Annotated in this window: 50 protein-coding genes and 1 pseudogene (1 of these 51 only partly in view); 29 read left to right on the top strand and 22 right to left on the bottom strand. The window is 72.0% G+C overall.

Annotated features, from left to right (window positions below):
• Together ACIBM5_RS40575 and ACIBM5_RS40570 are read right to left on the bottom strand one after the other, a co-directional pair.
• Positions 1-140 carry the 5' portion of an ABC transporter ATP-binding protein gene (locus tag ACIBM5_RS40575; RefSeq protein WP_396011734.1) on the bottom strand. It extends 610 nt beyond the left edge of the window, so only the first 140 of its 750 coding nucleotides appear in the window; its start codon is at positions 138-140; the stop codon falls past the left edge of the window.
• 1,063 nt (positions 141-1,203) lie between these two features.
• Positions 1,204-2,097, bottom strand: a complete 894-nt coding sequence (locus tag ACIBM5_RS40570) for an NAD(P)H-binding protein (RefSeq protein WP_396011705.1) — start codon at positions 2,095-2,097, stop codon at positions 1,204-1,206.
• 205 nt (positions 2,098-2,302) lie between these two features.
• Here ACIBM5_RS40570 and ACIBM5_RS40565 point away from each other — a divergent pair, with 205 nt between their 5' ends.
• Complete coding sequence (locus tag ACIBM5_RS40565; protein ID WP_396011704.1) at positions 2,303-3,163, top strand: LysR family transcriptional regulator; 861 nt, start codon at positions 2,303-2,305, stop codon at positions 3,161-3,163.
• Between the two features lie 137 nt (positions 3,164-3,300).
• On the opposite strand, the gene ACIBM5_RS40560 is transcribed toward ACIBM5_RS40565, so the two are convergent.
• Positions 3,301-4,152, bottom strand: a complete 852-nt coding sequence (locus ACIBM5_RS40560) for a DUF4344 domain-containing metallopeptidase (protein WP_396011703.1) — start codon at positions 4,150-4,152, stop codon at positions 3,301-3,303.
• 469 nt (positions 4,153-4,621) lie between these two features.
• On the opposite strand from ACIBM5_RS40560, the gene ACIBM5_RS40555 reads away from it, so the two are divergent.
• The 3 genes from ACIBM5_RS40555 to ACIBM5_RS40545 all read left to right on the top strand — a co-directional run bounded on the left by ACIBM5_RS40555 (position 4,622) and on the right by ACIBM5_RS40545 (position 9,044).
• Positions 4,622-5,620: a hypothetical protein gene (locus ACIBM5_RS40555; protein ID WP_396011702.1), complete on the top strand. Its 999-nt coding sequence runs from the start codon at positions 4,622-4,624 to the stop codon at positions 5,618-5,620.
• Between the two features lie 342 nt (positions 5,621-5,962).
• Positions 5,963-7,612: a serine/threonine-protein kinase gene (locus ACIBM5_RS40550; protein ID WP_396011701.1), complete on the top strand. Its 1,650-nt coding sequence runs from the start codon at positions 5,963-5,965 to the stop codon at positions 7,610-7,612.
• Positions 7,613-7,730: 118 nt separating this feature from the next.
• On the top strand, positions 7,731-9,044 hold the full coding sequence (locus ACIBM5_RS40545) for a serine/threonine-protein kinase (protein ID WP_396011700.1): 1,314 nt from the start codon (positions 7,731-7,733) through the stop codon (positions 9,042-9,044).
• A gap of 96 nt (positions 9,045-9,140) precedes the next feature.
• On the opposite strand, the gene ACIBM5_RS40540 is transcribed toward ACIBM5_RS40545, so the two are convergent.
• A complete protein-coding gene (locus tag ACIBM5_RS40540) occupies positions 9,141-10,391 on the bottom strand; it encodes a serine hydrolase domain-containing protein (RefSeq protein ID WP_396011699.1) in 1,251 nt (416 codons plus the stop codon).
• A gap of 530 nt (positions 10,392-10,921) precedes the next feature.
• Between ACIBM5_RS40540 and ACIBM5_RS40535 the strand changes: the two genes are divergently transcribed.
• Together ACIBM5_RS40535 and ACIBM5_RS40530 are read left to right on the top strand one after the other, a co-directional pair.
• Positions 10,922-11,881 carry a LysR family transcriptional regulator gene (locus ACIBM5_RS40535; RefSeq protein ID WP_396011698.1) on the top strand — a complete coding sequence of 320 codons (960 nt, stop codon included), beginning with the start codon at positions 10,922-10,924 and terminating at the stop codon, positions 11,879-11,881.
• Positions 11,882-12,106: 225 nt separating this feature from the next.
• Positions 12,107-13,612, top strand: a complete 1,506-nt coding sequence (locus ACIBM5_RS40530; RefSeq protein ID WP_396011697.1) for a S1 family peptidase — start codon at positions 12,107-12,109, stop codon at positions 13,610-13,612.
• Positions 13,613-13,856: 244 nt separating this feature from the next.
• Here the strand turns inward: ACIBM5_RS40530 and ACIBM5_RS40525 are convergent, their stop codons facing one another.
• Both ACIBM5_RS40525 and ACIBM5_RS40520 read right to left on the bottom strand, forming a co-directional pair.
• The gene (locus tag ACIBM5_RS40525) at positions 13,857-14,372 is read right to left on the bottom strand and encodes a DUF1990 family protein (RefSeq protein ID WP_396011696.1); all 516 of its coding nucleotides are present in this window, start codon (positions 14,370-14,372) and stop codon (positions 13,857-13,859) included.
• A gap of 302 nt (positions 14,373-14,674) precedes the next feature.
• Positions 14,675-15,532, bottom strand: coding sequence for a class I SAM-dependent methyltransferase (locus tag ACIBM5_RS40520; protein ID WP_396011695.1), 858 nt, complete (start codon positions 15,530-15,532; stop codon positions 14,675-14,677).
• Between the two features lie 75 nt (positions 15,533-15,607).
• Here ACIBM5_RS40520 and ACIBM5_RS40515 point away from each other — a divergent pair, with 75 nt between their 5' ends.
• Positions 15,608-16,216 (top strand): TetR/AcrR family transcriptional regulator, encoded by a 609-nt coding sequence (locus tag ACIBM5_RS40515; RefSeq protein WP_396011694.1) that lies wholly within the window; start codon positions 15,608-15,610, stop codon positions 16,214-16,216.
• Positions 16,217-16,303: 87 nt separating this feature from the next.
• On the opposite strand, the gene ACIBM5_RS40510 is transcribed toward ACIBM5_RS40515, so the two are convergent.
• The gene (locus tag ACIBM5_RS40510; RefSeq protein ID WP_396011693.1) at positions 16,304-16,669 is read right to left on the bottom strand and encodes a hypothetical protein; all 366 of its coding nucleotides are present in this window, start codon (positions 16,667-16,669) and stop codon (positions 16,304-16,306) included.
• A gap of 269 nt (positions 16,670-16,938) precedes the next feature.
• The gene (locus ACIBM5_RS40505) at positions 16,939-17,805 is read right to left on the bottom strand and encodes a class I SAM-dependent methyltransferase (protein ID WP_396011692.1); all 867 of its coding nucleotides are present in this window, start codon (positions 17,803-17,805) and stop codon (positions 16,939-16,941) included.
• 330 nt (positions 17,806-18,135) lie between these two features.
• On the opposite strand from ACIBM5_RS40505, the gene ACIBM5_RS40500 reads away from it, so the two are divergent.
• Positions 18,136-18,513, top strand: coding sequence for a hypothetical protein (locus tag ACIBM5_RS40500; protein ID WP_396011691.1), 378 nt, complete (start codon positions 18,136-18,138; stop codon positions 18,511-18,513).
• A 102-nt stretch (positions 18,514-18,615) separates the two neighbouring features.
• On the opposite strand, the gene ACIBM5_RS40495 is transcribed toward ACIBM5_RS40500, so the two are convergent.
• Entirely contained in the window at positions 18,616-19,431 is an 816-nt protein-coding gene (locus ACIBM5_RS40495; protein WP_396011690.1) for a class I SAM-dependent methyltransferase, read from the bottom strand.
• A 132-nt stretch (positions 19,432-19,563) separates the two neighbouring features.
• Positions 19,564-20,559: an EamA family transporter gene (locus ACIBM5_RS40490; protein ID WP_396011689.1), complete on the bottom strand. Its 996-nt coding sequence runs from the start codon at positions 20,557-20,559 to the stop codon at positions 19,564-19,566.
• 103 nt (positions 20,560-20,662) lie between these two features.
• Between ACIBM5_RS40490 and ACIBM5_RS40485 the strand changes: the two genes are divergently transcribed.
• Together ACIBM5_RS40485 and ACIBM5_RS40480 are read left to right on the top strand one after the other, a co-directional pair.
• Positions 20,663-21,175 carry an Lrp/AsnC family transcriptional regulator gene (locus tag ACIBM5_RS40485; RefSeq protein WP_396011688.1) on the top strand — a complete coding sequence of 171 codons (513 nt, stop codon included), beginning with the start codon at positions 20,663-20,665 and terminating at the stop codon, positions 21,173-21,175.
• A 324-nt stretch (positions 21,176-21,499) separates the two neighbouring features.
• Positions 21,500-22,480 (top strand): universal stress protein, encoded by a 981-nt coding sequence (locus ACIBM5_RS40480; protein ID WP_396011687.1) that lies wholly within the window; start codon positions 21,500-21,502, stop codon positions 22,478-22,480.
• 161 nt (positions 22,481-22,641) lie between these two features.
• Here the strand turns inward: ACIBM5_RS40480 and ACIBM5_RS40475 are convergent, their stop codons facing one another.
• Positions 22,642-22,914 carry a hypothetical protein gene (locus tag ACIBM5_RS40475; RefSeq protein WP_396011686.1) on the bottom strand — a complete coding sequence of 91 codons (273 nt, stop codon included), beginning with the start codon at positions 22,912-22,914 and terminating at the stop codon, positions 22,642-22,644.
• 400 nt (positions 22,915-23,314) lie between these two features.
• On the opposite strand from ACIBM5_RS40475, the gene ACIBM5_RS40470 reads away from it, so the two are divergent.
• The 3 genes from ACIBM5_RS40470 (at position 23,315) to ACIBM5_RS40460 (ending at position 26,682) form a co-directional block, all read left to right on the top strand.
• A complete protein-coding gene (locus ACIBM5_RS40470; protein WP_396011685.1) occupies positions 23,315-24,736 on the top strand; it encodes an alpha/beta fold hydrolase in 1,422 nt (473 codons plus the stop codon).
• Between the two features lie 192 nt (positions 24,737-24,928).
• Positions 24,929-25,711 (top strand): SAM-dependent methyltransferase, encoded by a 783-nt coding sequence (locus ACIBM5_RS40465; protein ID WP_396011684.1) that lies wholly within the window; start codon positions 24,929-24,931, stop codon positions 25,709-25,711.
• Positions 25,712-25,902: 191 nt separating this feature from the next.
• The gene (locus ACIBM5_RS40460) at positions 25,903-26,682 is read left to right on the top strand and encodes a tRNA-dependent cyclodipeptide synthase (protein WP_396011683.1); all 780 of its coding nucleotides are present in this window, start codon (positions 25,903-25,905) and stop codon (positions 26,680-26,682) included.
• A gap of 122 nt (positions 26,683-26,804) precedes the next feature.
• On the opposite strand, the pseudogene ACIBM5_RS40455 reads toward ACIBM5_RS40460, so the two are convergent.
• Positions 26,805-27,826 (bottom strand): annotated as a pseudogene (locus tag ACIBM5_RS40455) (FAD-dependent oxidoreductase); the annotation flags it as partial.
• Positions 27,827-28,271: 445 nt separating this feature from the next.
• Here ACIBM5_RS40455 and ACIBM5_RS40450 point away from each other — a divergent pair.
• On the top strand, positions 28,272-29,399 hold the full coding sequence (locus tag ACIBM5_RS40450) for a glycosyltransferase family 4 protein (protein ID WP_396011682.1): 1,128 nt from the start codon (positions 28,272-28,274) through the stop codon (positions 29,397-29,399).
• Positions 29,400-29,594: 195 nt separating this feature from the next.
• Here the strand turns inward: ACIBM5_RS40450 and ACIBM5_RS40445 are convergent, their stop codons facing one another.
• Positions 29,595-30,092, bottom strand: coding sequence for an Asp23/Gls24 family envelope stress response protein (locus ACIBM5_RS40445; protein WP_396011681.1), 498 nt, complete (start codon positions 30,090-30,092; stop codon positions 29,595-29,597).
• A 219-nt stretch (positions 30,093-30,311) separates the two neighbouring features.
• On the opposite strand from ACIBM5_RS40445, the gene ACIBM5_RS40440 reads away from it, so the two are divergent.
• The 10 genes from ACIBM5_RS40440 to ACIBM5_RS40395 all read left to right on the top strand — a co-directional run bounded on the left by ACIBM5_RS40440 (position 30,312) and on the right by ACIBM5_RS40395 (position 39,678).
• Positions 30,312-30,728: a cupin domain-containing protein gene (locus ACIBM5_RS40440; protein WP_391589525.1), complete on the top strand. Its 417-nt coding sequence runs from the start codon at positions 30,312-30,314 to the stop codon at positions 30,726-30,728.
• Positions 30,725-31,993, top strand: a complete 1,269-nt coding sequence (locus ACIBM5_RS40435) for a beta-ketoacyl-[acyl-carrier-protein] synthase family protein (RefSeq protein ID WP_396011680.1) — start codon at positions 30,725-30,727, stop codon at positions 31,991-31,993. Before ACIBM5_RS40440 ends, ACIBM5_RS40435 begins: the two co-directional genes overlap by 4 nt.
• Entirely contained in the window at positions 31,990-33,246 is a 1,257-nt protein-coding gene (locus ACIBM5_RS40430; protein WP_396011679.1) for a beta-ketoacyl synthase N-terminal-like domain-containing protein, read from the top strand. The genes ACIBM5_RS40435 and ACIBM5_RS40430 overlap by 4 nt, the downstream gene beginning before the upstream one ends.
• Positions 33,247-33,285: 39 nt before the next feature.
• Positions 33,286-33,540, top strand: coding sequence for an acyl carrier protein (locus tag ACIBM5_RS40425; protein WP_396011678.1), 255 nt, complete (start codon positions 33,286-33,288; stop codon positions 33,538-33,540).
• Between the two features lies 1 nt (position 33,541).
• On the top strand, positions 33,542-34,024 hold the full coding sequence (locus ACIBM5_RS40420) for an SRPBCC family protein (RefSeq protein WP_396011677.1): 483 nt from the start codon (positions 33,542-33,544) through the stop codon (positions 34,022-34,024).
• A 106-nt stretch (positions 34,025-34,130) separates the two neighbouring features.
• Positions 34,131-34,463 carry a TcmI family type II polyketide cyclase gene (locus ACIBM5_RS40415; protein WP_391589530.1) on the top strand — a complete coding sequence of 111 codons (333 nt, stop codon included), beginning with the start codon at positions 34,131-34,133 and terminating at the stop codon, positions 34,461-34,463.
• A 167-nt stretch (positions 34,464-34,630) separates the two neighbouring features.
• Entirely contained in the window at positions 34,631-36,514 is a 1,884-nt protein-coding gene (gene accA, locus ACIBM5_RS40410; RefSeq protein WP_396011676.1) for an acetyl-CoA carboxylase carboxyl transferase subunit alpha, read from the top strand.
• Positions 36,511-37,167: an acetyl-CoA carboxylase biotin carboxyl carrier protein gene (locus tag ACIBM5_RS40405; protein ID WP_396011675.1), complete on the top strand. Its 657-nt coding sequence runs from the start codon at positions 36,511-36,513 to the stop codon at positions 37,165-37,167. Before accA ends, ACIBM5_RS40405 begins: the two co-directional genes overlap by 4 nt.
• Positions 37,168-37,188: 21 nt before the next feature.
• On the top strand, positions 37,189-38,580 hold the full coding sequence (locus tag ACIBM5_RS40400; RefSeq protein WP_396011674.1) for an acetyl/propionyl/methylcrotonyl-CoA carboxylase subunit alpha: 1,392 nt from the start codon (positions 37,189-37,191) through the stop codon (positions 38,578-38,580).
• A 60-nt stretch (positions 38,581-38,640) separates the two neighbouring features.
• Positions 38,641-39,678: a nitrous oxide reductase family maturation protein NosD gene (locus ACIBM5_RS40395; protein WP_396011673.1), complete on the top strand. Its 1,038-nt coding sequence runs from the start codon at positions 38,641-38,643 to the stop codon at positions 39,676-39,678.
• Between the two features lie 47 nt (positions 39,679-39,725).
• Here the strand turns inward: ACIBM5_RS40395 and ACIBM5_RS40390 are convergent, their stop codons facing one another.
• Positions 39,726-41,198: a multicopper oxidase family protein gene (locus tag ACIBM5_RS40390; protein WP_396011672.1), complete on the bottom strand. Its 1,473-nt coding sequence runs from the start codon at positions 41,196-41,198 to the stop codon at positions 39,726-39,728.
• A 248-nt stretch (positions 41,199-41,446) separates the two neighbouring features.
• On the opposite strand from ACIBM5_RS40390, the gene ACIBM5_RS40385 reads away from it, so the two are divergent.
• Positions 41,447-41,803 carry a chaplin gene (locus ACIBM5_RS40385; RefSeq protein WP_396011671.1) on the top strand — a complete coding sequence of 119 codons (357 nt, stop codon included), beginning with the start codon at positions 41,447-41,449 and terminating at the stop codon, positions 41,801-41,803.
• 171 nt (positions 41,804-41,974) lie between these two features.
• Here ACIBM5_RS40385 and ACIBM5_RS40380 read toward each other — a convergent pair whose 3' ends face one another.
• The 3 genes from ACIBM5_RS40380 to ACIBM5_RS40370 form a co-directional block, all read right to left on the bottom strand.
• Positions 41,975-42,796, bottom strand: a complete 822-nt coding sequence (locus tag ACIBM5_RS40380; RefSeq protein WP_396011670.1) for an SAM-dependent methyltransferase — start codon at positions 42,794-42,796, stop codon at positions 41,975-41,977.
• Between the two features lie 289 nt (positions 42,797-43,085).
• A complete protein-coding gene (locus ACIBM5_RS40375; protein WP_396011669.1) occupies positions 43,086-43,877 on the bottom strand; it encodes a hypothetical protein in 792 nt (263 codons plus the stop codon).
• 463 nt (positions 43,878-44,340) lie between these two features.
• Positions 44,341-45,774, bottom strand: a complete 1,434-nt coding sequence (locus tag ACIBM5_RS40370) for a salicylate synthase (RefSeq protein WP_396011668.1) — start codon at positions 45,772-45,774, stop codon at positions 44,341-44,343.
• 427 nt (positions 45,775-46,201) lie between these two features.
• On the opposite strand from ACIBM5_RS40370, the gene ACIBM5_RS40365 reads away from it, so the two are divergent.
• Both ACIBM5_RS40365 and ACIBM5_RS40360 read left to right on the top strand, forming a co-directional pair.
• Complete coding sequence (locus ACIBM5_RS40365) at positions 46,202-47,845, top strand: (2,3-dihydroxybenzoyl)adenylate synthase (protein WP_396011667.1); 1,644 nt, start codon at positions 46,202-46,204, stop codon at positions 47,843-47,845.
• A gap of 161 nt (positions 47,846-48,006) precedes the next feature.
• The gene (locus ACIBM5_RS40360; RefSeq protein WP_396011666.1) at positions 48,007-48,795 is read left to right on the top strand and encodes a VOC family protein; all 789 of its coding nucleotides are present in this window, start codon (positions 48,007-48,009) and stop codon (positions 48,793-48,795) included.
• 103 nt (positions 48,796-48,898) lie between these two features.
• Here the strand turns inward: ACIBM5_RS40360 and ACIBM5_RS40355 are convergent, their stop codons facing one another.
• The 3 genes from ACIBM5_RS40355 to ACIBM5_RS40345 all read right to left on the bottom strand — a co-directional run bounded on the left by ACIBM5_RS40355 (position 48,899) and on the right by ACIBM5_RS40345 (position 52,739).
• Positions 48,899-51,253, bottom strand: coding sequence for a heavy metal translocating P-type ATPase (locus ACIBM5_RS40355; protein WP_396011665.1), 2,355 nt, complete (start codon positions 51,251-51,253; stop codon positions 48,899-48,901).
• A gap of 132 nt (positions 51,254-51,385) precedes the next feature.
• Positions 51,386-52,381: a hypothetical protein gene (locus ACIBM5_RS40350; RefSeq protein ID WP_396011664.1), complete on the bottom strand. Its 996-nt coding sequence runs from the start codon at positions 52,379-52,381 to the stop codon at positions 51,386-51,388.
• 88 nt (positions 52,382-52,469) lie between these two features.
• A complete protein-coding gene (locus tag ACIBM5_RS40345) occupies positions 52,470-52,739 on the bottom strand; it encodes a heavy-metal-associated domain-containing protein (protein ID WP_396011663.1) in 270 nt (89 codons plus the stop codon).
• Positions 52,740-53,091: 352 nt separating this feature from the next.
• Between ACIBM5_RS40345 and ACIBM5_RS40340 the strand changes: the two genes are divergently transcribed.
• Positions 53,092-53,844 carry a hypothetical protein gene (locus tag ACIBM5_RS40340; protein ID WP_396011662.1) on the top strand — a complete coding sequence of 251 codons (753 nt, stop codon included), beginning with the start codon at positions 53,092-53,094 and terminating at the stop codon, positions 53,842-53,844.
• A gap of 183 nt (positions 53,845-54,027) precedes the next feature.
• Here ACIBM5_RS40340 and ACIBM5_RS40335 read toward each other — a convergent pair whose 3' ends face one another.
• Positions 54,028-54,594, bottom strand: a complete 567-nt coding sequence (locus ACIBM5_RS40335; protein WP_396011661.1) for a DoxX family protein — start codon at positions 54,592-54,594, stop codon at positions 54,028-54,030.
• Positions 54,595-54,736: 142 nt separating this feature from the next.
• Between ACIBM5_RS40335 and ACIBM5_RS40330 the strand changes: the two genes are divergently transcribed.
• Positions 54,737-55,204: a MarR family winged helix-turn-helix transcriptional regulator gene (locus ACIBM5_RS40330; RefSeq protein ID WP_391589545.1), complete on the top strand. Its 468-nt coding sequence runs from the start codon at positions 54,737-54,739 to the stop codon at positions 55,202-55,204.
• Positions 55,205-55,306: 102 nt separating this feature from the next.
• Here ACIBM5_RS40330 and ACIBM5_RS40325 read toward each other — a convergent pair.
• Positions 55,307-56,556, bottom strand: a 1,250-nt coding sequence (locus ACIBM5_RS40325) for a M28 family peptidase (protein WP_396011660.1), incomplete at its 5' end; no start/stop codon positions are given.

The raw sequence follows: 56,556 nt of genomic DNA, 5'->3' as shown, positions 1-56,556 counted from the left end.
CTCTTGCCCGAGCCGGAGGGGCCCATGACGGCGGTGAAGGTGCCCTTGGGGATCTGCAGGTCGACGCCGCGCAGGGCGTGTACGGTCTCCGCGCCGCTGCCGTAGGTCTTGACGACGCCTTCGAGTCGTACGGCGGGCACACCGTCGGCCGCGGGCGCCGGGTGGGTCGAGTGTGCGGGGTGGTCGGGGTATGCCCGGTGGGCCGGGTGCCCGGGGTGTTCCGGGTGCGCGGAGCGGCGCGGGCCGTCTTGGGGTCGGCCGCGGTGTGCGCCGGCGGCGGGTGCGGTGGCGGGTGCGTACGGGAAGGCGGCGGGCTCGCCGGGGTACGGGCCGGCCGGGTGCGGGCCGGCGGAGTACGGGTCGGCGAGGTGCGGGCGGGCCGGGTACGGGTCGGCCTGGTGCGGTGGGAGGTGGTGCGGTCCGGGCCGATCCGGGCGCGGGGAGGCGGCGGGCCCCGTATTCGCCCGTCGGTCGCCTCGTTTGCCTCGCCCGAACATGGTGCCTCCCGTAGAGATTTCGACCGTCGAGAAATTCGGCGACCACGACGCGATGGGGTCTGCGGCGACGGATGTCCGTGCCGACCGGGGCGGGGGGTCCCGCACTCCGGCGGTGCGCGGGGCACCGGTGACTCGTCGTGGGGTCCGGCTGCGCCGAAGTGGCGCGGCCGAAGCTCGATTCGGGGACTCGATCGGTGTTCCGAACCGCCCCCGTGCCTTGTGATCACAACTCTGCCAGGGCATTCGGGGCGGTCCGTCGTGCGACGGGACGAGAATTCCGCGCGGGGGCGGTACCGGAGTACCGGTACCCGAGGTGCCCCTGCACGGGGCCACATCCCGCCCACGAGGCGGTGCGGACGGGCGCGGGCACGAGGCCGGCCGACGCCGCGCGCCGGCCGGACGGGAGGCCGGGCGCACGACTCCTGACCTCGTGTGCCACGGGCCCCCGAGCCGACGCCGCCGAAGTCGCCACCGCCTCCTTTGCGGTGCGGCACGGCGCCAACCGGCTTCGACAGCAGGGCCACTTCCGTGCCTTGGTCGTGAACTAGGGTCCGCGGCAGGAGAGTTCGACGCCGGACACCGACGGCGCGTACGGACGTCGGTTCCCCCGAGCGGCGCCGCGCGGCTTCGGGGGGTTCACGCCCAGGCGGTACGGGAGCCGTCTCGCTACGGGTTCCGTACCGCCGGGCGTGCCGGGAGGCGGTGGTCAGCCCTGGACGGCGGGCTTGAGGACGTCGTGGCACCAGCGGCGGAAGTCGGTGGGTGCGGATTCCGGGGTACTGGGTGCGTCGATGCCGTAGAAGCCCTGGTCGTCGATGGCCGTGACCATGTCGGCGAGTCCCTGTGCCCAGGCTTCGCTCGTGCCGTGGCGCATGGCCGTCGCCTTGTAGTCCGCGCTGCCGGTCCGGTGCACGCGGATCGCACGTCCCAACACTTCGGAGGCCACCTGCGCCATGCCGTCCGGGGAGAGGTCGTCGGGTCCGACCACCGGGACGTCCTCCTGGCCGGTCCAGGTGTCGTCGAGCAGCAACCGGGCCGCGGTGGCGGCGATGTCGCCCGTGGTGCAGGTGCGCAGCACGCGGTCCCGGGTCAGGGCCAGGAAGAACATGCCCGCGTCCCGGATCGACTCCGCCTGGCCCAGCAGATTCTCCATCAGGAACGGCGCGCACAGCGCCCGGTAGTGCACGCCCGTGGCCTCGATCGCCTCGTCCATGGCGAGTGACGCCGAGATCTGCCCGGCATTGCGGGCCACGCCGCGGCCCAGCGTGGAGACGGCGACGACCCGCCGGATACGCCCGTGCCGGATCTCCTCGCACAGCGGCGTGGTGAAGGCCCGGAAATGGCCCTCCATGCTGTCTGCCGTCGGGGTCGGGGGCACCAGCCAGAACACCGCGTCCGCATCCGCACAGGCCTTCGTCAGCACGGCGGGGTCGGCGTGCGATCCCTGGACGACCTCGACGTGCGCGCGCACCCGCGGGGACAGCCGGGCGGGGTCGCGGACGATCACTCGTATTCCCGGGTTGGTGCGGTCGGGGGTGTCGAGGAGCCGGTCGAGGACCTGTCGGCCGATCTGCCCGGTCGGGGTGGTGACGACAATCATGAACAACTCCGAGGAACGAGAGGGAGAAACGCGCGGAAGGCATGCTTCGCGGGGATGCTTCACAGGAAGGAGAGCCTCGCGGGATGTCCTCGAGCCTGCCGCGTGCCGAGCCGGAACTGAAGGACCGTCCCGCTCCCGCTTGTTACCCTCCGGGTAATACCGGGGGCCATACGGAGCTCCGCACCAGCCGAACGGAGGGCCGACCATGGAATCCCGCCCGCTGCGCTACTTCGTCGCCGTCGCCGAGGAGCTCAACTTCGCCCGCGCCGCCGAGCGACTGGGCATCTCCGCGCCGCCGTTGTCCCGCGCGATCCGCCGCCTGGAGGCCGACCTGGGCGTCACCCTGTTCGAGCGAACCACCCATACCGTGGCGTTGACCTCGGCCGGTACCGTGCTCCTCGCCGAAGCCCGGATCGCCCTGGATGCCCTGCAGGCGGCCGGACGCCGGGCCCAGCGGGCCGCCGACCCGGAGTCGAAACTGGTCCTGGCCGTCAAGGCCGACGGCGACGCGGGACTGCTCGAACCGATCCTGGACCGCTACGCTCGCGAGCCCGGCGCCGTTCCGGTCGTCATCCGGCTGTGCGGATGGCACGAACAACCGCGTCTCCTGCGCTGTGGCGAGGCCGATGTGGCCCTGATCCACGAGCCGTTCGACCACACCGGCCTGGACGCCGAGACGTTGATCGCCGAACCTCGCGTGGTCGCCCTCGCCGCCGCCCATCCGCTGTCCGACCGCGACCACCTCACGCTCGCCGACCTCGGCCTGCACGCCGGCGACCTGTACCGCTTCATGGACGAGATCCGCCAGGAGACCCGCGACCTCGCCCAACTCCTCACCCTGGTCGGCCTGGGCCGCGTCAATCCCCTGCTGCCGGCCTCCGTCGCCGCCCGATACCCGCGTCCCGGCGTCGTCTACCGTCCGGTCTCCGACGCCCCGCCCTCAGTCCTCGCCATCGCCTGGCCCCAACAATCCCGCTCCACGGCGACCGCAGCCCTCATCCGCACCGCCGCCACCACAGCCGCCACCGCCCCGGACCACCAAGCGGGCCGGACGCGCACCTCGTAGCCGACGCGGCGCCGGAGACGGATGGTGGCGAGATCCTCGACCAGCGCATTCGAGCCGGAGCCGTTCTCGACCACGGCCCAAAGGAACCTGCCCCCAAGGGGAGCGCTGTCGATGGAGCACCGAAGGCGCAGCCGGCATCACCGCTTTCGGAGGATGGGAGCCAGGTTCTTCATCCAGGCGTCCCGTACCTGCGCCCACTCGTTCGCACATCCCGTGGCACGCGGTGGGGGAAGAAGGCGCTCACTCGCCGGGTCACGCTGCCGGCCGGGCGCGGAACCGTAGAGATAGCACAGGTGATTCGCAGCGCGTACGAGGTCCGGGGAGTGCTCGTCCTTGCGATCGTTGTCGCCGGCGGTGACGTCGTCTTGGGTCGCGGAAAGCTCGTACTCCCGGACGGTCATCAGCAACTGCCTTTCCCCGTCGGCGCCTTGACGGAGAAGCAGCAGTGCCGCGAACTGATCCGCGGCGTCTTCCTCGGCCCGCTCGGTGAGCGAGAGGTGCAACGTATCGATGATGTGGTGGGCTGCCTCGTGGTAGATGGTTTCCACCAACACGGCGACGACTTCGTCGTCAGCCGGGCGGTCTCCCGCGCGCTCGAAGAGTTCGCGCTCCTCCCCGATCTGGTCGTAGCAGATCACGATGCGCTTCGCTTCCGGGTCGTACTCGGAGCCTTCTCCCCCGCACGAACGGGCGACGACGAACGCCTGGTGATCCAAGCCGACGAAGGCGTTCAGGCGACCCGAGGCGGCTTCCATCACCTTCCGGTCATGCAGAAAAGCGGCATGGCCGCGATCCGCCTCGGAGGGCTGCTCGAAGCGGATCACGAAGCCGAGTTGCTCCAGCGATCGACTGACATCCGGGTCGGTTTCCTCGATGCCTTCGATCGCATCGTCCGACGCGGTGCAACCGGCGAGCAGCACGATCGCGAGCAGCCCCGCCCATAACCTGCCTCGCCCGTGCCCACGACCACGCCGCATCGAAATCCGCATGTGCAAGACCCTCCCGAGGATTTCGACAACCTCCGAGCACCCGACGCGATACGCATCCACAACACCGAGGCCGACACACTCCCGAGACCCGCCGTCCCCCACAGCAGCCACGACCACTGCCTTCGCACGTCGCAAGGGTCTCACTTCGGATGCCGACGCCCACCTCACGCCCTCGAAGTCCCCCGAGTCCTCGGAGTCCTCGATGCCGGTGGAGCCATGACATCGGTCCTGTGAAGCAGGGTCGTCCCCCGCTTGGGGGATCTGCCGGGGGCGGAATGGCTGATGTGACCGACCGGCGGGCCGGGTGAGCATGAGGCGTCTCGTCCCGCTCCCCGACCCGGAGGTCGCCGTGACCGTCCCCACACCGGAACCCACGGATCGCACGAAGTCGACGCCTACATCGGCACGTTCCGGGTGGCCGCGGCGATGGCCCGGCTGGGCGCCCGCCGCGGCGGCGACGGGGAGCGTGGTGTACGCCGCCGTACAGGCGACGTGGGCCGTGACCGCGACCACCGTGCCGTGGACGCGGCACACCGCGTATGCGCCGCTCGCCCAGTGGCTTCTGGCCGGCCTGGCCGTCGCCGCGGGTGCCGCCGCTCTGGGCACCCGGCGGCCCCTGCGGCGGTGGGGCCGACGGGTGGTGGGCGGTGTGCTGGTCGTGGCGACGCCGGTGCTCGCGGTGGGCATGGTCGGCCTGCCCGCGTACTTCGTCACCCTGATGTCGGGCTCGGGCCTGGAGAGCGCCACCGGCCTGGCCCACGAGTTGCTCGGCACAGCCCTGACCGCCCTCCTGGTGTTGGTCGGTGTGGCCCATCGGCGGCGGCTGGCCGGCGCTTGTCCGCGTTGCGGGCTGCGGCATTCCGGCGGATACGACGTCGCGCTCGTGCATCCTCGTGCCTCGATCGCCGCCCGGCGCACCAGGAGGCGGGCCCACCTGCTGATGTGCGGGTTGTTGCCGTGGGCCGCGACCAAGACCGTCTGGACGTTGGGCGGCGACGCGTTCGGTATCACGGCCGAGAAGTGGAAGCAGTCCAACTCCGGCGGATCGGCGGTGGTGGACGCACTCGCGGCGGTGGGCATCGATACGACCGTGATGGCGGCGGGAGCCGGCGTGTTCCTGCTGACCGGCCTGATTCACCCCTGGGGTCAGGTGTTTCCGGGCTGGACACCGTTCCTGCGCGGGCGTCGAGTGCCGCGACTGCTGCCGTTGGCTCCTGCCTGGTCGGTCGGTTTCGCCCTGTCGGTGTACGGGGTCTTCCTCGCGTTCTACGCCCCGGTCGCCGCGCTGGGCCTCGTGCCCGCCCCCGAACCCGACGCGGACGTCGGCGCAACCCGGTCCGGCACGCTGTGGTTGGTCGCCTTCGGCGGTCTGGCCTTCGGCGGCCTCGGCCTCGGCCTCCTGACCGCCGCCCGCTCCTACGCCGCCCGGAGCCGTCCCGTCTGTGCCACCGCGAAGGCCCCGGCGTGAATCACGTGCCGCATGGACCACGCCCGATCCCGTCCGCGCCACCACGAAGCTCCGCCGTGAATCACGCCCGGACCGCGCCCGGGGCGCGCCCGAACCACGCTCGATCGCGCCCGACCCCGCTCGAACCACGACCGAGGTGAGCCACACCCGGTGAGCGCGAGCCGACTCAAGCCGCCGTCCGCCCCATCCATCCCCCGGCCGGCGTCCATCCCCCGGCTGTCGCCCACGACGCGCGCCGGGCCCGGGCCGTCGGGCCACCGGCACAGCTCGAACTCGTCGCACCCGCCCTGCGGTTGGGTGTCGGATACACTGCCGGCGGTTCATACGGGGGAAGGGGCGGGCATGTCCGGACCGGGCATCGAGCCGTTGCACGACGACGATCCGACGTGGCTCGGGTCCTATCGGCTGCTCGGCCGGATCGCCTCGGGCGGGATGGGCCGGATCTATCTCGGTCGCGGCACCGACGGTGATCTCGTCGCGGTCAAGACGCTGCTCGCCGACGGCGAGGTGGGCGCGGTGAATCGGCGTCGGTTCGCTCGTGAGGTCAAGGTTGCCCAGCGAGTGCGCGCCGAGCACACCGCGCGCGTCCTGGCCGCCGACCCGGACGCCGAGCGCCCGTGGATGGCGACCGAGTACGTCCCGGCGCCCTCGCTCGCCGAACTGGTGCAGCACGCCGGGACGTTGTCCGGTTCGGCGGTGCGCTGGGTGGCCCGCGGCACCGTGGAGGCGCTGGTCGGCCTGCACCGCCAGGGCATCGTGCATCGGGACGTCAAGCCGCAGAACCTGCTGTTGCCCGCCGAGGGGCCGTGTCTGATCGACTTCGGCATCTCGCACGCCCAGGACCTGACCCGGACGTCGCTCTCGCTCGGGACCGTCGCATTCACCTCCCCCGAGCAGGCCCGCGGCGAGGAGTCGACCGCCGCGTCCGACGTCTACTCGCTGGGGGCCACGCTCTTCCACCTGGCGGTGGGTCGTGCGCCCTACCCCGCGGGCGAGGACATGATGCGGCTGCTCGCACGGGTGGCCGAGGCGGATGTGGATCTCACCGGTCTGTCGGCCGAGTTGGCGCCGGTGATCGCACCGTGCCTGGCCCTGGAGTCGGGCGATCGGCCCACATCGGCGGAGGTGCTGTCGAAGGTGGCCGTGGACCTCGCGGAGGCACCCACCGCCGAACGGATCGTCGGTTGGTTGCCACCGCAATGGTCGGCGTTGGTGGCGGAATACGCCCGATACGGCCGGGACTTGTCCGCGTGGTCGTGGGACGAGGACGCCACCCACGCCGATACCGACAGCGACGCCGACGCCGACATCACCACCGCTCCCACCACTCTCGACCACGCCACCACCGACCTCGCCACCGCTGCCGACCCACCGGAGTCTCCGCCCGGAAGGCGGGCCCGGATTCTCGTTCGAACGGTCCGGCTGCTCATGGTGTGCATCCTCGTCGCCATCGCCGGCTTCCTCGGGATCGCGTACTGGCAGAGCGAGCAGGCCAAGAAGCTCGATAGCACCGATCGGGCCTTCCAGGCACTTGCGCCGGGCGACTGTCTGGGTTCGACGCCGGTCGCCGGCGAGTGGGCGAAGCGTGCTCCGAGCGTGGTCGACTGCGGTCTGCCGAACGCCTACGCACGGGTCACCTCGGTTCCCGGCGTGAACGGTGGATCCTGTCCGAGCCGCCCCGAAGTCATCGGCTGGTTGCGCGCGTTTCCGCAGGGAGAAACCTTCAAGCTGTGCGCGGAACGCCTGTACCGGGTCGGTCAGTGCACCGTGGGCAAACGCGAGGGGCGGCACGTCACGAGCGTGCAGGTGCACGAGGTCTGGGATTGCCGGGCAACGCAACTGCCACCTGGATATTCGGAGTTGCTCAGAATCACCGAATACCCGGCAGCCGGGCGGGAGTGCCGGAGGGACGACCGGGATGCGGCGACTTCCGGCGAGTACGTCCGCTACGTGGTCCGGGCCGGCGAGGTCGCGTGTCTGGTCCGGCTGTGAGCGACTGCCGTCGTCCGGCTGTTAGCGACTGCCGACGACGACCGGCGACCCACACCCGCCGACCGACGGCCACCCGATGTACGGCCCTCGATGAACGGCCTTCGATGAACGGCACCCGATGAGCACCCCGACCACCCCGAACGCCCCCGACACCCCCGATGCCCCACGCCCCAGCGCGATCCGGCTCGACCCGTTGAGCCGCGACGATCCGGACCGCCTCGGCGATTACCGCCTGATCGGCCGACTCGCCTCCGGTGGCATGGGTCGCGTGTACCTGGGTCGCTCGACCGCCGACGGCAGTCTGGCCGCCGTCAAGACCCTGCTCGCCCGGGACGGGATCGGCGAGGTCGAGCGTCGTCGGTTCGCGCGCGAGGTCGACCTTGCCCAGCGCGTACGCGGCGAGCACACGGCGCGGGTCCTGGCCGCCGACCCCGAGGCGGCCCGTCCGTGGATGGCGATCCGGTACATCCCGGCCCCCTCGCTGGCCGAACTGGTCGCCTCCCGGGGCGTCGCCGACGAGGCGTGCGTGCGCCGGCTGGGCGCGAGTTGTGCCGCGGTACTGCTGGACCTGCACGAGGGGGGCATCGTGCATCGTGACCTCAAGCCGCAGAACATCCTGCTGCCGACCGCGGGCCTGCGGTTGATCGACTTCGGCATCTCGCACGCCGTGGATGTGACCCGGACCCACCTGACCCTGGGCACCATCGCGTTCACCTCCCCCGAGCAGGCTCGGGGCGAGCCGTCCACCGCGGCGTCGGACGTCTACTCGCTCGGGACCACGCTCTTCCACCTCGCCGTCGGGCGTCCGCCGTACCCGGAGACGGGAAACGACCTGCGGCTGCTGGCCCTGGTCGCCCGCGCCCGGATCGACACGACCGATCTTCCCGGCGGGCTCCGGGAGTTGATTCTCCCCTGCCTGGCCCTCGAACCGAACGATCGGCCACGGACCGCGGATCTGCTCGGCGCGTTCACCGAGCCGGGGCGGTCGCCGAGCCTGCTGAACGCTGCCGACCTGCGGATCCCCGACGGCTGGCGCGTACTGATCGACGCGTACGAACACGATGGTCTCCGACTCGTCGCGGCCGACCCGCCCTTCGCCCACCCCACAATCGTCGCGGCACCGCCGGAGCCGACCTCACCGGCGCAACCCGCCGCCACCCGAGTCGATCACACCGCACCCGAACCGGCACCCCAAGGGAGGTCCGGCGACCGGCCCGCCGATTGGCCCGGCAGTCGGTCCGGCCATCGGCAAGGCCGCCGACCCAGTGAACCCGCCGACACCCCACGCAGGTTCGCCGGCCTGTCCGCGACCGGTTGGCGGGCCGCGGCGAGGGCCGGTACCGCGCTGACCGTTCTCGTCGTCTACACCCTGCTGCTGCTCGCGGTCCTGGCCGTGGTGGTCGTCATCGTCGTCGCGGTCGCCCGCGAATGACGCCCGGCGGGACCGCCCTTCCCGATGCGCTCCGCGGTCCCGCCGTCGTCGCCGTCGCTCGATCCGCCGCCGGCGGCCGACGCCGGCGTCGAGCGGCTATCGCCCGATCGAGCCGGCGGCCTCCTCCTCGGGCAGCGGCGCGGCGGCCGTCAGTGCGCGCGGCTTGGGTGCCGTGCCGCAGAAGGCCGACTCCAGGGTGTCGCCCAGAACCGTGTTCACGGCGCCGTTGTTGGTGGCGTTGGCCACGGAGGTGACGCTGCGTCGGCCGTCGCGGGTGGTGAACGCGTAGGTGTAGTACCCCTGCACCGTACCGGTGTGCCCATACACCGAGATGCCACAGGAGAGGTCCCGTCGGCGCAGCCCCAGCCCGTAGAAGCGGGTGCCCGACGCATCGCTGGGGGTCATCCGGAGCATCTGGTCCAGGAGGTCGGCACGCAGCAGCCGACCGCCGAGCAGCGCGGAGACGAACCGGTCGAGGTCGCCCGGGCTGGAGATCATCGCGCCGGCCGACTGGGCCCAGGAGACGGTCTGTTCGGTCGAGTCGACCAGCGGCGCTCCGGCCTCGTCCGGGGTGAGGTAGCCGCGGATCACCTTCCCGGGGATGGTGGTCTCCGGGTGCACGTGTGCGGTGTCCCGCAGGTGCAGGGGGCGGATGATGCGTCGCTCGTACTCCTCCTGCACCGACCGTCCGGTCAGCTTTTCGATCAGGGCGCCGACGACGACGAAGTTGGTGTTGGAGTACTGGTAGGTGGTCCCGGGCACCGCCGTGGCGGGGTGCGCGGTGGAGAGGTCGATCAGCTCGCGGAAGGTGAAGACCTTGTTGCGTACCTCCTCGAACCCCGGGATGGTCCGGGCGAACATCTCGTTCGAGTAGTCCCACAGCCCGCTCGTGTGCGTCAGGAGCCGGCGCACGGTGATCCGGGTGTCGGGCAGGACGCCCGGCAGGTATCGATCGACGGGCGCGTCCGGATCGACGGCGCCCGAGCCGACCAGTTGCATGAGCACCACGGTGGAGAAGGTCTTGGTCACGCTGCCGATGCGGAAGCGGGCGTTCGTGTCCATGCCCGCGCCGGTGGAAGTGTCGCTCACGCCGGCCGTCTCGCGGTGGACGGTGCGTCCGTCGTCGATCCGGGTCATCGCCCCCGGGGCGCCGGCCGCGAGCGTCCGGGTCAGGGCATCACGCAGTCCCGCCAGGTTCGGTGCCGGCAGCGTCGTCGCGCTCTCCGACCGGACGGATGTGCCGGCCTCCCTCCCCGAGACCTCGGTCGCGGTCGCGGGTCCGGCGGTGACGACCAGGCTCAGCAAGGCTGTTGCCGCGGCGACACGTGTCACCAGAATGCGTCGCAAGGCATTACTCCCATGTTCTCCGGACGTTCACGGCCGGGAATTCGATGCGCCCATCGAACGCGCCACGGGCCGGCCGAGGCAGCGCAGGGCACGCGGGCCCGGTCGCGTGGGCTCGCGAAATCCCGTCGATCCGAAGGTAGTCGATCACGAAGCGCCGACCGGCCACACGACGCGCCGATCCCGGCCGAATCCGCCACCACGTCGGCCCGGCGTCCCCGGAGCCCGGCACGCCGGTCGCCGACCCGTCCTCCTACCCGCCGAATCGGCCCGGCCGGGCGATCTGCGAACGCCCGTGCGGGTGTTCGCGGTGTTCGCGACTCGTCAGGGCGTGCGAGATCAACACCGGCGACCCGATCAGCCGACCGTGCCCGCACGCGCGGATTCGGGCGTCCGCGAGCGTGCCCGGCCCGCGCCGCCGGGCCGATCCCGACCGCCGGCGTCCGTACGGCGATTCGGTGCCTGCGTCATGTGCAGCGTGACGGCACGTCAGTACCTTGTAGCCGCCACCGGTCGGCCGTACCTTGCCGGGCATGGACATGGAATTGCGCCATCTGCGCACCATTCGGGCGATCGCGGATGCGGGCAGTCTGACCCGCGCCTCCGCCGTTCTGGGCTTGGCCCAGCCCGCGCTCAGTACCCAACTCAAACGCATCGAAAAGGCCCTGGGCGGAGCCCTGTTCGAGCGTGGCCGCGACGGCGTCACCTTGACGCCGCTGGGCGAACTGGTCCTGGATCGGGCCCGAGTGCTGCTGCCCGCGGCCCGGGAACTCCAGGAGGAGGCCGTCCGGTTCGCCAACCGGGGCGAGGTGGCTCCCAAGTTCCGCCTCGGCGGCACCCATGGGCCGCTGCTGGGCGGGCTGGTCGACCGCCTCGCCGAGGAGCACAGCGCCGATGCGGTCACGACCCACATGTCGTGGTCCAACCGGGAGTTGGCCGCCATGGTGGCGACCGGACGGCTGGACTTCCTACTCGTGGGCGCGTGCGGCGAGAGTCGCCCGGCACACGACGGTGGTCTCGCCTGGCGCGAGGTGGGCACGGACCCGGTCTTCCTGATGCTGGCGCACGATCACGCGCTCGCCGGCGAGCCGGAGGTGGACCTGGCGGCGCTGGCCGGCGAGACCTGGGCGGTGGTCCCCGGCGAAGGCTGCTTCGGCGACTGCTTCTCCACCGCGTGCGCCCGGGCGGGCTTCGCGCCGAAGGCGATCTACGAGACGGACGTGGCCTCGTGCGTGTACCTCGCCCAGGTCGGCCGGGCCGTCGGACTGTGTCGGGCGACGATGCCGCCGACGCCGGGCATCGCCCGGATACCACTGGCCGGCGTACCGCTGTCGTGGCGACACCTGATCGGCTGGCATCCGCATGCACCCGCCGCGCGCACGGCCGCCCTGGTGACCGCCCAGGCCCGCGCCGCACACGCGGCGGCGGTTCGGGATGCGCCGCGCTACACGGACTGGCTCGCCCGGCACGACGGCTACGGAACGGCGAACTGACGCCGTGTCACCCGCCCCCTCGACCGTCCCCGCACAGGCACCTGACACGGCGTCAATCCCCTTCCCCACCAGGACATTCGGCATCTCGCCGGGCTCGTGTACGCCCGCCGCACCCAGCCCCCGGACGCCGGGGGCCATAACACCGCGACAGGGGGTTGTTGACAGGTACCTCGCCCGATCGCTCGAAGATACGTTTCTGTCGTCCCCACCGACAGGAGTCCCCCCATGCGCCTCAAGCGCGTCGCGGCCGCGTCCTGTGCCGCTCTGCTCACTGTCCTGACCCTCGGAGGCACCGCCTCCGCCACCGGAGCCGATCCCACTCCCCCGCCCACCGACGACGCCCTCGTCGTTCCCGTCGACCCCGCCCCCGCCGCCCCCGAGGGCATCGTCGAAGCACTCCAACGCGACCTCGGCCTCACCGCCGACGCGGCCAAGGCCCGCCTGGTCAACGAGTATCGGGCCGGGATCCAGGAGCCGTTACTGCGCCAACGCCTCGGCGCGCACTGGGCCGGCGCCTGGCTGAGCGGCGACACCGCCGAGTTCGTGATCGCCACCACCGACCGGCGCGACGTCCGGGCCATCGAGGCGAACGGCGCGACCGCACGCGTGGTCCCGCACTCGCTCGCCGACCTCGATCGCATCCGCGAGGCGCTCGACCGCTCCGCGCTGCGTCGGAGTCCGGTCGACACGCCGCTGTGGTACGTCGACGTCGCCTCCAACAAGGTCGTACTTCAGTCCCACGACACGGCCCGTACCCGCGCGTTCGTCGTGGCCGCCGGAGTCGACGCCGCCGGTGTCGAGATCGTGCCCTCCACCGTGCAACCGCGCGCACTGGCCGACCTGCGCGGCGGCGACGCCTACAACATCAACGGCAACACCCGCTGCTCGATCGGGTTCCCGATCACCCGTGGCACCCAGGGCGGCTTCGTCACGGCCGGCCACTGCGGCCGGGTCGGTTCCACGACCACCGGGAACGGCGCGGCCCAGGGCACGTTCCAGGGATCGTCCTTCCCCGGCAACGACTACGCGTGGGTCGCCACCAACGCCAACTGGACCCCACAGCCGCTGGTCAACCGCTACCCGGGCACGGTACCGGTCGCCGGATCCACCCAGGCCCCGGCAGGCTCCTCCATCTGCCGCTCCGGCTCCACGACCGGCTGGCACTGCGGCACGATCCAGCAGCACAACACGTCCGTGACCTACCCCCAGGGGACCGTCACCGGCGTCACCCGCACCACCGTCTGCGCCGAACCGGGCGACTCGGGCGGCTCGTTCATCTCGGGGAGCCAGGCCCAGGGGGTCACCTCGGGCGGATCCGGGAACTGCTCCTCCGGCGGCGAGACCTACCACCAGCCGGTCAACGAGATCCTGCAGACCTACGGTCTGACCCTGGCCACCGGCGGCGGCAATCCGCCCACCGGATGCGCGGGGGCACAGAACACCTACTCCGGCACGCTCGCCTCGGGCGCGCAGGCCGTCCAGCCCAACAACTCGTACTACGAGACCACCGCATCCGGCACGCACACCGGCTGCCTGACCGGCCCGGCCGGCGCGGACTTCGACCTCACCCTGCAGAAGTGGAACGGCTCCACCTGGACCAACGTGGCCGAAGGCACGACCCCGGAGGCGGACGAGACGATCTCCTACAACGGAACCGCCGGCCGCTACCGCTACATCGTGCTCGCCTACAGCGGCTCCGGCAGCTACACCCTGGGCGTGAGCAAGCCCTGACCATCACCGCGCCCCGCCCCTGAACGCCGGGGCCTCCACCGGCCGATCGGGTGAACGGCCGACAGCACATCGCCGCACGGGTACAGGCGTCGATCCGGACGCCTGTACCCGTCGTCGCATACGACACCCGGGGGCGAACCGTGCGCGGGCTCCGGGACCGCCGATCCGCGAGGCGGGCTGTTCGCCGGGACACCGGGCCGGCCCCGGACGGTGCCCGCGTCGGCGGCCGTCGTGCGCTGCCGGGTCACGTCGTGCCCGCGAGCCGGCGCGCCGCGGCGAGGTAGCGGGTGGTCACGCGATGCTGGACCGCGCGGGCGGCGGGGCCGCCCAGGTACGACCACCACGTGCCGGGTCGGCTGAAGGCGCGGATGCCGAACCACACGACGCCGTCGGCGTCCCGCTCGACCACGAACGCCTCCTCGCCCGACTCGGGATGCCCGGGCAGTGTGCCGTACGCGAAGCCGGCCCGGTCCGGCTCGTCGAGCACGCCGACCACCCGGCACGGCGCCGCGAAGCGGACCGGGCCCAGCCGCAGCGTCGACGTCACCTCGGCCCCCTCCGCGACGCGCACCGCATCGGTCCGCACCACGAGACCCGCCCCGCGCGACACCTCCCAGCCCAGCACCCCATCCGCAACGCGCCGAAACACCTCCGCCCCCTCGCCGACCCGCACCCGCCGCTCGACATGGTGGTACCCGACCGGCATCGCCGGCCCCCGCAACGTCGCCCCGACCTCGGGGTATGTCAAAGCTCCCGGCATACCCGCCATTCTCCACCCACTCACCCGCATCGAACGCCACCGAATCGTCACCATCGAACGGGTGGGAAGAGCACGACTATCAGGAGCCGCCGTCGACGCAGTACGTACGCCCGGCCGCCGGCCCGCTCCCGCGCACCGGACACGCCTGCCACGCCCGGTGGCCCGCCACCCGGTGCGACTCGGCCCGTCCCGACTCACAAGGCAGTGGTGCGAGTCGCCGACGGGCTCCCCCGACATCCGATGCGGGCCGACCCCGCCCCGCGTCGAAGCCGACGCGCGCCGACTTGCCGACGGCGGATGCGTCAGCCGCCGGGGTGGGCAATGTTCGGGTTCGTGACGGGGCTTCGTGTCGCGGTGACGGTCATTGTCGTGTATCGCATCGTGAAGCTGCCGCCGAGCGTGTCGAGGGCTGCTCCGATGCCCTCCGACACCTGCGCCATCGTGGCCGGCGGGAGACTGGTGAAGGCGCCCAGGGTGGGCATCTGGTCCAGCCATACGTCTCGGGAGTAGGACCACTCCCAGTCGTATCGCCACTGCTCCGGTTCGCCGAATCCGCCGACCCGGCGGATGCCGTCGGCCGCCCGGGCGGACATCGCCCGGTAGGCGTCCAGGGGTTCCTTCGTCATCGCCTCGATGTCGAACGGCGCGTCGGGCAGGGCCCGCCGACAGACGTCGACGATGGCATCCGCCACGTCGGGCGGAAACCCGAACACGTTCCAGAACAGCGCCAACACGCCTCCCGGGCGCAGCACCCGGGCTGCCTTGGCCGCACCCGCGACCGGGTCGATCCAGTGCCAGGCCTGGCCGGCGACGACGGCGTCGAACTCCCGGCCGTTCGGGTCCCATTCCTCGAAGGCGGCCTCCTCGATCTCGCTGCCGAGTCCTCGTGCCAACTCGGCCATCCGCGGGTCGGGTTCGACGCCGAGCACCCGGCAGCCGAGTGCCTGGAACTGTCGGGCGGCGATGCCGGTGCCGCAGCCGACGTCGAGCACGTCCGGGCCGGGAGCGGCTGCGCCGATCCGCCGCACCATGGCGTCCGGATAGCGCGGTCTGGCCCGATCGTAGCGTTCGGCATCCGCGCCGAACGACCGTGCGACTGCCCGGTGTTCGGCCGGCTCGGGTTCAGGGAGAGGGGCTCGCCCCGATGGTATGGTGGGCATGTGCCCACTATGAGTGGGCGGTCGCCCACTCGTCAACCGGGTGGGCCGGAGAACCGATCGAACGAGGGATGCACGGTGCCGACAGGCGTAGCCATCCGCGACGCGCGCGAGCAGCTGTTCGACGCCGCCGAACGTGTCCTGCTCCGAGCCGGACCGAGCGCGCTGACCAGCCGGTCGGTGACCACCGAGGCGGGCTGCGCCAAAGGCGTCCTGCACCGGCACTTCGCCGACTTCGACGACTTCCTCGCCGAACTCGTGCGCAACCGCATCACCCTGCTCGACGCCCGGGCCGCCGTCCTGTACGACGCCGCCGGCACCGGCACCGTCGCCGACAATCTCACCGAGGTCCTGCGGGACCTGTTCGGATCCGTCGCCGTGGCGATCGTCGGCCTGATCACCTCCCGGGACGACCTGCGCGCCCGTCTCCGCCGCACCACCCCGGCAGGCATCCCCATCCTGACCGAAGCCGCCGCCGCAATCGCCGCCTACCTCACCGCCGAACGCGCCCTGGGCCGCATCACGGCCGACGCCGACGTCGACACCCTCGCTCCCACCCTGATCGGGACCGGCCACATGCTCTTCGCCGACCGCAAGGCCACCCCACCGGAGGCGGCAACCGTCCACAGGGTCGTCACCGCAGTCGTCGCCGGCGTCGTAACCCGACCGGGCACGCCGAATCGGTGATCGCACGAGCGCGTCCCACAGTGCCGCCGGCTGATCCGCGCGTCACCCGTTCTCGACCAGCGAGGCGGCCGGAGCAGCGGCGACGGATCAACCCATCGTGGCCTTGACGTGGTCGATCACCTCGGTGAATTCCGCCGTCGGCGAGAAGTCCACGTACTCACAGTCCTCGAGCGCGTCCGGCACGTGACCGGGTTCCCAGTAGAACGCCTGGCCGGCCTCGTAGACGTCGGCCCCGTCCTTGGTCCGCATCCGCAGCCGCCCCTTGAGCAGGTAACCCCAGTGGGCACACTGGCACATGTCGTCGGGCAGGCCCTTGAGGCCCGGCCCCATGTCGGTGCCCTGCGGGAGTCGCACGAATGCGACGGACATGCCGCCGCCGACGTCGCGTGTGCGTAGTTCGACGCCGTTGCCCTGGATCGCGACTGGTGTGTCGTCGCGGGTCGTTGCGGTCATGGCTCCTCCATGGGCCGGTCCGGACCGGATCGGATCCATGGCATGGGTCCACGGGCCGCCGCGCGGACCGCGGAGATCCGGTGTGGCCCTTCCAGCGTGACACCGGCCGCGGGTGTGTGCAGCACCGCCGACTCCACCCGACCGAGCCGCCGGCCGCTTCCCGAGCGGCATCGGGCCGGACAGCGCCGGCCCCGGCCGGATCGAACGAGGCCGGTCGGGGTTCGCAGGCATCGGCTACGGACCCGGACCCGGCACCTGCGGCGGGCGGCTCACTCGTCCGCCGCGGGTGCCGGATCGGCGGGCCCCTTCCACCGGACGAAGACCTCGGTGCTCGGCAGGCGTTCGGAGAATCGGCCCGATGGGGACGCCTGCCACAGCAGGCGACGCAGGTCCGCCTCGAAGTCGCCGAGGCGCCTCCCGAACAGGTGCGGAGCCGAGTACGACATCGAGAACACCCCGGCGACCACGTCGTCGCAGGTGCGTTCGAGCGCCTGCCCGCCGGGAACGACGAGGCGCCGACACCGAGCGAAGCCCGCCCGGGCGTACACCTCCGCCTCACCGCCGGGCGTTCCGTGTCGCAGTACCCCGCGGCCGGCGCGTCGGACCGGTCCCAGATGCTGCTCGACCAGCTCGCCGATCGCCACGTACGGCACGGCCGGGTGCGGCAGGCCGTCGACGGTGCGCGGCTCCGTCTTCAGGTCGCAGATGTGTACCAGTGCGCCGTCGGGCGTGAGCATGTCCCGGATCGTGGCCGCCACCCGGTCGCGATCCATCCAGTGGAACGACCGGGCGAAGGTCGCGACGGTGAACACGCCCAGCCCGGCGGGCAGTTCCTCGGCCCGCGCCCGCACCCATCGCGTCTTCGCGGCAACTCCGTGGTCGCCGGCATCGCGACGGGCCCGGGCGATCATCCCGCCGTCCGGGTCCACGCCGACAATCTCGTGGAACAGGTGTGCCAGGCTCAGGGCGACCGTGCCTGGCCCGCATCCCACGTCGATGAGCCGGCCCCGCCCGTCGAGCCGTAACGCCTCGGCGAGCGCATCCGCCAACCCGGGCGCGTAAGGAAGGCGCCCGCGTCGGTAGTACTCGGCCGTACCCGCGAACAAGGTCTCGTCCCACTCCCAACCGGCCTCCACGCCGACCCACCTCCCTTCGCCCAACACGCAACCGAAGACACGAGCCGGGAACACGTACACGGGAACGCGTAACCGGGAACGCGTACACGGGAACTCATACACGGAAGACATGCACGGGAACACCTGCACGGTGACATATGCGGCGACCCGTGCATGCGACGACAGCACGGCGACGCGCGCACAGCGACGACGCAGCGCGCCGGGCGCCGGGCGTTGGGCGCCGAGTCGGCGTGACCGTGTGTGCCCCGCGGCAGTTGACAGGGAATGAGTCGCAAGAGTCGGGTGCGTGGCGGGCGTGTGGCGGTTCCGGGGCCCATGGTGGCGGCCGAGGTGCCGTCGTTCACGCGGGGCGTGGTGTTCCGCGAGCGGATCGAGGTGGTGGGCGACCGGGTGTTCCCGGCGACGCACCGATTCGACCTCGAAGGCACGCCGCTGGATGTCGACGCCGCCAAGGCGCTGTGGGCGCTGGGCCACGGGCTGATCCCGGCCAGGACCGAACGCGCGACGGCCGCCGTGGTGTTGATGTGCCTGAACACCCAACCGCTGCTGCTGCCGGGCGAGGAGGAGTCGCCGGCCGACGTGGACGCCGTACTCGACGTCGCCCGCCGCCTGGTCGCGGTCGGCGCCGTCGGCCACCACGACGAGCGCGGCGGCTACCTCGTCCCCCGCTACCACGTCCCGGCAGCCTTCCGCGGCACGACCCACTGAGTACCCCCGGCCCGACGGCATCCGCAAAGACCACCGGCGCCGCCGCAGCCCTCGGCGGCCCGGTCCGCAGCAGGCGCGCCTCGGCCCGCTGCGCTTCGGCCGCTACGCCTTCGTCGCGCGCAGGGAGTAGATCAGCGGAACGCGCGGGTGGCCTACCGGAAAGCGATAGATGCCCTCGTTCCGGTCCAGGACCGGGAAGCGGGCGAAAAGCGAGAAGTCGTGTTCGTGCAGGAACTCCAGGCGCAGGCCGGCGGCGGTCAGGGCGCTGACCACGTCGCCGATGCCGTGTTGCCACTCGATCGTGACGTTCGCGGAGGTCGGCGCGGCCATGTCGGCATAGGTGCCCGACTCGTCCCACATCCGCGCGTCGCGGCGGAAGTAGTCCGACTCGACGGTGCGGCCGTCCTCGGCCAGGACGTCGGCGAACGGATGGAACTCGGCCAGGTACAGGAAGCCGCCCGGTGCGATCAACGCCGCCACCGTACGGGCCCAGTGGTCGACGTCCGGGAGCCAGCACAGCGCGCCCAGTCCGGTGTAGACGATGTCGAAGGTCCGGCCTTGGAGGGTGTCGACGGCGTCGTACAGGTCCGAGGTGACGAATCGGGCCGTGTCGATCCCGATCCGCGTGGCGAGGTCGGTTGCCGCGGCCACGGCCGGTTCGGAGAAGTCCAAGCCGGTGACGGTGGCGCCGCGGCGGGCCCACGCCAGGGTGTCCTGGCCGAAGTGGCATTGCAGGTGGAGCAATGTCCGGCCGGCCACGTCGCCCACCTCGGCGACCTCGAAGTCGCGCAGCGATTCCTTGCCCGCGACGAAACCGTCGACGTCGTAGAACTCGCTTGCCGTGTGGATCGGGACCCGCTCGTCCCAGTTGGCCCGGTTGACCGCGCGCCAATCCGCCGATGCGGAGATCTCCGTCATGACGGGCACGCTAACCGGCCGCCGGACAGCCATCAATCGATATACGGCTCGGCCGCTCCCGGCCACCCGCCCCCGGGCCCGAGTGCGGGCCCCACGGCGCCGCGCCGCGTCCCGCACACGTCGCGCCCCGTGTCATCGGGCCCGCTCGACCCCGGCGGTCTCCTCGGCCGGCTTCGGGATCCCGGCCGGTGTGCCGCCCCCGCCGGTGTCCGCGGGCTCGGAGGTCGGCGTGGCCGGGCGGGAGCCGCGCGAGCGGGTGGCGACGATCAGGGCCACCGACGCGACGATGATCGCGCCACCGAGGTAGACGTTCAAACCCACCGACTCGCCCGCGATCGCGGCGCCGAGCAGCACCGCGATGACCGGGTTGACGTACGCGTAGGTCGCCACCGTGTCGTTGGGCAGCACGGTGTTGACGTACAGATACGCGCTGAACGCGACGATCGAACCCGCGAAGACGAGCCAGGTCAGGCCCAGCCACGAGGCAGTCGAGATGTCGGCCACGTGCAGCCGGCCGAACTCGCCGCGCAGCGCGGCCAGGACGAGCAGGGCCACGCCCGCCGTGATCATCTCCAGCGAGGCGACCACGAGCGGGTGCCTGGGCAGCGGCGCGGTCCGCGCGTACACCGACCCGGCCGCCCACAACACGCACGCGATCAGCACCATCACCGTGCCGCCCGCATGCACGTCACCGCCCGGACCACCGACCAGGACACCGATCCCGACGGTGCCCAGGAGCAGGGCCAGCAGGACCGGGCCCGACACGCGCGTCCTGGTCACCAGCGCGTTGATCAGCACCATCCACACCGGCACCGTGGCCACGATCAGCGCGGCGAAGCCCGAGTCGAGGTGTTGTTCGCCCAGGCTCACCAGGCCGTTGCCGCCGACCAGGAGCAGGCCGCCGATGATCGCCGCCGAACGCAGGTGCGGCCAGGTCGGTCGCTGCGCGCCGCGCGCGTGCCGGGGGCCGACGACCGCGAACATGAGCAGGCCGGCGGTCAGGAACCTGGCGCCGGCCGCGAGCAGCGGCGGGATCGTCTCGATCGCGTACCGGATGCCCAGATACGTCGAACCCCACAGGATCCAGACGGTCACGAGCGCGACCCATGGCAACAGTCGATCCCTCATTAGAGGAGTCAAAGCCATCCCTGTACCTCAGTAAGTTAAGTGGAACTGGCTGCTAGCCTTTTTTAGAGTAGATCCATCTCATTCGCAGAAACAAGGGGATTCGATGACGCGGCCGCTGGACGACATCGACCGGGCACTGCTTCGCGCGCTGAGCAACGACGGACGGCGGACCGTACGCGCGCTCGCCAAATCGGTGGACCTGTCCGAGCCGGCGGTCCGCGATCGCCTCCAGCGGCTGGAGCGCGACGAGGTGATCACCGGCTACCACGCGGCCTTCGCGCCGGAGGCGGTCGAGGCGGGCACTGCCGCGTTCATCGCGTTGCGCTTCGACGCCGGCAAGGCGGCCCGCGACCAGGTGGAGGCGGCGATCCGCCGCGAGCCGGCCGTCCTGGAGGCGCACGAGGTCGCCGGCGAGGACTGCTTCTGGATCAAGGTCCGGGTCGCCTCGACGGCCGACCTGGCCGACACGCTCGACCGCATCCGGGCGGTCCCGGTGATCCGGGGCACCGGAACCACGATCGTGCTGCGCACGGTGTTCGAACGACCGCTGCTGTCGGCCGACTCCGCCGGGGCCGACGCTTCGCCACCGGAAGCCGACGAGCGCTCGGAGGCGTGACCCGAGGGACCCGAGGGACCCGAGGGACCCGGGGTGCCTGGGGTATCCGGGGTGCCCGAGCTGTTCAAGGTGCCTGGGGTGTTCAAGGTGCATGGGGTGTTCGAGGTGTCTGAGATACCCGAGGTAGCGGAGTGCCGGAGGCGCCGGGGTACGCAACGCGAATCCGGTGCGCATCGCGCCCGTCGTCGCGCCCGTCGTCGCGTCCGAAGACCTCCCCGGAGGTGCCCCGAAGTCTTCCGGGCGCGGCACGGAGGCGCTCGCGGAGAGACAGTGGAAGGCAGCACCGCAATCGAGGCGGATTCCCCAGGGTGATCGGGAGCTGTCATGACAACCGGACGACGGCCCGTGGTGGCCGGAGTGGAGAATTCGGCGGCGGGCCTGCTCGCCGTCGGCTGGGCCGCGGACGAGGCCGTACGACACGGGCTGCCACTGCGGCTCGTGCACGCGTCGGAATGGCCGGCCGCGCCGGCGGGAGCGGAGGCCCCGCAGCGGGCGGCCCGGCACGACGGCCGATTGCACACCGCGCACGCGTTCGACTGGACCGCAGTCGACACGTATCACGAGGCCGGGGCCGGGGCGACCGTCCAGCGGCCCAGTTGGGCCGACCGGCGCCGGGTGGCCGACGAGGCGTTGTTGGAGAGGGCGCGGGTTGTGGCGACCACCGGCAGGGCGGGGCTGGAGGTGAGCCTGGCGACCGTCGAGGGCAGCCCGGTGGACGTGTTGCGCGGCGAGGCGCCCGACGCGGCCATGCTCGTGCTCGGCTCGCGCCGGTTGTCGGCGCTGGCGGAACTGTTCACCACGGGCAGCATCGCCGTCCCGGTCAGCGCGCATGCGCCGTGTCCGGTGGCGGTGGTGCGCGGTCCCGAACCCGCTGCGGGTGTGCCGCCGACGGTGGTGGTCGGCGTCGACGGCTCGGCCGGCTCCGAGCCGGCCGTCGGCTACGCCTTCCAGACCGCCGCGCTGCGCGGCGCGGCCCTGCGGGCCGTCCAGGTACGCCCGCCGACGCCGGACATGGTCGCCGCGTTCGGCAGCGAGTCCGAGGTGGAGGAGTCGGTGATCCGCCTGAGCGAGACGCTCGCCGGGTGGGGTGAGAAGTATCCGGAGGTACCGGTGGAGCGCGTCACCGTCCTCGGCCACCGGGTCCGCGGACTCGCCGACGCCGCTCAGGACGCCCTGTGCCTGGTGGTCGGCTCCCGAGGAGTGGGCGGCTTCCGCGGCATGCTCCTCGGCTCGGTCACCCATGGTCTGATCCACCACGCGCCGGGGCCGCTGGTGATCGTTCCTCGGCAGGAGGGCACGAGGTGACGGTGCCGATGGCTGCGCACATCGAGGCGCGCCCGGCGCCCTGGTGACGGTCCACGGTTCACGCCTCCGCCGACGGCGTGACGCGGGACCGTGGCCGGCGCTCCGGGCGGCGGACGGGTGATTAGGGGCGGTTGCGATGGTGATGGCGGCGGCGGCCTCCCTCAGGCCGCCGCGTACGCGCAGGCCCGTTGGGCGATCGTGACCGGTACGCCCTCGACCCCCGTGAGCAGGCTTCGGCAGGCCGACACGCCGGACGGACCGTTGTTGCCGTATTGGCATGCGGTGCCGATGATCATCGAGTTGTAGCCCTCCACCGCGAGGTAGGCCACGCAGGCGGACGGGGTGGCGTGGGCAGTCGGCGCGGCTGCGGCGAGACCGCCCAGGGTGAGCGCCAGGGTGCCGGTTGTCGCGGCGATGCGACGGGACATGCGCATGGGTCACCTGCTTCTTTCGGTCACGGACACGAACAAAGCGGCGCCGCCCGCGCGTTCGGGCGGCCGACACGGGCCGACCCCACACCGGTCCGCCCGCCACCGTAGGGCGATCCTCGGTTCCGGACAAGCCTTGTGAACGTGCCCCATGTCGGCCGAAATCCGCGCCTCGTTCGCCTGGTTCGCCTCGTTCGCCTCATCCGCCCACGTCACGTCCTTCGCCTACTTCCCGGGAAGCACGCGTGCGCGGCCGGCATGCCTCCCACGGAGGCCACGGAAAGCCTCCTCGGGTCGGACGCGGGGACGACGGCCCGCGGGCGAGAGTTGTCCGGGTAAGGAACGACCACCCGGGGCGCCCGGTCCGACGGGGAAGGCGCTTCCATCCACCAACGGGGCACACGCTTTGGACCACGCGACAACCGACGACAAGACGGGCGACGACCCGAACCACGACCAGGAACGGAGTGCGGACGACCATGAGGCAGACGAGCACGAAGCGAACGAGCGGGAAGCAAACAGGCACCCGGCGAAGGAGCACGAGGCGAACGACCACAAGCGCGAGGCCGATGCGCACGCGGCAGACGAGCGCGGGACACACGAGCACGAGCCGGACGCACATGCCGCGGGTGGCCGATCCGCAGTGGCCGGCGCGGATCCCGATGCCGCCGACACCGCCGTGGCGGTCCCCGACGAAGGCGGCAACGCGGGCAAGGGTGGTCGGGTGGGCATGGACGGCCGGGAGAGCGATCAGGCCGCCGCCCCGACCGAGGCGGGCGGAGGAGGCGGATCCGGCGCAGCGGCCGAGAAATCCGCAACTCCCGTCCCCGACAAGCCACCACGGTCGCGGCTGCGGCGCTGGACCCGCCGAATCGCACTGACCTGTGCCATGACGCTGGTCGCCGTGACGGTCGCGTCCTTCACCTACAACGCGTTCACCGACGACCGCGCCGCACCACCCTCGGGGCTGACCTACGTACAGGCGGCCGACATACGCACGCGCTACCAGACGTGGGGCACGTCCGGGTCGCCGGTCGTCCTGGTGCACGGCGCCTTCGAATCGGTCGACACGTGGTCGCGGCTGGCTCCGCTGCTGGCGCGCAACCATCGGGTCTATGCCCTCGACCTCACCGGCTACGGGTACAGCGAACGGCGCGGCCCCTACACGGTCGACCACCTGACCCGCCAACTCCTGGGCTTCCTCGACGCCATGCATCTGGGCGGTCCGGACGAACGGCCGGTGCTGGTGGGCCACTCCAGCGGCGCGGCGATGGTCGCCGAGGCCACACTGCGCGCGCCCGAGCGGATCGGCGGCGTGATGCTCCTGGACGGCGACGCGCTCGACACCGGCGCCGGCCCCCCGGCCGCGCTCCAATACGTGCTCATCGATCCGTTCCGCACCAGCCTGCTGCGGATCGGGCTCGGCACGGACTGGCTGATCCGCAAGGTCTACGGCGCACAATGCGGCCCCGGGTGTCCCAGGCTCGACAAGGCCGGTGTCGACGAATGGCGGCGCCCCTTCCGGGTGGCGGGTGCCGAGGGCGCGCTGTGGAGCATGCTCGGAGAGGGCGTACTGGGCATCTCCGCCGAGCGGTTGGCCCGCCTGCACGACGTGCGGGTGCCCAAGTCGGTGGTCTTCGGCGCCGACGACGATGTCTTCGACGACGAAACCCCCACCGACACCGCCACCCGCATCGGCGCGCCGGCGCCGACCATGATCCCCAAGTCCCGCCATCTGCCCATGATTTCCGCTCCCGCAGCAGTCGCCTCCGCCGTCGACGCGCTGATAGCCCCGCCACCCGCCATACCCGCCGGTCCCTCCGGTTGAGCCCCGGGAGGCGGCGACCGCGGCTCGCGCCGGCCTCCGGCCGCCCACCCGCGGTCGAATGTCGCATGCAATGGGGACGAAAGCATCGGCCCGGTTGTCCGATCCCCGACCCGCTTATACGTTCCATGGATGCACGCCAGGACGCGAACTGATCCCAGCGCGTCACCAGTTGGAAGGCAGGAGTGGCCGACGATGGTTCAGGTGGACACGACGGTTCCGCATTCGGCTCGGATGTACGACTACGTCCTGGGCGGCAAGGACAACTACCTCGCCGACCGCGAAGCGGCCGAGGAAGCCCTGAAGGTGTGGCCCGAGCTGTGGACGAGCATGCGGGTCAACCGGGCGGTGATGCGGCGCATGGCGCACTGGCTGGTCACCGAGGGCGGCATCCGCCAGTTTCTCGACATCGGTACCGGCATCCCCACGTCGCCGAATCTGCACGAGGTCGTGCAGGACGCCGCGCCCGAGTCGCACGTGGTCTACGTGGACAACGACCCCATCGTGCTCGTGCACGCCCGCGCCCTGCTCTCCAGTTCCCCGGAGGGCCGAACCGCCTACGTCGAGGCCGACATGCGCGATCCCGACCAATTGTTCTCGACCCCCGAGCTGCGCGAGACCCTGGACCTCGACCAACCGGTAGGGGTGACGGTGATCGCGATGTTGCAGTTCGTCGAGGACGCCGCCGGGCTGATCGAGAAGTTGACGGCGCCGCTCGCGCCGGGCAGCTACCTGGCGATCACCGCGGCGACGGCGGACCTGGCGGTCGGCTCCACCGCGCTGGCCGAGGTGTACACGCGCCGGGGCGTACCGATGTACCTGCGCTCCCGCAGCGAGTTGGAGGCCCTGTTCGCCGAACGGTGCGACCTCGTCGACCCGGGCGTGGTCCCCATGCAGCACTGGCGCCCCACCGCCGACGAGCCACCGGTCGGCGTCGAGCACACCAACATGTTCGCCGGCATCGGCCGCATCCGCTGACCCGCGTGCCGCCGCCCGCGACCGAGCGAATCGACGCGACCGACTCGGCGGCGTCCAAGCCGCGCCCGACACGACGACCGCGGCCGACCGGTCCCGGGCACGCTGCGTGCCGGCGGTGGGCCCGGAATGGGTCGATTCGGTGGTGTGTTTTGGCGATGGAATCATGGAGGGAACGCTAAGGAGTCGATCGCATGGGATTCATGGTGTGGCCGTGCACGCTCGGTAGCCGAAGCGTCCTCGAGCGGGCGGAGCACGTACTGATCGGGCTCAGCCCCTGGAACAGCTACTACAAGCCCCGCAGGGTCGAGGCCCTGGTGCAGTGGGCCTGCGCGAACTTCGTCAGGGTCGACGTCTTCGTCCCCGGAGACGAGGCCGCGCATACGCTGACCGCGGCCGGCGTCCAGCCCTCGGAGGCCGTCCGCCGCGCCCGGTACGCCGTCGGCCGGTTGCGCAGCCCCGCCCGACGCGGCCTGCGCAACGCGGGTGTGGCCGACCCGGAACACCATCTGCACACCTGGACGCAGTTGTCCGAACGCCCCGCGTACCAGCACTCGCTGAAGCGCGTGCGCGACGCCTACCACACCGACCAGGCGGTGCGCGGTGCCTGTCGCCGCACCGCGCGCGGAGCGGTCCGGCGGGTCGCCGGGCAGGAGCCGACCGAGGAGCAGATAGACCACGCCGTGGGCTACGCCCTCGCCGAGTTGCCGCTGGTCCTGGACGGACCGGCGATATTCGGGACCGCGTCGTCCCTGTTCGTCTACCACCGGGAGATGGATCTCCTGGCGCCGTTCATCAACGGCGAGTCCGCCCGGCTTCGTCCCGCGCCCGGCCAGGGATACGCCGTGGTGCGACCGCCCGACCAGGACGCCATGCCCGCGTCGCTCTCCCGGCCGTGGCCCGAGGGCCGAGCCACCCCGCCGGCGGGCGACTACTCCACCGGCTCGCCCCCGAATCCGCTGCTCCGCCCCTGACCCCGGGCCTGTGCCGCACTACAGCACCGCAACCGCACGACACCGCCGCACCGTCCGTAGCAGGCCCGTAGCGCGCTTCCCGATGCCACCCGGGCGCGGTCCCGCCCGGCCCGAAGCCGGTGCTACCCGATTCCGGCGAACAGCGCGATCAGGCCGTGCGGCGTGTCGTCGCCGAAGAGGGGCTCGTGGAGCCGAGCGCCCTCGGTGGCGGCGGCTGCGCTGCGCGGGAACCTGGCCTGCTCGTATGCGGTGAGCGCGGCCTCGACGTCGTCGGGGTGTGCGGCGAGGGCCTTGCCCGGTTCGGCACCGTCGAGCATGGCCGGGTTGGCGCCTTCATCATCCGGAGCCGAGACGTGGGCGACATCGCCGAGCAGGGTCACCCCCGGCACCCGATCCCAGCGGTGTGCGATCGGCAGACCGTTCAGGGAACGCAGGACCGGCGCGGTGTCACTGTCGGTGATCAACGCGGTGAGTTCCGGTGTCCAGCCGTCGAACTCCCGCGCTGTCCGCGCCGTGCCCGCGGCGGCATCGGTGAAATCGACGGTGGCGAACCAGGTGGCGAACCAGTCCTGCGGCTTGGAGAGCACCACGTAGGTGCGGAGGGTGTCGTCCGTCTCCCGGTGGGCCTGGGTCGCCTTGCCCGGCGCGAGCGCGGGCAACGAACCGCCGCCGACCGCCTTCGCGGCGGCCGGATACCGGCCGGATACCGGGTGTCGGCGTCGAACAGAAAGGTCTCGACGAACGACCTGCCGACGTACTCGGGTGTGGCGTCGGAGAGCAGCGGCCGGCCCCGTGACCAGGCGCCGTCCGCGCCGACCGGCAGGCTCGTGACGACGGTGCTCGGCGAAGGTCACCTCGTGGCGGCCCGCGCCGAGGGCATGGGCGCCGCCGACCTTGCGACCCCACCGGACGGTCCCGTCCGGGAGCGAGTCGAGCAGGATCCGGCGCAGCTCGCCGCGTTGTACCTCGGGCGGGCGCGTGCCGTCGTCGGGCTGGTCGAACAGGACGGTCCCGTCCGGGGCGAGGACCCGTGTCGTCCCGCCGGAATGAGGCCGCGGAACGCGTCCGTCAGGTCCGCCGCCCGGAGAGCCGGTTGGCCGGTGTCGTCGTGGATGTCGAGCATCCCGCCCTGCGAACGGGCCGTGACCGCCGGACTCGGGCACTCCGCCGAACCGCCCGAGTCCGGCTCGAAGTTGAACCATTCCTCCCGGTCCGCCCGTTTCGATGGCATGAGACCAACGGGCGGGCGCGGCACGGGCCCTGCCCCGCCGGCGGTTCGGGAGCGGAGCCCGACCCCGGGCCGCTCCTCCCGGCCGGCCGCCGACACACCGGTCGGCGCCGTGGCCCGGGTCTTGTTTTCCGCAGGCGTCGACCATAGATTCCGGCCGCCGCAGACAATGCGCTCGAACCGTCGGGCGACCGCACCGAAATCGGCTCTCGCCTCCCCCGGCGCCCGAGAAGGGACATCCTCGTATAACGGGGGCGCGACACTGCGGCGGCCGTGCACCAGGGGGGCGACGATCGGGGTCAGGGGGACGCCGCGCGGGCAGGGGGGCGCGGAGGGGCGCGGGTCGCTACGGGTATTGCTCGTGGTGGACGACCTGCGCATCGGCGGCGCGCAGCGGCAAGTCGCGGGATTGGCGGGCGCGTTGGCGGCCTGTGGACACACGGTGGTGCTGGCGTGCACCGAGGACGGACCGGCCGGCGCCGAACTCGCCGCCGCGGGCGTGTCGGTCGTGGTGCTGGGCAGGCGCCGGGTGGCCCGCCTGGTCAGCCCGATGCTGGCGCTGCGGATCGCGCGACTGGCCCGGGTGGGCCGATTCGACGTGGTCCACGCACACGTGCACGCCGCCACGATGGCCGCGGCCCTCGCCGGCCGCCTCGCCCGTGTCCCGGTGGTGGTGACCGAGCACAGCATGGCCTCCTGGCGCGGTCCCCTGGCCCGCGCCTACAGCCGCCCCCTGTACCGCCGATGCGCACTGATCCTGGCCGTCTCGGAGCAGATCGCCGACCGGCTGCGCCGGGTCGACGGGGTTCCCGCGGCGCGGGTCCGGGTGGTGGGCACCGCCGTGTTCGGCGGCCCGCCGGCGGCGCCCGCGTACCGGCGCGATGCGCCCGTGACGGTCGGGGTGGTCGGGCGGTTGGAGCCGGAGAAGGGGGTGGAGTTCTTCCTGCGCGCCGCCGCCCGGCTCGTGGATCGGCATCCCGGGGTGGCCTTCACCGTCGTGGGCGACGGCCGACTGCGTGAAGACCTGCACGCGTTGGCACGGCACTTGCGACTCGGGGACCGTGTGCGCTTCCGGGGGATGCGGACGGACGGCCCGGCGGCGGTGGCCGCCTTGGACATCCTGTGCGTCCCGTCCCTGACCGAGGGTGCCCCGCTGGTCGTCCTGGAGGCGATGGCCGCGGGTGTACCGGTGATCGCCACCACCGTCGGCGCCATCCCGCACCAACTGGGCCTCGGCCACGCGGGCGTCCTGGTCGAACCCGCCGACGTGACCGCCCTGACCCGAGCCCTCGACAGCCTCCTGACCCACCCGCGCGAACGCCGACGCCTGGGCCGAACCGGCCGCCGGCACCTGACCGGCCTCGCGAACGCGAACACGGTGACCGACGCGGTCTGCACCGCCTACCGCGACGCACTCCACCACCCGGGCGACCCAAGCGACCCGAACCGCCGAGACGGCCACGACGGCCATGACAGCCACGACGGCTGAACGAACGGGCGGCTCGGCGCGACGACACCGCCCGCACCGAGCCGCCACCCCGCCCGGCGCGCCCACGCCCGACGTCGACGGCCAGGCGGGATCCCACGCCGGCCAAACACCACGGCCGACCCGGCTCGGAAGCGCCTCCCCGCCCCGAACCGCGCCCACCCACCGGCCCGTTGCGGGACGTACCGGCGTTCAGGCCTATTCGACCCGAGCCGACACGTGCGAGTCCCGGTCGGGCAGGTGGATGTCGTCCACGGCCACGTTCACCTCGACCACTTCGAGACCGGTCATCCGCTCGACGGTGTCGATGACGTGCCCGCGCACCGCCTCGCCCAGTTCGGCAATCGGCACGCCGTACTCCACCACCAGGTTCAGATCGAGGGCGCACTGCCGCTCCCCGACCTCGACACTCACGCCGTGCGCCACGTTCGGCCGACCGCCCGGAACCCGCTGCCGCACCGCGTCCAACGCTCGCGTCATCGAACCGCCCAGCGCATACACACCCTCGATCTCCCGGGCGGCCACCCCGGTGATCTTCGCGACCACGCCGTCGGCGATCGCGGTACGACCGCGCATTCCCGCGGCCGGCAACACCGGTTGCGGCGAACGATCCGGCCCACCCGGCACGAGTTGCGCCCCATCGCCGGCATACGGCGACACCGCCACCGTGTCCGTCACGTCCCTCGGATCAACCATCACACGCGACCCTTCCTCGGCTTCGGCCCGCACCCACCGTTCACAGGCACTGTGCCCGGCCGTCTGCCCGACACGGCCATGCTCAACCCTGCCGAAGGGGATCATCCCGGTTTCGCCCAACTCCATTGCAGTGCGGCGGACTTGCCCACACGCACGGCGGGGCCCGCCCCCCCCGGGGGGGCGCGGGGGGCCCCCCCCCGCCACTTGGAGGTGGCACACATGACCACGCAGACCGTACGCATCGTCAACGTCGACGAGATCGAGCCCAACCGGCGCCGGGGCGGTGACCTGCGGGTCACGCTCGGGCCGGCGACGGTGGGATCCACCAGCGGCTTCATGGGCCTGGCCATCATCGAGCCCGGCGACATGATCGGCGAGCACTACCACCCGTACTCCGAGGAGTTCATCCACGTCGTCACCGGGGCCCTGGAGGTCGACCTGGACGGCGTCACCTACGAACTCCAGCCCGACCAGGGCCTGATGGTGCCCAAGAACATGCGGCACCGGTTCCGCAACGTCGGCCGGGTGCAGGCGCGCATGGTCTTCCAACTCGCCCCGTTGGCGCCCCGACCGGAACTGGGGCACGTCGACACGGAGGGGATCGAGCCCGCCGAGACCGTGGGCGTCGACTCTTGAGGCGCCGGGTGGCGGTCACCGGCGTCGGCGTCGTGGCGCCCGGCGGCGTGGGTGTCACCGCGTTCTGGGACATGCTGATGGCCGGCCGTACGGCGACCCGCGGCATCACCTTCTTCGACCCCACCGGCTTCCGCTCCCGGATCGCCGCCGAATGCGACTTCGACCCGATCGCCTGCGGCGTCGATCGGAACCGGGTCGAGCGCGCGGACCGCTACGTGCAGTTCGCGCTCGCGGCGGCGGCCGAGGCGATGGGGGATTGCGGTCTGGACCGGGACGCGGAGGATCCCTGGCGGTTCGGCGTCTCGCTCGGCACCGCCGTGGGTGGCACCACTCGGCTCGAACACGACTATGTCGCGGTCAGCGGCTCGGGCCGAAACTGGGCGGTGGACCCCGACCGGGCCGACCCGTTCCTGCACCGGGCATTCTCCCCGAGCTCCCTGGCCTCCGAGGTGGCCGAGGAGTTCGACGCCCGCGGCCCGGTGCAGACCGTGTCCACCGGCTGTACGTCCGGCCTCGACGCGATCGGGTACGCCGCGCACGCGATCGAGGAGGGCCGGGCCGACGTCTACCTGGCGGGCGCCTCGGACTCGCCGATCTCGCCGATCACGGTCGCCTGTTTCGACGCGATCAAGGCGACCTCGACCCGCAACGACGACCCGGCACACGCCTCCCGGCCGTTCGACGCGGACCGGGACGGCTTCGTCCTGGGCGAGGGCGCCGCGGTACTCGTGCTGGAGGAGCTCGAACACGCCCGGCGCCGCGGTGCACACGTGTACTGCGAGGTCGGCGGCTTCGCCACCCGGGGCAACGCGCACCACATGACCGGCCTGACCCGCGAGGGCCTGGAGATGTCCGAGGCGATCGACCGTGCACTGGCGGACGCGCGAGTCGAGCCCACCGCCATCGACTACGTCAACGCGCACGGCTCGGGCACCAAGCAGAACGACCGCCACGAGACGGCGGCGGTCAAGCGCTCACTGGGCGAGCACGCGTACCGGACCCCGATGAGTTCGATCAAGTCCATGGTGGGCCACTCGCTCGGCGCGATCGGCGCGATCGAACTGGCCGCGTGCGCCCTGGCGATGGAACACAAGGCGGTGCCGCCCACGGCGAACTACCAGACCCCGGACCCCGAGTGCGACCTCGACTACGTGCCGGGGACGGCCCGGCCGATGGCTCTGCACACGGTCTTGTCGGTGGGCAGCGGGTTCGGCGGATTCCAGTCCGCCGTGGTGCTGGACCGCCGGGAAAGGAGACCCCGGTGAACATCTCCGCACCCAGACGCACCGTGGTGACGGGTGTCGGCGTCGTCGCACCCAACGGCATCGGTGCCGACGTGTTCTGGAAGGCCACCCGCGAGGGCCTGTGCGTCCTGGACCGGATCACCCGCGAGGGTTGCGGCGATCTCCCGTTGGCGATCGCCGGCGAGGTGCGCGACTTCGACCCGGCCGCGGTGGTCGAGGAGCGCTTCCTGGTCCAGACCGACCGTTTCACGCACTTCGCGATGGTCGCCGCGGATCAGGCACTGGCCGACGCCGCGCTCGGCCCGATGCCCACGTTCGGCGTCGGGGTGACCACCGCGAGTTGCTCCGGCGGCGGCGAGTTCGGCCAGCGCGAGCTGCAGAACCTGTGGGGGCAGGGACCCGGCTTCGTCGGGCCCTACCAGTCCATCGCCTGGTTCTACGCCGCCACCACCGGCCAGATCTCCATCCGCGGCGGCTTCAAGGGGCCGTGCGCGGTGCTGGCCAACGACGAGGCCGGCGGGCTGGACGCCCTCGCGCACGCGGCCCGCACCATCAGCCGCGGCACGAACGCCGTCGTGGTCGGCGCGGCGGAGGCCCCGCTGGCGCCGTACTCGATGGTGTGCCAGCTCGGCTACGACGCGCTCAGCCTGGCCCGCGAACCCGGGCAGGCGTACCTGCCGTTCACCTCGACCGCGTGCGGATTCGCCCCCGCCGAGGGCGGCGCGATGTTCGTCGTCGAGGAGGCGGCCGCGGCGCACCGGCGCGGCGCCCGGATCCGGGCCGAAGTGGCCGGGCACGGCGCGACGTTCACCGGCACCTCGGGCTGGGAACCCTCCCGGCACGGCCTCGCCCGGGCGATCCGCGACGCGCTCGCCGAGGCCGAATGCGCCCCGCAGGACATCGACGTGGTCTTCGCGGACGCCCTCGGGGTGCGCGAGGCCGACCACGCCGAAGTACTGGCCCTGTCCGACGCGTTGGGCGCACACGCCGCCCGGGTGCCGGTGACCGCCCCCAAAGCGGGCATCGGCCGCGCGTACTGCGGCGCACCCGTCCTGGACTGCGCCGCCGCGATCCTGGCCATGGAACACGGCGTACTGCCGCCTACTCCGGGCGTCTTCGACGTCTGCCACGACCTGGATCTGGTCACCGGCCGGGCCCGAGCCGCCGAACTGCGCACCGCCCTGGTGCTCAGTAGGGGCCTGATGGGCCACAACGCGGCACTGGTGCTGCGCCGCGGCGAAGGCCGGCCCGGCACGCCCTTCCCGACCGCGTAGCGGTCCCCCGCAAGGAAGCACGGAAGAAGGAAGCCTGCGATGAACGGACCCCTCACCTACGAAGAACTCGCCGCGCTGATGAAGACCTGCGCCGGCGTCACCGCCGATCCGGAACGGATGAGCCTGCCGGGGTCGACGTTCGAGGAATTCGGACTCGACTCGCTGGGGCTGCTCGGGATCGTCTCCGAACTGGAGCGGCGCTACCAATTCCCGCTCGGCGCGGACGTGGACCAGTGCAAGACCCCGCGCGAGTTCCTGGAAACCACCAACTCCCAACTCACCTCCGGAGTGTGACATGGCCGGCCATACCGACAACGACATCGTCATCTCGGCCCCGTTCGACCTGATCTGGGACATGACCAACGACGTGGAGCACTGGACGGACCTGTTCAGCGAATACGCGTCGGTGGAGATCCTCTCGCGCGAGGACGCCAAGGTCACCTTCCGGCTGACCATGCACCCGGACAAGGACGGCAAGGTCTGGAGCTGGGTCTCCGAGCGCGAGGCCGACCGCGACGCCCGCACGGTGTGGGCCCGCCGGGTGGAGACCGGGCCGTTCGCGCACATGCACATCCGCTGGGAGTACCACGAGGTCCCCGACGGTGTGCGGATGCGCTGGGTGCAGGACTTCGCGATGAAGGAGACCGCCCCGGTCGACGACGCGTGGATGACGGACAACATCAACCGCAACTCGCGCGTGCAACTGGAGCTGATCCGGGACCGCATCCAGGAGCGGGCCCGCGAGATGGGCGTCGCGCCCACCGCCCGCACCTGGTGACCGTCGCGCCGCCGCCGGTCCGTCCGACGACGGCGCCTCCGCCGGCGGGACCGCATCCCGCGGTCCCGCCGGTCATCGACCGACAGACCGGGAAGGACCACCGCACATGCACCGCACCCTGATCGTGGCCCGGATGAAGCCCGATTCGGCACCCCGGATCGCGGACATCTTCGCCTCGTCCGACACCGGTGAACTCCCGCACCTCGTGGGGGTCACCGGCCGCAGTCTGTTCCAGTTCGGCGACCTGTACCTGCATCTGATCGAGGCCGACCGCCCGCCCGGGCCGGCCGTCGCCAAGGTCGCCGGGCACCCGCAGTTCCGCGACATCAGCGAGCGGCTGGCCGTGCACGTGAACGCCTACGACCCGAAGACCTGGCGGTCGCCGCAGGACGCGATGGCCCGCGAGTTCTACCGCTGGGAGCGGGACGCACAGGCATAACGCGAACGTGGCGTCGTGGTGCGGTCGTTCCGATCCCGGGCGCACGAACGCGCCCGGTCCGGGCTCGCGTTCGTCGAGCTCCCTGCGTCCAAGGCGCCGCTGCGTCCAAGGCCGCTCCGTCCTGGGCCTTCTCGTTCGAGGCCCCTTCGTCCAAGGACTCCGAAGCCATGATCGAGACCGACCTCGGGCTCACCGTCCACGCCCGACCCGACTGGGTCAAGTGCGGGCGCTGCGCCGAACTCGTATACGGCAAACGCTTCACCCGGGATCTGCGGGTGTGCCCCGACTGCGGTGACCACGCCCGACTCACGGCCCGGCAACGACTGGACCAACTCCTCGACCCCGGTTCGCAGACACCGCTGACCGCCGGCCCCACCCCGCACGACCCGCTGGGCTTCGTGGACTCGCGCCCGTACCCGGAACGTCTGGCCGAGGCGCGTGCCGCGGCGGGCATGGACGAGGCGGTCCTGTGCGCGCGGGGCACGATCCACGACCGGTCGGTCGTGGTGGCCGCGATGGACTTCCGCTTCCTGGGCGGCAGCCTGGGCTGCGCCGTCGGCGCGCTGATCACCGAGGCCGCGAACGAGAGCCTGCGCACCCGTACTCCGCTGCTGCTGGTCACCGCCTCGGGCGGAGCCCGGATGCAGGAGGGCGTGCTCTCGCTCATGCAGATGGCCAAGACCGCGCACGCCCTGGCGGAGTTGGACGAGGCCGGCGTTCTGGTGGTGTCGCTGATCACCGACCCCACCTACGGCGGGGTGGCGGCCTCCTTCGCCACACTGGCCGACGTCATCCTGATCGAACCGGGTGCGCGGATGGGCTTCGCCGGTCCCCGGGTGATCGAGCACACCATCGGTGAACGCCTGCCCGCCGGTTTCCAGACCGCCGAATTCCTGCTCGAACACGGGATGGTCGACGCGATCGCACCCCGAGCGGCGCTGCGCGCGACGATCCGACACTTCCTCGGCCTGGACGAACCGCGCGAGGCGCGTCCGGAGGAGTCGCGGGCCGAGCCGGTCGCGCAGATGCCGGCCGTGGTGGGGGCGGCCGTCGGCGGGTCGGCGGTGAACGGGCTTGCGGCGAACGGGCTCGGGCCGAACGAGGCCGTGGCAAGCGGGCTCGCGGCGAATGGGCTGAACGGGCGTTCCGCCAACGGTCACACCGCCAATGGTCGCACTGCCAACGGCCACGCAGCCGACGGCCACGCCGTGAACGGGAGGCCGGACGAGGGTGACCCGTGGGAGGCGGTCCGGCTGGCCCGGCACCCCGGGCGACCCACCACCCTGGACTACGCCGGCCGACTCCTGGACGACTTCCACGAGTTGCACGGCGACCGGATCGGCGCGGACTGCCCCGCGGTGGTCGGCGGCATCGGCCGGCTCGACGGCCTGCCGGTGATGCTGATCGGTCACCAAAAGGGCGGCGACAACCTCGCCGAACGCCAACACCGCAAGTTCGGCATGGCCACCCCGGCGGGCTTTCGCAAGGCCGCCCGGCTGATGCGGCTCGCCGCCAAACTGGGCCTGCCGGTACTCACCCTGGTGGACACACCCGGCGCCAACCCCGGACCGGACGCCGAGCGGGACGGCCAGGCCGTCGCCATCGCGGAGAACCTGCGCCTGATGGCCCGACTGCCCACCCCGATCGTCACGGTGATCACCGGCGAGGGAGGCAGCGGCGGCGCCCTCGCGCTCGCGGTCGCCGATCGGGTACTGATCGGAGAGCACGGCGTCTACTCGGTGATCAGCCCCGAAGGCTGTGCGGCCATCCTGTGGAAGGACCCCGCGGCGGCGCCCGCCGCCGCGGCCGCGCTGCGCATGCGCCCGCGGGAACTGCTGCGCCTGGGTGTGGTCGACGCGATCGTGCCCGAGCCGCCCGGCGGTGCGCACACCGACCCGGGCCGGGCCGCCGCACTGCTGCGCGCCGCACTGATCCCGGTGGTCGACGAGTTGCGAGCGCTGGACAAGACCCGGCTCCTGCGCGAACGCGGAGACCGATTCCGGAGCTTCGGCGCCGCGCCGGATGCCCGTGCCGAAGGAAGTGCGTCATGACCCCACACCCCGGAACCCCCGAAGCGCGCGACGCGCACGTCGACGACCACGTCAACCACCACTCCGGTTACGCGGACGAGCGGTGGGTCAAGCCGCTGAACCCCGCACACGCCACGCAACCGCACCCTCAGCCGCACGCACAACCGGCCGACGGGCCGCAGCACGCGCGCAGCGCGCCGAACCCGCCGCGCTGGATCCGGTTGACGTGCGGCGACACCAGCATCGAGATCGAGTGGCCCGAATCCGCCGCGCCCGGCCCGGTGCCGGTGGCCTCCGGCGCACCCGCCGCGCCGCAGGTCGAGCAGCCGGTCGCGGCGGAAAGCGCACGCCGGTTCGTCCGCGCCCCGACGGTCGGCACCTTCTACCACGCGCCCGAGGTGGGCGCGAAGCCCTTCGTCAGCGTCGGCGACACCGTCCGCCCCGGCCAGACGGTGGGGATCCTGGAGATCATGAAGATGATGAACACCATCACCGCGGACGTGTCCGGGCGGGTGGTGGAGGTGCTGGTGCCGGATGCGCAATCGGTGGAGTACCAGGAGCCGTTGATCGCGATCGAACCGCGCGCGGCCGGCCACGATGGGGGCACCGACCACGACGGTGGGCCCGAAGACCGTTCCGGGACGGGCCGCGGCGGCCCGCACACCCGGCACTGACGACGACCGAGGTGGTCCAGCGTGTTCTCGACCGTGCTCATCGCCAACCGAGGCGAAATCGCCCTGCGGGTGGCTCGCACCTGCCGCGAACTCGGCATCCGCAGCGTGGCCGTGTACTCGACCGCGGACCGCGATTCCGCCGTGGTGCGCTTCGCCGACGAGGCCGTGCACATCGGTCCCCCACCCGCCAGATCCAGCTATCTCAACATGCCGGCCATCATCGAGGCGGCCCGGCGCACCGGCGCGGAGGCGATCCACCCGGGTTACGGATTCCTGTCCGAGGACCCCGACTTCGCGGAGATCTGCGAGGCGAACGGGATCACCTTCATCGGGCCGCCGCCGCACGTGATGCAGCGGCTCGGCGACAAGAGCGAGGCGCGCGCGGTGATGGCCGCCGCCGGGCTGCCCGTCCTGCCGGGCAGCGACGGCCCGTTGGCCTCGCCGGCCGAGGCGGTCGAGATCGCCGCCCGGATCGGCTACCCGGTGATCCTCAAGGCGGTCGCGGGCGGTGGCGGTCGCGGTATGAGCGTGGTGCGCGACCCGGACGAGCTGGTCTGGGCCTACCAGGACACCCGGGCGCATGCGCGGGCCGTGTTCGGGGACGAACGGCTCTACCTGGAGCGCTACATCGACGACGCGCGGCACGTCGAGGTCCAGGTGTTGTGCGACCGGCACGGCGGCGCGGTCCACCTCGGCGAGCGGGACTGCTCGGTGCAGCGTCGGCATCAGAAGCTGGTCGAGGAGTCGCCGGCCCCGCACCTGCCGACCGAGGTGCGCGACGCGATGTGTGCGGCGGCGCTGCGCGGTGCGTCCGCCGTCGGCTACGTGGGCGCCGGCACCTTCGAGTTCGTGGTCACCCCGGAGCACCGGTTCCACCTCTTGGAGATCAACTGCCGGATCCAGGTGGAGCACCCGGTGACCGAGATGGTCACCGGCGTCGACATCGTGCGCGAACAGCTCACCATCGCCGCCGGTGCGCCGCTGACGTTCACTCAGCAGGACGTGGTGCCACGGGGGGTGGCGATCGAGTGCCGGGTCAACGCCGAGGACCCGTCCCGCGGGTTCGCGCCGACGCCCGGTCGGCTCACCGAGTTCGTGCCGCCCGGCGGCCCGTGCGTACGGATCGACACGCACGCCTATCAGGGATGGACCGTGGGCCCCGACTACGACTCGCTGCTCGCCAAGGCGATCGTCTGGGCGCCGGATCGGGACCGGGCCATCGCGCGCGCCGAGCGGGCGCTGGGCGAGTTCCGGGTGGCCGGCGGCGGCGTGCACACCACGCTGGGTTTCCTGCGTCGAGTGCTCGCGCACCCGGTGTTTCAGGCCGGGAGGCACACCACCGGCCTGGTCGACACGATGACCGCGGACACCGTGGAAGTCGCCCCGGCCGCGGTGCCCGAACCCGTTTCCTGAACCGAACCCCCCGTTTTCCCGTTCCGTTCCCCCCTCTCCCGTGAAGGCAGAACCACGCTCATGCACGCACAACGCCTGCTTCCCCTTGCCTGTGCCACCTTCCTGACCGCGCTGGGCTCGGTCCTGGCCCCGGCCGCGCAAGCCGAGACCCGGCACGTGGTCCATCCCGGCGAATCGATCCAAGCGGCCGTGGACGCGGCCGCGCCCGGCGACATCATCGAGGTGTTGCCCGGCGAGTACCCCGGCAGCGTGCTGATCGGCACGGACCGCGTGACGATCCGCGGCGCGGGCGAGCGCACCGTGATCACCCCGGGCGAACCGGACGCGGCGAACGCGTGCGCGGCGGCCGGTCACGGGATCTGTGTGTTCGGCACCGCGGAGCACCCGGTGTCCGACGTGCGGATCCAATCGCTGACGGTCACCGGCTTCACCAAGACCGGCGTGATGGGCAGTGCCACCGAACACATGCGGGTGCGACGCGTGTTCGCGCACGACAACGGCGAGCACGGGATCGGCCAGGAACAGTCCACCCGGGCCGAGTTCACCGACAACACCACCGACGACAACGCCCAGGCGGGTCTGTTCCTGGCCGACACCGCGGATGCGATGGGCGCGAGCATCGCCCGCAACCACGCCTCGGGCAACCGGTTGGGCGTGTTGATCCGACGCGGGCGCGCGTTGACGATCGAGTACAACGAACTCACCGGGAACTGCGCCGGCGTGTTCGTGGTGGGCGACGAAACGAAGCCGGTGGCCGGGGCGTTGGACATCCGCCGCAATCGCATCGACGAGAACAACAAGTTCTGCGAGGGCAATCCGCGACTGGCCTTCATCCAGGGGTCGGGCATCGTGCTCACCGGCGCCCAGGAGACGCGGGTGAGCGACAATCAGGTCCGGGACAACCGGGGCGAGTCACCGATGTCGGGTGGCATCGTGATGGTGCCCAGCTTCGCCGGCGGTCCGACCACGAACAACGTGGTCCGGGACAACGTCGTGCAGCGCAACGAACCGGCGGACCTGGCGAACCGGGACGCCGCGGCGGTCAACACGTTCACGGCGAACGTGTGCGGACGGTCGGAGCCGGCCGGCCACTGCTGACCGACCCCGACGTCCGTCGGCCGCACCACACGCGACGGCGACCCGGGTCAGCCCGGCCCCGACATGCCCGGCATGTCGGGGCCGGCGGGCGGGGTCTCGCCGTAGCCGAAGGTCGCCATCATGCCCAACTCGCTGTGATAGAGGTTGTGGCAGTGCAGCATCCACTCGCCGGGGTTCTCGGCGAGCACGTCCACGGTGACGCTCTCCCGTGGACGCACCATCACGGTGTCCTTGCGCGGACCGCGACCCCTGGCGCCCCGCACCTGGAAGGTGTGGCCGTGCAGGTGGACCGGGTGCCACATGCGGGTCGTATTGGTGAAGGACAACCGGACCCGCTCGCCGAGTTCGACCGGCACCCGCAGCGGGGGCGAGTCGAACGCGGAGCTCGTGCCGAGGGTCCACCCGGTTCCGTCGCGGCCGCGGCCCAGCACGAGATCCACGCCGCGCGCCGGCGTGTCACCCAGATCGACCGAGGGGTCGGCGACCAGGTCGGCCAGGGTGAGCAGGCGGCCGCGCAACTCGGACACGGCGACCGAGGCCGACGGCGCCTCGCCCGCCGAGGTGCGCAGCACGGCGAACGCCCGGGCGTTCTTGCCCTCGGCGGCGGCCACCAACGGGAACACCCCGTCGGCCAGGGTGACCAGCACGTCGTAGCGCTCGCCCATCCCGATCAGCAGCGTGTCCACGGTGACCGGCAACACCGGGTATCCGTCGGTATGGGTGACGGTCAGCTCGTGCCCGCCCAGTGCGACCCGGAACGCGGTGTCCGCCCCGGCGTTGATCAGGCGCAGCCGGATGCGGCGTCCGGGGGTCTCGGTGAACACCTCGGGGGCCTCCGGGGTGCGGCCGTTGACGAGGTAGTGCGGGTAGTCGATGTGGCCGGCGACCCCGCCGAGCAGGGTGCTGTGCATGGTCTGCACCGGCCCGGTGCGGATGAGGTCCAGCGCCGCGTCCGGGTCGGTGCCGGTGCCGTCGATCCAGTCGTCGAGGACGACGATCCACTCCGCGTCGTAGCCGAGTGGCTCGGCCGGGTCCTCCACCACGAGCGCTCCGTAGGCCGCGCGGTCGAGTTGGGTGCCCACGTGCGAGTGGTAGAAGTACGTGCCCGGATCGGGCGCGGTGAAGCGGTAGTCGAAGACGTCGCCCGGTGCCACCGCGACCTGGCTGAGCCCGGGGGCGCCGTCCATCGTGGGATCGATCCGTACGCCGTGCCAGTGCACCGTGGTGTCCTGCGGCAGGTTGTTGTGCAACCGGGCGGACACCGTGCCACCGGCGGTGACCCGGATCTCCGGGCCGGGCACCCGGTCGGCGTAGCCCCACGTGTGCACGGTGCGCGAACCCAGGTCGACCGTCACCGGCGCCGCGTCGAGCGACACGGCGGTGTCCGCGACCGGGAGCGCGGGTCGCGGTGCGGCGGACCCGGTGCCGAGCAGTGCCCCGGGGCCGCCGGCGAGCAGGGCGGCGGTACCGGCCGAACCGAACAGGAGGGCGCGGCGGGTCGGGTGGGAGGGGACAGGCACGATGCGGCCCTGCTTCCTGGGGTCGGCTTGCGATGGGGCTTCGCCCGCCGGGTGGCACCGGCGCGGTTCGGCGACCAGTACCCCCCGCCCCGACACGCCGAACCCGCCGCGTCGCCCCGGCATTCCGCCCGCACCGGCGGCGTGCCGCCACCCGGGTGAACACTTCGAAGCACCAGTTGCCGACCCCGTTTCGGGTCGTTGCACCGGGCGGACGCGCCATCCGCGGCGCCATCCGAAACGGAGATCACATGCACACGTTCAAGAAGACCGCGGCCCTGGCCGTCGGTATCACCGCGCTCGTCATGTCGGGTGCGGGTGTCGCCAACGCCGGTTCCGAGGCCCAGGGTGCGGCGGTCGGCTCGCCGGGCGTGCTGTCCGGCAACAACATCCAGGTGCCGATCCACGTGCCGATCAACATCTGCGGCAACACCGTCAACATCATCGGCCTGCTCAACCCGGCCATCGGCAACGTGTGCGCGAACGTCGACGGCGACCACGACAACGGTGGCTACGACAAGGGTGAGCACGGCAAGGGCGAGCACGGCAAGGGCGAGCACCACAAGAGCGAGGCCCCGCAGCACCACGGTGGCGGCTACCAGGGCTGATCCGCCACTCGTCCTCCGGCGATAGCGCTCGACACCGCTGTACCGGCGGCCCCTCCGATGCGGACGGATCGGAGGGGCCGCCACGCCATGCCCGGCCGACGGCGGGTTCGGCGGTGCGGCACGTGCCGGTGGCATGAACCGGTGGCACGTGGCCCTCGCTGCTCCCGGCGGCTACGGCTTGCGTCCCACCGCGCCGTACATGGCCACGTCCGGGGTCTTGTCGCCGGCCTCGGGACGCCAGCGCGAACACGAGACGACGCCGGGTTCGAGCAGTTCCAGGCCGTCGAAGAAGCGCGCGATGCCCTCGGGGGAGCGCTGCTTGAGCCGTGGTGTGCCGTGCGCGTTCCAGAACGCCACGGCGTCGTCCACGTCCGGCGGTGCCGGGGGGCTGGTGACCGTGTGGGACAGGGCCAGATGGCTGCCGGAGGGCAGCGCGTCCAGCAGTCGGCGGACCGTCCCGTATGCCTCGTCGTCGTCGTTGACGAAGATGATCACGCCGAGCAGGACCAGTGCGACGGGTTGGTCGAAGTCCAGCGTCTTGGCCGCGCGGGCCAAGATCTCGTCGACGTCGCGCAGGTCGGCGTCGATGTAGCGGGTCGCCCCCTCCGGGCTGCTGGTCAGCAGGGCCCGGGCGTGCACGAGCACCAGGGGATCGTTGTCCACGTACACGATGCGCGATTCCGGGGCCACGCTCTGGGCGATCTCGTGGGTGTTCCCGGCGGTCGGCAGTCCCGTGCCGATGTCGAGGAACTGGCGGATACCCAGATCGCGGGCGAGATGACGGATCGCTCGGCCCAGGAACTGCCGGTCGGCGAGCGCGTAGTCGCGCGTTCCCGGGTGGATCGCGGCGATTTGATCGCCGGTCTCGCGGTCCACGGGATAGTTGTCCTTGCCGCCCAGCCAGTAGTTCCACACGCGGGCGGTATGCGCCACCTCGGTGTCGATCTTCCGCTCCGGTAAAGCCGATTCTGCATCGAGTATGGGCTCGGCCACGAACTCTCATCTCCAGATGCCGTGTGGGGTGGTCCAGGCCAATCTAGGTGCCCGACACACCCGGCCGACAGGCATCGCGGTGAACGTTCCATCACGTTCGGCGAACATCGCCGGCGCCGAACACGCGGCCGACGGACGGCCGGCGCGGGTCGGGGCGCGGGGTTCGGGCGCGTTCGTGGACGAGGTCGGTGAAGCGTCGCCGGGTGACGACACCGCCGGCCCGAGGCAGCCGCGAGGCGTACCGTCGGGCCGGCGGTGGCCGGTGCATCCGGGCGTACCCGGGGGTGGTTCAGGCCCCGGGGCCGGTGAACAGGCCGCGGCCGGCCTTGATCGCGCGCCCGGCCTTGACCAGGCCCTCCGTGGAGGTACGCACGCTCTCCATCCGGCTCTTGGTGGCGGTCTCGCCCAGGGCCTCGGTGAGTTGGCGGACGTTCATGGGTTCGCCGGTGCCTTCCAACAACGCGGCGATCTCGTCGCGCAGGTGGGAGCGGACCGGGCGAGCGGCCGCCGGTTCGGGCGCGACCGGCTCGACGGGAGCCGCCTTCGCGCGGGTGGACTTCTTCTTGGCGGCGGGCTTGGCGGTGGCCTTGGTCGCCGGCTTGGCAGCGGGCTTTCCGGCAGGCTTGGCGGCGGCGGACTTGGTCGCCGGAGCCTTGCGTGTCGACGCGGACTGTATCCGCGTCTTCTCCTTCGTTGCCGCGACCGCCTTCCGCTTCCGGCTCGGGGCCGGGGCGGTGACCTCCTCCACGGCAACCTCCACCGGCGCCGTCTCGACCGGCGCTTCCTCGACCGCGGTCTCTTCGACCACGGCCTCGGCCACCGGCGCAGCCTCGACCGGCGCCTCGGCGACGGGCTCGGCCTCGACCGGCGCGACCTCGACCGGTGCCGCGGCCTCGGCCTCGGCACGCGGCAGCGGCACCAGCGGACGGATCAGCGCGAGGTGCTCCACCGCGCTGAGCCGAGCCGCCAACTGCCTTTCCACGTCCACCAGTTCCTCGCGCAGCCGGTCTCGCTGCGCAGCCAGTTCGGTAGCCTCCTTCTCCAACGAAATCCGCAGTTCGTCCACAGACGATGCGACCATCCGGCGACTCCTTCTCATTGCCACTGGGACATCGAAGGGGTGAACGCAACCCACTGACGGGGCGACGATTCCCCTTCCGGCGGGCGGGGAAATCCCACCCGCGCTGCGCCCATGATCCACCGAAACCGGTTTCCGCGGGGCGGCGGTATCCAAGTGTGATGAACGGAAGACCCCAATGGTGTAGGGAAGACGAGATCTGTGACGGGTTTTTCGAGGGTCGGGCGGCGCTCGGCGACGGTTTGGGGAACGGATCGTGGCCGCCGACCGTTGTCCCGAATCGCCCGCGCGCGGTCGTTGTTCGCTGCTGCTGCTGCTGCTGCTGCTGCTGCTGCCGGGCCGGTGGCGGTCCGGCGCGCCCGGAGTCGCGGAGCCGGGGAATCGGGACGCCGGGGTGCCGGGGAATCGGGATGCCGGGTACCGTTCCGGCCCGCCCGGCCCCGGTCGGGGCGGGCCGGAACGGTGGTCAGGTCGCAGTCAGTACCGCGGGTTGCGGGTCCTCGGTGTCGCCGGCCGGGTCGGCGCGTTCGGGCACGAGGAAGCGCGAGACGCTGTACAACTTCTCCCGGGTCTCCTCCAGTTCCCGTTCGGGGGTGGAGTGGGCGACGACGCCCGCGCCGGCCCGCAGCCAGGTGCGCCCGCCGTGCCGGAAGACGCTGCGCAGGACCAGGGCGGCGTCCACGGTGCCGTCGGCGTCGACGGTGAGCACCGACCCGCTGTACAGGCCCCGGGGTTCGGTTTCCGTCCGGTGGATCAGTTCGCATGCCTCGGCCTTGGGGATGCCGGAGGCGGTGACCGCCGGGAAGAGTGCGGCGAGCGCGTCCCACGCGGTGCGGCCCTCGGACAGGCGGCCGGACAGTCGCGAGGCCAGGTGTTGCACGCTGCCGCGTTCCTTGACGGTCATGAAGTCGTCGATGCGCACGCTGCCTTCGGCACAGACCGTGGCCAACTCCGCGCGGGCCAGGCGCACGGATATGGCGTGCTCGAAGACCTCCTTGGCATCGCGGTACAACTCGTCGCGACGGGTGCGGTCGGCCGTGGGGTCGCCGGCCAACGCACGGGTGCCCGCCAGCGGCTGGGTGCTCACGGTGCGATCCCGGCTGACCCGGGCGACGATCTCCGGACTGAAGCCGGCCACCTGCCAGCCGCCCAGCCGCAGCAGAAACGATCGTGCCGGGTCGTTGCCCCGGCGGCCGGCGAGGTAGGTGGCGGGCAGGTCGATCGGCTCGGGAACGGGCACGAGGCGGGAGACGATGACCTTGTCCAACCGCCCGGCCCGGATCGCGGCGACCGAGAGCGCCACGGCCGCACGGTAGTCGTCGGCGCCGTGATCGCGCACGTCGGCGCGGACCCGGGCCTTGCGGACGGGCACGTCGGCCGCGGACACCGCCGCGGCGAGTCGCACTTCGAGGTGGTCGAGGTCGTCCGGATCCAGTGCGCGCAGCAGCGCCTCACCCACGGTCAGCCGGATCTCCCGGCGTGGGACGGCGATCCGGGCGATCGGCGGGTCGTCCGGACGCCCGCCGCCGGATGCCGGGTCGGAGGTGGCGGCGGCGTGGCGGGTGCCGGTGTCGGTACCGTGCAACGCGTGGCTCAGCTCGAAGGCCAGCCAGCCGTAAGCCCGCCACCCGGTGACGTCGACGTTCGTCAGGGCCCGGGCCACCGCGTCCAGCGGGCGGGGGCCGGTGGCGAGGGTGTGCGTCTCGCCCGCCACGGTCAGCGTGGTCGCGTCGACACCCGTGGACACGAGTGCGTAGGGCGACTCCCCCCAGCCGACTTCGCCTTCGTTCTCGTAGACGACGAACTCGTCCGTGGTGGAGGCGGCGAGGGCGGCGGCGACGGCGATGGGGTCGGCGGCGCAGGGTACGCGCCGCTCGTGGAAGACCGACGGGGAGGTCACAGCTCTTCTCGCTTTCACGACGGGGCCACAAGCGTTCAAGAGACCGAGCCAAACGGAACTTAGGCTAGCCTAACCTGCATTCCTTCTCCAGGGTCTCGGCGGATGCCGGATTCACCGCCCGTTCGCGCACCTTCGTGTGCCGCCGGGACCTCGGCCGGAGACGCCATGGGCGCGGGTGCGGACAACTTCGGGCCGGGAAGGCGCTGTTGCGCCGGGGTGGCGGTACGCGATGGGGGCGGTTCGGCGGTCGTCGACGGCCGGGGTGCGCCCACGACGTCAATACCCGGGATGCGAGTCGGGGCGGAAATGGCGTGCGGGGCACCGCACATGGTGATTTCCGAGGGGCGAGGACACGGCAGGGGATTCAGGTTAGCCTAACCAAAGTCCCGTATGCCGAACAGTGATCGCTCCGGAGGTCGACAACCCGATGAGCCAAGCCAACTCGCCGGCGCCGCCGCGCGCCTCGGGCCTGACGCCGTGGCCGGAGGAGACCGCCGCCGGATACCGTGCGGCCGGCTACTGGGACGGCCGCACGCTGGGCCGGTTGTTGCGCGACTGGACCGCCGAGTACGGCGACGCTCTCGCCGTCGTGGCCGGCGAAGAGCGCCTGACCTACCGTCAACTCGACGCGCGGGCCGACCGGATGGCCGGCGGGCTCGCCGACCTCGGCATTCGCGCCGGCGACCGGGTCGTGGTGCAACTGCCCAACATCGCCGCGTTCCCGGTGCTGTTCTTCGCCCTGACCCGACTCGGCGCGATCCCGGTGCTCACCCTGCCCGCGCACCGGATCACCGAGATCGCCCACCTGGCCCGGCTGAGCGAGGCCGTCGCCTATGTGGTGGCCGACGAGGTGGCCGGCTTCGACTACCGCGACCTGGCAACCCTGGTGCGTGCCGAGGCGCCCTCGGTGCGGCACGTCCTGGTCTCCGGCGACCCCGGACCGCATCGGGCCCTGGACACCGTGGACGGCGAACCCCGCCAGTACGCCGAACCCGATCCGGGCGACGTGGCACTGCTGTTGGTGTCCGGCGGCACCACCGGCGTACCCAAACTCATCCCGCGCACCCACGACGACTACGGGTACAACGCGCGGGCCAGTGCGCAGGCGTGCGACCTCGACGCGGACACGGTCTACCTCGCGTGCCTGCCGGTCGCGCACAACTTCCCGCTGGCCTGCCCGGGCCTGCTCGGCACCCTGTCCGTGGGCGGTACCGTGGTGCTCTCCCCGTCCCCGGCGCCCGACGCCGCGTTCCCGCTGATCCAGGCCGAGGGCGTCACGCACACCGCGCTGGTCCCGCCCCTGATCCCGCTGTGGCTGGACACCGCCGAATGGGACGACAGCGACCTGTCCAGCCTCCGGGTGCTCCAGGCCGGCGGCTCGAAGTTGTCCGCCGAGGTGGCCCGGACCGTTCCCGAGGGCCTGGGCTGCGCCGTGCAACAGGTCTTCGGCATGGCCGAGGGCCTGCTCAACTACACCCGCGCCGGCGACGACGACGCGACGGTGACCGGCACCCAGGGCCGCCCGCTGTGCCCCGACGACGAACTCCGCATCGTGGACCCGGCGGGACGCGACGTCGCCCCCGGCGAGATCGGCGAACTGCTGGTCCGGGGGCCGTACACGCTGCGCGGCTACTACCGCGCACCCGAGGTCAACGCCACGGCCTTCACCGCCGACGGCTTCTACTGCTCCGGCGACCTGGTCCGGCGACTGCCCTCCGGATACCTGGTGGTCGAGGGGCGGGTGAAGGACACCATCGACCGCAACGGCGAGAGCGTGTCCGCCGAGGAGGTCGAGACCCACGTCCGAGCCCACCCGGGCATCGAGCAGTGTGCGGCGATCGGGCTGTCCGACCCCGATCGCGGCGAACAGATCTGCGCGGTGGTGGTCCCGGCGGGCGGAGCGGCGGCGCCCACGGCGGCCCAGTTGCGCGCGTTCCTGATCGAGCGTGGCGTCGCGGCCTTCAAACTGCCGGACCGCATCGCCGTCGTCACCGAGTTCCCGCTCACCGCGATCGGCAAGATCGACAAGCGCGCGTTGGCCGAGGGGTTGTCCGCGTCCGCGGCGCACTGATTCCCGGGCGGCAGGGCCCCCGCAGCCGTGCACGCGGGCCGGACCGCGGCTGCCGGGGCCGGACCCGGCCACGGGCGTCGACCGGTGGCGAGCGACCGTGCGGGCGCTGACGATGAGGAGCACGGGGGCGTTCTTCGTCGGCTTCTCTGGAGGTTCTCGTCATGCCCGTGGTCACCAACCCCTACGTACCCGGCACGCCCTGCTGGGTCGACCTGATGGTCCCCGACCAGCAGGCCGCCCTCGACTTCTACCGCGACCTGTTCGGCTGGCAGGGCGAGGTCGGGCCGGAGGAGACCGGCGGTTACGCCGTTTGCTCGCTGAACGGGAAGGCCGTCGCGGGCATCATGACCGCGATGTCCCCGGACGGCGGGCCGACGCCGCCGACCGCGTGGACCACGTACCTGGCCACCGCCGACGCCGACGCCACGCAGGAGGCGATCAAGAAGGCCGGCGGCACGGTGCTCATGCCGGTGATGGACGTGATGACGCTGGGCCGGATGTGCGTGGTCGCCGAGCCCACCGGTGCCGTGTTCGGCCTGTGGCAGGCCCGGGACTTCGGCGGTGCGGAGGTGGTCAACGAGCCCGGCGCGGTGATCTGGAACGAGCTGAACACCGGCGACGTCGCCGTCGCGGGCAGGTTCTGCTCGACCGCGCTGGGCCTGGCGGCCGAGCCGATGGAGGGCGCCGAGGGCTACCACTCGCTGAGCGCGAACGGCCGCGTGGTCGCCGGGATGCAGGGCCTGGACCGGATGCCCCCCGGTACGCCCGCGCACTGGCTGACCTACTTCTCCGTGGACGACACCGACAGCACCGTCGATGCGCTGGTCCGGGCCGGCGGCAACGTGCTCAAGCCGCCGTTCGACATGATGGCGGGTCGGATGGCCGTGGTCCAGGATCCGCAGGGGGGCGCGTTCGCCGTGATCCAGGCGGTGGGCCCGACGCCGTCCTGACCCGGCCCGCGCTCGGCGCGGGATCGAAGACGGCCCCAGGCCGAAGCCCGCTCGATGCGGTGGCATCGAGCGGGCTTCGGCGACCGTGCTCGGGTGCGGCGGGTCAGGCGGAGATCGGGGCGGGTGCGGTGGTGTCGGTGGTGTCGGCGGTGTCGGTCGAGGTCGGGTGGGTGTCGTCGGCCAGTGCCCTGAAGCCGCGCAGCCGCAGGCTGTTGCTGATCACGAAGACCGAACTGAAGGCCATCGCGGCGCCGGCGAGCATCGGGTTGAGCAGCCCGGCGGCGGCGAGCGGCAGGGCGGCCACGTTGTAGGCGAAGGCCCAGAACAGGTTGGACTTGATGGTGCCGAGCGTCCTGCGGGCCAGCCGGATCGCATCCGCGGCGGCGCGCAGGTCGCCGCGGACCAGGGTCAGGTCGGACGCCTCGATCGCGACGTCGGTGCCGGTGCCCATGGCCAGGCCGAGATCGGCGGTGGCAAGTGCCGCCGCGTCGTTGACGCCGTCGCCGACCATGGCCACGATCCGGCCCTCGGCCTGGAGGCGGGTGACCACGTCCACCTTGTCCTTGGGCATCACCTCGGCGTGCACGTGCTCCGGGTCGATTCCCACCTGCGCGGCGACGGTGTGCGCCACGGTGGTGTTGTCGCCGGTGAGCAGGATCGGGGTGAGCCCGAGTTCGCGGAAGCGCCGGATGGCCTCGGCCGAGGTGGGCTTGACCGCGTCGGCGACCACCAGGACGGCGCGGGCCTTCCCGTCCCACGCCACCGCGACGGCGGTGCGACCGAGGGCTTCGGCGTCGGTCATCGCCCGTTCCAGCTCGACCGGCAGGTCCAGGGCCCATTCGGTGAGCAACCGGGTGCGGCCGACCAGGACGGCGTGGCCCTCGACGATGCCCTGCACGCCGAGCCCCTCGACGTTGGCGAAGTCCTCGGGGTCGGGCAGGTCGCCGACGCGCTCGGCCGCACCGGTGGCGATGGCCTGGGCGATCGGGTGCTCGGACGCGTTCTCCAGGGCCCCCGCGAGACGCAGCACCTCGTCGAGGTGCTCGCCGGCCGCGAGGTGGGTGTCGAGGAGGGTCATCCGACCGGTGGTGACGGTGCCGGTCTTGTCCAGCACGATCGTGTCGACACGGCGGGTGGATTCCAGGACCTCGGGGCCCTTGATCAGGATGCCCAGTTGGGCGCCGCGCCCGGTGCCGACCATGAGGGCGGTGGGGGTGGCCAGGCCCAGGGCGCACGGGCAGGCGATGATCAGCACGGCGACGGCCGCGGTGAACGCGCCGGCGATGCCCTGTCCGGTGCCCCACCAGAAGCCCAGGGTGGCGGCGGCCAGGGCGATGACGATGGGCACGAAGATGCCGGAGACCCGGTCGGCCAGGCGCTGCACCTGGGCCTTGCCGTTCTGGGCGTCCTCGACCAGGCGGGCCATCCGGGCGAGTTGGGTGTCGGCGCCGATCCGGCCGGCCCGCACGACCAGGCGGCCGCCGGCGTTGACGGTCGCGCCGGTGACGCCGTCGCCGGGGCCGACCTCGACCGGCACCGATTCACCGGTCAGCATCGAGGCGTCCACGGCTGAGGTGCCCTGCTCGATCACCCCGTCGGTGGCGATCTTCTCGCCGGGGCGGACCACGAACAGGTCGCCGACGGCCAATTGCTCGACCGGGATGCGCTCCTCGCGGCCGTCGCGCAGCACCGCCACGTCCCGGGCGCCGAGTTCGAGCAGGGCCTTGAGGGCCGCCCCGGAGCGGCGCTTGGCACGGGCCTCGAAGTAGCGGCCGGCGAGGATGAACGTGGTCACGCCGGCGGCGGCTTCGAGGTAGATGTTGCCCGCTCCGTCGCCGCGCTCGATGGCGAAGGAGAACGCGTGGGTCATGCCGGGCTCGCCGGCCGAGCCCCAGAACAGGGCGTACACGGACCACGCGAGTGCGGCGAGGGTGCCCATCGACACGAGCGTGTCCATGGTCGAGGTGCCGTGCCGCAGGTTGGTCCACGCGGCCTTGTGGAACGGCCACGCGCCGTACGCGACGACCGGCCAGGCCAGGGCGAGGGAGAGCCACTGCCAGTTGGTGAACTGCAGGGCCGGCGCCATCGCCATCGCGATCACCGGCACGGTCAGCACGGCCGAGATCAGCAGCCGGTCGCGCAGGGCGCGGACCCGACCCCCGTCCGGGTCCCCGTCCGGCGCCGGTGCGCCGGCGGTTCCGGCGGTCTCGGGCGGGGCGGGGAGCTCGGCGGTGTATCCGGCGGCCTCGACCTGGGCGACCAGGTCGGTCGGTGCGATGTCGGCGGAGTAGGTGACCTTGGCCTTCTCGGTGGCGTAGTTGACCGTCGCGGTCACACCGTCGAGCTTGTTGAGCCGCTTCTCGATGCGCATCGCGCACGAGGCACAGGTCATGCCGCCGATCGACAGCTCGATTTCCCCGCTGTCCGGTGGCGCCGAGGTCTCGGTGGTCGATCCCATCGCCTGCTCCTTCGCATCTCGCTCGTGCTGGTGTGGCCGTCCCACGATCACACTTCGACTATACCCTAGGGGGGTATAAATCGCACGGAGATCGGCCTTGGTTCGAATCTTGACGGTGTTTCGCAGGACGGCCTAGTGGCCGTGCTCGCCGTGTTCCGGTGCGGTGGCGGGCGGCGCGGCGGGTGCCGGGGTGGTGCTCGGGGCGCCGACTGCGACGGTGAATTCGGCGGTGCGGACCGTGCCCTGGTGTTGGAAGTCGAGGTACAGGCGGTAGTTGCCGGCGCTCGGTGCCTGGGCGTGGAAGGCGATGCCGGGGCCGGCGGGGGTCTTGCCGTCGCCGGGCGCGCCCTGCGGGTGGACGTGCAGGTAGCCGAGGTCGCCCTGGCGCAGTGCGACCAGGTGGCCGTAGGCGCCGAGGTAGGGCTGGAGGTCGGTGACCGGACGGCCGTCCCGGCTCACGTTCAGGGTGAGCAGGCCGGATTCGGTCGCGGACAGGTCGCCGGTCAGGGACACGGTGTAGCCGTCGACGGTCGCGGTGCGGGTCGGGGCCGGCAGGGCAACCGGTTCGTAGCCGCCCGCGACGATCACGTCGGCGCCGAGGGTGAGCGCCCCGGCCGGATCGCCGGTGGGGGAGAAGTCGGCGAATACGCGGTACGTACCCGCGCTCGCGAAGGTCAGCGGGACGCTCCAGGTCCCGTCCGCGCCGAGTACGGGATGTATGTGTTGAAAGCCGGACAGGTCGCGCCGGGCCACGATCAGATGCAGGTCCTTGTCGTGGGCGCGGTCGTAGCGGGTCCACGGCTGTCCGTCCGGGCCGAGCACGCGGAAGCGGAAGTCGGTCGGGGTGCCGGCCGGCAGCGGTTCGGCGGGCGGGACGAGGGTGTAGCCGCGCTCGGAGACCTGGAGGCCGCCGGGTATCTCGGCGACGGCGGGCGCGGCGCCGGCGGGGCCGGGGGCGCGCGTGCCGTTCGGCCCGACCGGCGCCCCGGCGGTGTCGCCGCCGTGCTTGCCGTGCGCGGGGGCCGGGTCGGAGCCGACCGGGCCGACCGCGTGGCCCACGCCGAATGCGGCGCCGAAGGCCAGGACGATGCCGGCGCCGAACGCGCCGACCTTGACTGCCGTGTTCATGGTCTCTCCCTGGTCGATTCGTCGACGGCGTGGCGGTCGGTGGGGGTGCCGGGAGGGCGCCGGTGCCGGCCGCCGCCCTCCCGGGGCGTCAGTGGCAGCTGCCGCAGCAGCTCGCACCCGCCGCCGGCGTCGCGTCCGGGACGAGCTGGTAGCCGGCCTCGTCGATCGCCGCCGCGACGGCCGCCTCGTCGAGCGCGGCGTCGGCCGTCACGGTGACCTTGCCGCTCGCCAGGTCGACCGCGACGTCGGTGACGCCGTCGAGCCGGCCGAGTTCGGCCCGAACCGACGAGACGCAGTGGCCGCAGGTCATGCCGGTGACGGTGTAGGTCGTGGCGACGGCGGAAGTGGACGTGCCCATGGCGAAGCCTCCTGATGCTCGGATCGGCCGCACCGGATGTGGCCCGGTCGGCGAGTACGATTACAACATACCCCCCCTAGGTATGTAGTCAAGCCGTTCGGGCCGATCGAGAGTGGCGTCGGGCATGTGGAACGAGAACTTTTGCGGCCGATCGGGGTATCTCGGGCGTGGACGGGGCGACCCATCGTTCGACATTGCCGATGATCGGCAGCCCGGGACGCGCGGGCATGCCGACAACGAGGATGTCGGCACGTCGATCACACCTGTGACAGTGGTGCCCGTCGCGGGGGGCGGCTCGGTGGACCGGATCCCTCCTGCGCGCCTTCCGGCTTCACCTGGGTCAAGGAGCACCATGCGCATCTTCCGTACAGCCGTCGTCTCGACCGCCGTCGCTCTCGCCGTCGCCGGTCCGGCCGCCTGCGACGACGACTCGGAGAAGTCCAATGCGAGCAAGGACGCGAGGGTGTTGGCCGACGAGGCCCTGGCCCTGCTGCACGGGTCCGAGGGAGTGCGGATGGTCGGCGGCGGCGACAACACCGGCAAGCGGCAGGAGCTGGACGTCTGCCTGCGGAACACCGACATGAAGGGCACGATGAAGGTCGACGGGGCGCCCGTGGACGTCGTCCAGGTCGGCACCGTCGTCTACATGAAGGCCGAAGCCGATTTCTGGACCGGGACCGTCGGGCCGGACAACCCGCAGGCGGCCGAGTTGGGCATGCTGCTCGCGGGCAAGTACGTGAAGTACTCGACCCGGGGCGAGGGCGCCGAGGGCGGGACGTTCGGCAACATGAGCAACATCTTCGACGGGTCCGGCGACGGGGTGGCCAAGGACTCGGTCGTCACGATCGACGGCAGGAAGCTGGTTCCGCTGAGCAAGAAGAACGCGCGCGGGAACACCGTGACGCTGCATGTCCCGGAGCGGGGCGAGCCGTTCCCGATACTGGTCACCGTGTCGGGCAGCGTGCGGATGAAGATGACGCTCGCCCGGGGAGGGGAGAAGTGTGTGCCTGTCGTGCCGCCCGCCGATCAGGTGATCGACCCGGAGGCCTTGGACCGGGGTGGCGACCCGACGGCCCCCGCGGCCCCGACGACGGCCCGGGCCTGACCGCAGCGATCGTCGACGAGCCCGTCGGCGGGATCGACGCGGGCGTCGATCGGGGACGGGTGGCCCCGGTCCCGGGTGTCCGGGGCCGGGGCCGGTGGTGGTCCGTGGCGGAGGCTGCCCGGGGTGCCTCCGGGCCGGCGGGGACCGGCTGCCCGGGGTGCCTCGGGTGCTCGGGCAGGGGCGTCAGTCGCGGAGCATCAGGATGACGCCGGCGGTGACCACGCCGATCGCGACGGCGGCAATGCCGTACGCGAGGCGGTGGGCGCGCAGGATCGGGAGGAAACGGTCGACGGCCAGACGGCCCGGCCCGGTCAGGGCGAGGGCGGCGGCGGCCGAGGTCAGCAGCAGCTCGTACTCCACGCCCTTCGGCGCGAAGAAGCCGCCGTCCCACTTGACCGCGATGGCGTTGATCATGGTGCCCACGATGGCCGCGGCGGCAAGCGGGGTGCACAGCCCGATCACCAGGGCCAGACCGCCGAAGGTCTCGGTGAGGCCGGCCACGGTCGCCATCGCCTTGCCGGAGGGGTAGCCGCTCATGGTGAAGAACTGGCCGGTGCCGTCCAGGCCGGCACCGTCGAACCAGCCGAACAACTTCTGGCTGCCGTGCGCGGCCATGGTCAGGCCGACCACCACCCGCAGCAGGACCAGCCCCAGGTCGTAGCCGTGCAGGGACGGGCCGGCCGCGGGCGGCGACGCGGGGCCGGCGGGCCGGTCGAGGCTGCGGAGGGTCGTCTCGGCGGGGGAGGCCATGTGGGTGTCTCCTGTCGATGCGAGGTCGTCGGACGATCGTCGGTTGTTCATTCGATCCCGGGCCGTTCGGCCAGTTCAAATTTGAACTACTTCGACGCTACAGGCCGACTCGGGCTTCGACAAGCTCAGTAGGCTGGAGCGCATGAGCGAACCGCGTTGGCTGGACGACCTCGAGATGGCTGCGTGGCATGGCTTCGTCGAGGCCGGCCACCGCGTGGACCGGGCACTGGAGCGCCAACTCAAGGACGAGGCCGGTCTCTCGCATCCGCAGTACGAGATCCTCGTACACCTCTCCGGGGCGCCCGACGGCGAGTTGCGGATGGCCGAACTGGCGGAGAAATTGATCACTTCCAAGAGCGGGATCACCTACCAGGTGGCCCAGCTGGAGAAGTCGGGACTGGTCCGCCGACGCGCGTGCCCCGACCAACCGCGCGGTGTCTTCGCGGTGCTGACGGAGCAGGGTGCGGAACGGTTGCGCGGTGCCGCGCCGGCGCACGTCGAGCGGGTTCGCGAAGTATTGATCGACGTCCTGGATCGCGAGCAACTCGCGGTACTGGCAGAGGCGTTGGGCACGGTCGGCCGCCGGCTGCGGGCGCACGACCGGGCCTGATCGACGCCCCCGCCGAGCGGCGCCCGAACGCCGAGGCGCCCCGCTCCCGGACGTTGCGTCGGGAGCGGGGCGCCGATCGTCGGATGAACGATCGAGGACGGGTCAGGAGATGCTGACGTCGTCCACGTAGAAGGTGGTCGTGGCGGATTCGTCCTCGTCACCGGCGAACTGGAGAGTGATCGTCCGGCCCGCGTAGGCGCTCAGATCGACGCTCTTCTGGACGTAGGCACCGGTGGCGCCGACGTTGGAGTAGGTGGCCAGGGTCGTGCCGTCGACCTGGACCTTGAGCGTGTCGTAGACCGTGGAACCGACCTCCTGGGTGGTGGTCTTGACCCACAGGCGGAGCGTGCCGTTGGCCGGGACGGAGATGTTGGACTGGCTCAGGGTTTCGGTGGCGGTGCTGCCGTAACCCATCATCCAGGCGTACCAGCTACCGCTGTGCGCGGTGGCCTGGCTGCTGTTGGTGATGTCGTTGGCGCTCTGTGTCCAGTTGGCGGTGCCCTGCTCGAAGCCGCCGTTCTGGAGCGCGTTGCCCGGGTTGCTGTTGCCCACGGTCAGCGTGTACGTCGCCGTGTGGGTGACCGAGCCGGTGCCGGTGATGGTGATCGGGTAGGTGCCGGGAGTGGTACCGGCCGCGACCGTGATGGTGGCGGTCGAGGACGACCCGGACTGCACGGACGTCGGGTTGAACGTCACGGTGACGCCGCTCGGGGCGCCGCTTGCGCTCAGCGCCACGGTCTGCGCGGGGGCGGTCACGGTGCTGGTGTTCACCGTCGTGGAGACGGTGCCGCCGCCGGAGGGGACGGTGCCCGCGCCGGGCGTGACCGAGATGGAGAAGTCGGGGCCGGGGGTCGGGCCGCCGACCGCGGTCTTCCAGATGGTGTAGGCGACACCGTCGGCGCTGCGGTCCAGGACCGTGGCGTTGATGTTGGACGTGGTGTCACACGCGGAGTGGTAGCAGGAGTCGTAGGAGGCGTTCGCCTGGCCGCCCCACTTCGTCGCCTGGGCGGAGGTCTTGACCGCGTCGGCGCCGGCCGCATAGCCGGAGGTGGGGATGCCGCCCTGCTGGAAGGAGTAGTCGTCGGAACGGCCCTGGCCCTCGACGTTCTCCTCGGGACGCAGGTTCAACGAGTCCCAGTACGCCTTCATCGGCGCTGCCGTGGTGGAGTTGAGGTTGTTGATGAAGTAGCCGCCGTTGGGCGAGCCGACCATGTCGAAGTTGTAGTAGCCCTTGATCGCGGAGCGTTGTGCGGACGTGAGCTGGCCCACGTAGAACTGGGAGCCCTGGAGGCCCTGTTCCTCGCCGGCCCACCAGCCGAAGCGGACGTGCTTGGTGAGGGTGGGGTTGGCCT

Origin of the sequence: Embleya sp. NPDC050493 (assembly GCF_044458105.1) — a bacterium.
Classification (GTDB): domain Bacteria; phylum Actinomycetota; class Actinomycetes; order Streptomycetales; family Streptomycetaceae; genus Embleya.
Note: the sequence above shows the minus strand (reverse complement) of the source record. Positions and strands in the feature narration are given on the sequence as shown.

Excerpts from the sequence above, each read along its gene's own strand:
- ACIBM5_RS40570 (WP_396011705.1), bottom strand. The coding sequence starts at position 2,097 with ATGATTGTCGTCACCACCCCGACCGGGCAGATCGGCCGACAGGTCCTC.
- ACIBM5_RS40565 (WP_396011704.1), top strand. The coding sequence starts at position 2,303 with ATGGAATCCCGCCCGCTGCGCTACTTCGTCGCCGTCGCCGAGGAGCTC.
- ACIBM5_RS40560 (WP_396011703.1), bottom strand. The coding sequence starts at position 4,152 with ATGCGGATTTCGATGCGGCGTGGTCGTGGGCACGGGCGAGGCAGGTTA.
- ACIBM5_RS40550 (WP_396011701.1), top strand. The coding sequence starts at position 5,963 with ATGTCCGGACCGGGCATCGAGCCGTTGCACGACGACGATCCGACGTGG.
- ACIBM5_RS40545 (WP_396011700.1), top strand. The coding sequence starts at position 7,731 with ATGAGCACCCCGACCACCCCGAACGCCCCCGACACCCCCGATGCCCCA.
- ACIBM5_RS40535 (WP_396011698.1), top strand. The coding sequence starts at position 10,922 with ATGGACATGGAATTGCGCCATCTGCGCACCATTCGGGCGATCGCGGAT.
- ACIBM5_RS40530 (WP_396011697.1), top strand. The coding sequence starts at position 12,107 with ATGCGCCTCAAGCGCGTCGCGGCCGCGTCCTGTGCCGCTCTGCTCACT.
- ACIBM5_RS40525 (WP_396011696.1), bottom strand. The coding sequence starts at position 14,372 with ATGCCGGGAGCTTTGACATACCCCGAGGTCGGGGCGACGTTGCGGGGG.
- ACIBM5_RS40520 (WP_396011695.1), bottom strand. The coding sequence starts at position 15,532 with ATGCCCACCATACCATCGGGGCGAGCCCCTCTCCCTGAACCCGAGCCG.
- ACIBM5_RS40510 (WP_396011693.1), bottom strand. The coding sequence starts at position 16,669 with ATGACCGCAACGACCCGCGACGACACACCAGTCGCGATCCAGGGCAAC.
- ACIBM5_RS40495 (WP_396011690.1), bottom strand. The coding sequence starts at position 19,431 with ATGACGGAGATCTCCGCATCGGCGGATTGGCGCGCGGTCAACCGGGCC.
- ACIBM5_RS40490 (WP_396011689.1), bottom strand. The coding sequence starts at position 20,559 with ATGAGGGATCGACTGTTGCCATGGGTCGCGCTCGTGACCGTCTGGATC.
- ACIBM5_RS40485 (WP_396011688.1), top strand. The coding sequence starts at position 20,663 with ATGACGCGGCCGCTGGACGACATCGACCGGGCACTGCTTCGCGCGCTG.
- ACIBM5_RS40480 (WP_396011687.1), top strand. The coding sequence starts at position 21,500 with ATGACAACCGGACGACGGCCCGTGGTGGCCGGAGTGGAGAATTCGGCG.
- ACIBM5_RS40475 (WP_396011686.1), bottom strand. The coding sequence starts at position 22,914 with ATGCGCATGTCCCGTCGCATCGCCGCGACAACCGGCACCCTGGCGCTC.
- ACIBM5_RS40465 (WP_396011684.1), top strand. The coding sequence starts at position 24,929 with ATGGTTCAGGTGGACACGACGGTTCCGCATTCGGCTCGGATGTACGAC.
- ACIBM5_RS40460 (WP_396011683.1), top strand. The coding sequence starts at position 25,903 with ATGGGATTCATGGTGTGGCCGTGCACGCTCGGTAGCCGAAGCGTCCTC.
- ACIBM5_RS40445 (WP_396011681.1), bottom strand. The coding sequence starts at position 30,092 with ATGGTTGATCCGAGGGACGTGACGGACACGGTGGCGGTGTCGCCGTAT.
- ACIBM5_RS40440 (WP_391589525.1), top strand. The coding sequence starts at position 30,312 with ATGACCACGCAGACCGTACGCATCGTCAACGTCGACGAGATCGAGCCC.
- ACIBM5_RS40425 (WP_396011678.1), top strand. The coding sequence starts at position 33,286 with ATGAACGGACCCCTCACCTACGAAGAACTCGCCGCGCTGATGAAGACC.
- ACIBM5_RS40420 (WP_396011677.1), top strand. The coding sequence starts at position 33,542 with ATGGCCGGCCATACCGACAACGACATCGTCATCTCGGCCCCGTTCGAC.
- ACIBM5_RS40415 (WP_391589530.1), top strand. The coding sequence starts at position 34,131 with ATGCACCGCACCCTGATCGTGGCCCGGATGAAGCCCGATTCGGCACCC.
- accA (WP_396011676.1), top strand. The coding sequence starts at position 34,631 with ATGATCGAGACCGACCTCGGGCTCACCGTCCACGCCCGACCCGACTGG.
- ACIBM5_RS40405 (WP_396011675.1), top strand. The coding sequence starts at position 36,511 with ATGACCCCACACCCCGGAACCCCCGAAGCGCGCGACGCGCACGTCGAC.
- ACIBM5_RS40395 (WP_396011673.1), top strand. The coding sequence starts at position 38,641 with ATGCACGCACAACGCCTGCTTCCCCTTGCCTGTGCCACCTTCCTGACC.
- ACIBM5_RS40385 (WP_396011671.1), top strand. The coding sequence starts at position 41,447 with ATGCACACGTTCAAGAAGACCGCGGCCCTGGCCGTCGGTATCACCGCG.
- ACIBM5_RS40375 (WP_396011669.1), bottom strand. The coding sequence starts at position 43,877 with ATGGTCGCATCGTCTGTGGACGAACTGCGGATTTCGTTGGAGAAGGAG.
- ACIBM5_RS40365 (WP_396011667.1), top strand. The coding sequence starts at position 46,202 with ATGAGCCAAGCCAACTCGCCGGCGCCGCCGCGCGCCTCGGGCCTGACG.
- ACIBM5_RS40360 (WP_396011666.1), top strand. The coding sequence starts at position 48,007 with ATGCCCGTGGTCACCAACCCCTACGTACCCGGCACGCCCTGCTGGGTC.
- ACIBM5_RS40355 (WP_396011665.1), bottom strand. The coding sequence starts at position 51,253 with ATGGGATCGACCACCGAGACCTCGGCGCCACCGGACAGCGGGGAAATC.
- ACIBM5_RS40350 (WP_396011664.1), bottom strand. The coding sequence starts at position 52,381 with ATGAACACGGCAGTCAAGGTCGGCGCGTTCGGCGCCGGCATCGTCCTG.
- ACIBM5_RS40345 (WP_396011663.1), bottom strand. The coding sequence starts at position 52,739 with ATGGGCACGTCCACTTCCGCCGTCGCCACGACCTACACCGTCACCGGC.
- ACIBM5_RS40340 (WP_396011662.1), top strand. The coding sequence starts at position 53,092 with ATGCGCATCTTCCGTACAGCCGTCGTCTCGACCGCCGTCGCTCTCGCC.
- ACIBM5_RS40335 (WP_396011661.1), bottom strand. The coding sequence starts at position 54,594 with ATGGCCTCCCCCGCCGAGACGACCCTCCGCAGCCTCGACCGGCCCGCC.
- ACIBM5_RS40330 (WP_391589545.1), top strand. The coding sequence starts at position 54,737 with ATGAGCGAACCGCGTTGGCTGGACGACCTCGAGATGGCTGCGTGGCAT.